At 67.4% G+C, this 57,671-nt stretch carries 40 protein-coding genes and 2 pseudogenes (1 of these 42 running past the window's edge); 20 read left to right on the forward strand and 22 right to left on the reverse strand.

All coding sequences use genetic code 11. The features are described 5' to 3' along the window. A pseudogene (locus QHF84_RS43605) lies at positions 1–539 on the reverse strand (hypothetical protein); the annotation flags it as partial. Between the two features lie 1,349 nt (positions 540–1,888). Here QHF84_RS43605 and QHF84_RS43610 point away from each other — a divergent pair. Next, a pseudogene (locus QHF84_RS43610) lies at positions 1,889–2,146 on the forward strand (oxidoreductase); the annotation flags it as partial. A 50-nt stretch (positions 2,147–2,196) separates the two neighbouring features. Here the strand turns inward: QHF84_RS43610 and QHF84_RS43615 are convergent. The 3 genes from QHF84_RS43615 to QHF84_RS43625 form a co-directional block, all read right to left on the reverse strand. Further along, positions 2,197–2,577 (reverse strand): hypothetical protein, encoded by a 381-nt coding sequence (locus QHF84_RS43615; RefSeq protein WP_281319518.1) that lies wholly within the window; start codon positions 2,575–2,577, stop codon positions 2,197–2,199. Continuing rightward, a complete protein-coding gene (gene parA / locus QHF84_RS43620) occupies positions 2,574–3,290 on the reverse strand; it encodes a ParA family partition ATPase (protein WP_281319519.1) in 717 nt (238 codons plus the stop codon). Before parA ends, QHF84_RS43615 begins: the two co-directional genes overlap by 4 nt. 335 nt (positions 3,291–3,625) lie before the next feature. Then, entirely contained in the window at positions 3,626–4,498 is an 873-nt protein-coding gene (locus tag QHF84_RS43625; protein WP_281319520.1) for an aldo/keto reductase family oxidoreductase, read from the reverse strand. A 105-nt stretch (positions 4,499–4,603) separates the two neighbouring features. On the opposite strand from QHF84_RS43625, the gene QHF84_RS43630 reads away from it, so the two are divergent. Next, complete coding sequence (locus tag QHF84_RS43630) at positions 4,604–5,518, forward strand: LysR family transcriptional regulator (protein ID WP_281319521.1); 915 nt, start codon at positions 4,604–4,606, stop codon at positions 5,516–5,518. 2,111 nt (positions 5,519–7,629) lie between these two features. Here QHF84_RS43630 and QHF84_RS43635 read toward each other — a convergent pair. Beyond that, a complete protein-coding gene (locus tag QHF84_RS43635; RefSeq protein WP_281319522.1) occupies positions 7,630–7,977 on the reverse strand; it encodes a hypothetical protein in 348 nt (115 codons plus the stop codon). A gap of 315 nt (positions 7,978–8,292) precedes the next feature. Here QHF84_RS43635 and QHF84_RS43640 point away from each other — a divergent pair, with 315 nt between their 5' ends. Next, positions 8,293–9,273, forward strand: coding sequence for a site-specific integrase (locus tag QHF84_RS43640; protein WP_281319523.1), 981 nt, complete (start codon positions 8,293–8,295; stop codon positions 9,271–9,273). A gap of 643 nt (positions 9,274–9,916) precedes the next feature. On the opposite strand, the gene QHF84_RS43645 is transcribed toward QHF84_RS43640, so the two are convergent. Continuing rightward, the gene (locus tag QHF84_RS43645) at positions 9,917–10,861 is read right to left on the reverse strand and encodes an SDR family NAD(P)-dependent oxidoreductase (RefSeq protein WP_281319524.1); all 945 of its coding nucleotides are present in this window, start codon (positions 10,859–10,861) and stop codon (positions 9,917–9,919) included. Between the two features lie 85 nt (positions 10,862–10,946). Here QHF84_RS43645 and QHF84_RS43650 point away from each other — a divergent pair, with 85 nt between their 5' ends. Then, the gene (locus QHF84_RS43650; protein ID WP_281319525.1) at positions 10,947–11,423 is read left to right on the forward strand and encodes a MarR family transcriptional regulator; all 477 of its coding nucleotides are present in this window, start codon (positions 10,947–10,949) and stop codon (positions 11,421–11,423) included. 128 nt (positions 11,424–11,551) lie between these two features. Here the strand turns inward: QHF84_RS43650 and QHF84_RS43655 are convergent, their stop codons facing one another. Further along, complete coding sequence (locus QHF84_RS43655) at positions 11,552–13,102, reverse strand: hypothetical protein (protein WP_281319526.1); 1,551 nt, start codon at positions 13,100–13,102, stop codon at positions 11,552–11,554. 873 nt (positions 13,103–13,975) lie between these two features. Between QHF84_RS43655 and QHF84_RS43660 the strand changes: the two genes are divergently transcribed. Next, positions 13,976–14,293, forward strand: coding sequence for a hypothetical protein (locus tag QHF84_RS43660; protein ID WP_281319527.1), 318 nt, complete (start codon positions 13,976–13,978; stop codon positions 14,291–14,293). 436 nt (positions 14,294–14,729) lie between these two features. On the opposite strand, the gene QHF84_RS43665 is transcribed toward QHF84_RS43660, so the two are convergent. The 4 genes from QHF84_RS43665 to QHF84_RS43680 form a co-directional block, all read right to left on the reverse strand. After that, complete coding sequence (locus QHF84_RS43665; protein ID WP_281319528.1) at positions 14,730–16,574, reverse strand: hypothetical protein; 1,845 nt, start codon at positions 16,572–16,574, stop codon at positions 14,730–14,732. Positions 16,575–17,012: 438 nt separating this feature from the next. After that, positions 17,013–17,408: a RidA family protein gene (locus QHF84_RS43670; RefSeq protein ID WP_281319529.1), complete on the reverse strand. Its 396-nt coding sequence runs from the start codon at positions 17,406–17,408 to the stop codon at positions 17,013–17,015. A gap of 851 nt (positions 17,409–18,259) precedes the next feature. Continuing rightward, positions 18,260–19,465, reverse strand: coding sequence for a tetratricopeptide repeat protein (locus QHF84_RS43675; RefSeq protein WP_281319530.1), 1,206 nt, complete (start codon positions 19,463–19,465; stop codon positions 18,260–18,262). 96 nt (positions 19,466–19,561) lie between these two features. Next, positions 19,562–20,449, reverse strand: coding sequence for a sigma-70 family RNA polymerase sigma factor (locus QHF84_RS43680; RefSeq protein ID WP_281319531.1), 888 nt, complete (start codon positions 20,447–20,449; stop codon positions 19,562–19,564). A gap of 220 nt (positions 20,450–20,669) precedes the next feature. Here QHF84_RS43680 and tssI point away from each other — a divergent pair, with 220 nt between their 5' ends. Genes tssI through QHF84_RS43720 form a run of 8 tightly spaced genes read left to right on the forward strand, consistent with a single transcriptional unit; the run spans position 20,670 to position 28,891 of the window. After that, the gene (tssI, locus tag QHF84_RS43685; protein ID WP_281319532.1) at positions 20,670–22,661 is read left to right on the forward strand and encodes a type VI secretion system tip protein TssI/VgrG; all 1,992 of its coding nucleotides are present in this window, start codon (positions 20,670–20,672) and stop codon (positions 22,659–22,661) included. Between the two features lie 11 nt (positions 22,662–22,672). Then, positions 22,673–23,113 (forward strand): hypothetical protein, encoded by a 441-nt coding sequence (locus QHF84_RS43690; protein ID WP_281319533.1) that lies wholly within the window; start codon positions 22,673–22,675, stop codon positions 23,111–23,113. Positions 23,114–23,125: 12 nt separating this feature from the next. Then, positions 23,126–24,271: a DUF4150 domain-containing protein gene (locus QHF84_RS43695; RefSeq protein ID WP_281319534.1), complete on the forward strand. Its 1,146-nt coding sequence runs from the start codon at positions 23,126–23,128 to the stop codon at positions 24,269–24,271. Then, a complete protein-coding gene (locus tag QHF84_RS43700; RefSeq protein ID WP_281319535.1) occupies positions 24,268–25,221 on the forward strand; it encodes a type VI immunity family protein in 954 nt (317 codons plus the stop codon). Before QHF84_RS43695 ends, QHF84_RS43700 begins: the two co-directional genes overlap by 4 nt. A 16-nt stretch (positions 25,222–25,237) precedes the next feature. After that, positions 25,238–26,149, forward strand: a complete 912-nt coding sequence (locus QHF84_RS43705) for a hypothetical protein (RefSeq protein WP_281319536.1) — start codon at positions 25,238–25,240, stop codon at positions 26,147–26,149. Further along, positions 26,146–27,099 carry a DUF2169 domain-containing protein gene (locus tag QHF84_RS43710; protein ID WP_281319537.1) on the forward strand — a complete coding sequence of 318 codons (954 nt, stop codon included), beginning with the start codon at positions 26,146–26,148 and terminating at the stop codon, positions 27,097–27,099. Before QHF84_RS43705 ends, QHF84_RS43710 begins: the two co-directional genes overlap by 4 nt. Then, on the forward strand, positions 27,096–28,109 hold the full coding sequence (locus tag QHF84_RS43715; RefSeq protein WP_281319538.1) for a hypothetical protein: 1,014 nt from the start codon (positions 27,096–27,098) through the stop codon (positions 28,107–28,109). The genes QHF84_RS43710 and QHF84_RS43715 overlap by 4 nt, the downstream gene beginning before the upstream one ends. A gap of 8 nt (positions 28,110–28,117) precedes the next feature. Then, entirely contained in the window at positions 28,118–28,891 is a 774-nt protein-coding gene (locus tag QHF84_RS43720) for a hypothetical protein (RefSeq protein WP_281319539.1), read from the forward strand. Between the two features lie 73 nt (positions 28,892–28,964). Here the strand turns inward: QHF84_RS43720 and QHF84_RS43725 are convergent, their stop codons facing one another. Together QHF84_RS43725 and QHF84_RS43730 are read right to left on the reverse strand one after the other, a co-directional pair. Beyond that, on the reverse strand, positions 28,965–29,372 hold the full coding sequence (locus tag QHF84_RS43725; RefSeq protein WP_281319540.1) for a hypothetical protein: 408 nt from the start codon (positions 29,370–29,372) through the stop codon (positions 28,965–28,967). A 107-nt stretch (positions 29,373–29,479) separates the two neighbouring features. Further along, the gene (locus tag QHF84_RS43730) at positions 29,480–30,505 is read right to left on the reverse strand and encodes a hypothetical protein (protein WP_281319541.1); all 1,026 of its coding nucleotides are present in this window, start codon (positions 30,503–30,505) and stop codon (positions 29,480–29,482) included. 473 nt (positions 30,506–30,978) lie between these two features. On the opposite strand from QHF84_RS43730, the gene QHF84_RS43735 reads away from it, so the two are divergent. Both QHF84_RS43735 and QHF84_RS43740 read left to right on the forward strand, forming a co-directional pair. Next, positions 30,979–31,788 (forward strand): SprT-like domain-containing protein, encoded by an 810-nt coding sequence (locus QHF84_RS43735; protein ID WP_281319542.1) that lies wholly within the window; start codon positions 30,979–30,981, stop codon positions 31,786–31,788. After that, positions 31,785–32,042: a hypothetical protein gene (locus QHF84_RS43740; RefSeq protein ID WP_281319543.1), complete on the forward strand. Its 258-nt coding sequence runs from the start codon at positions 31,785–31,787 to the stop codon at positions 32,040–32,042. Before QHF84_RS43735 ends, QHF84_RS43740 begins: the two co-directional genes overlap by 4 nt. Before the next feature lie 948 nt (positions 32,043–32,990). On the opposite strand, the gene QHF84_RS43745 is transcribed toward QHF84_RS43740, so the two are convergent. The 3 genes from QHF84_RS43745 to QHF84_RS43755 all read right to left on the reverse strand — a co-directional run bounded on the left by QHF84_RS43745 (position 32,991) and on the right by QHF84_RS43755 (position 39,161). Further along, entirely contained in the window at positions 32,991–34,904 is a 1,914-nt protein-coding gene (locus QHF84_RS43745; RefSeq protein WP_281319544.1) for a HEAT repeat domain-containing protein, read from the reverse strand. 90 nt (positions 34,905–34,994) lie between these two features. After that, positions 34,995–37,661, reverse strand: coding sequence for a hypothetical protein (locus QHF84_RS43750; protein ID WP_281319545.1), 2,667 nt, complete (start codon positions 37,659–37,661; stop codon positions 34,995–34,997). Between the two features lie 387 nt (positions 37,662–38,048). Next, positions 38,049–39,161 (reverse strand): hypothetical protein, encoded by a 1,113-nt coding sequence (locus tag QHF84_RS43755; RefSeq protein WP_281319546.1) that lies wholly within the window; start codon positions 39,159–39,161, stop codon positions 38,049–38,051. A gap of 518 nt (positions 39,162–39,679) precedes the next feature. Between QHF84_RS43755 and QHF84_RS43760 the strand changes: the two genes are divergently transcribed. Further along, positions 39,680–41,092, forward strand: coding sequence for a sigma 54-interacting transcriptional regulator (locus tag QHF84_RS43760; RefSeq protein ID WP_281319547.1), 1,413 nt, complete (start codon positions 39,680–39,682; stop codon positions 41,090–41,092). Positions 41,093–41,132: 40 nt separating this feature from the next. Here the strand turns inward: QHF84_RS43760 and QHF84_RS43765 are convergent, their stop codons facing one another. Beyond that, on the reverse strand, positions 41,133–42,674 hold the full coding sequence (locus QHF84_RS43765) for a serine/threonine-protein kinase (protein ID WP_281319548.1): 1,542 nt from the start codon (positions 42,672–42,674) through the stop codon (positions 41,133–41,135). Between the two features lie 30 nt (positions 42,675–42,704). On the opposite strand from QHF84_RS43765, the gene QHF84_RS43770 reads away from it, so the two are divergent. The 3 genes from QHF84_RS43770 to QHF84_RS43780 all read left to right on the forward strand — a co-directional run bounded on the left by QHF84_RS43770 (position 42,705) and on the right by QHF84_RS43780 (position 49,375). Continuing rightward, positions 42,705–46,727 carry a serine/threonine-protein kinase gene (locus tag QHF84_RS43770; protein ID WP_281319549.1) on the forward strand — a complete coding sequence of 1,341 codons (4,023 nt, stop codon included), beginning with the start codon at positions 42,705–42,707 and terminating at the stop codon, positions 46,725–46,727. A 300-nt stretch (positions 46,728–47,027) separates the two neighbouring features. Further along, positions 47,028–47,879 (forward strand): hypothetical protein, encoded by an 852-nt coding sequence (locus QHF84_RS43775; RefSeq protein WP_281319550.1) that lies wholly within the window; start codon positions 47,028–47,030, stop codon positions 47,877–47,879. Between the two features lie 122 nt (positions 47,880–48,001). Further along, a complete protein-coding gene (locus QHF84_RS43780; protein WP_281319551.1) occupies positions 48,002–49,375 on the forward strand; it encodes a sigma 54-interacting transcriptional regulator in 1,374 nt (457 codons plus the stop codon). 42 nt (positions 49,376–49,417) lie between these two features. On the opposite strand, the gene QHF84_RS43785 is transcribed toward QHF84_RS43780, so the two are convergent. The 5 genes from QHF84_RS43785 to QHF84_RS43805 form a co-directional block, all read right to left on the reverse strand. Next, positions 49,418–50,125: an ABC transporter permease subunit gene (locus QHF84_RS43785; RefSeq protein WP_281319552.1), complete on the reverse strand. Its 708-nt coding sequence runs from the start codon at positions 50,123–50,125 to the stop codon at positions 49,418–49,420. Between the two features lie 284 nt (positions 50,126–50,409). After that, positions 50,410–51,330: an ABC transporter permease gene (locus QHF84_RS43790; RefSeq protein WP_281319553.1), complete on the reverse strand. Its 921-nt coding sequence runs from the start codon at positions 51,328–51,330 to the stop codon at positions 50,410–50,412. Continuing rightward, complete coding sequence (locus QHF84_RS43795; protein ID WP_281319554.1) at positions 51,327–52,898, reverse strand: peptide ABC transporter substrate-binding protein; 1,572 nt, start codon at positions 52,896–52,898, stop codon at positions 51,327–51,329. Before QHF84_RS43795 ends, QHF84_RS43790 begins: the two co-directional genes overlap by 4 nt. A gap of 660 nt (positions 52,899–53,558) precedes the next feature. Then, positions 53,559–53,726, reverse strand: coding sequence for a hypothetical protein (locus tag QHF84_RS43800; RefSeq protein ID WP_281319555.1), 168 nt, complete (start codon positions 53,724–53,726; stop codon positions 53,559–53,561). A gap of 149 nt (positions 53,727–53,875) precedes the next feature. Continuing rightward, positions 53,876–55,357 carry a hypothetical protein gene (locus QHF84_RS43805; protein WP_281319556.1) on the reverse strand — a complete coding sequence of 494 codons (1,482 nt, stop codon included), beginning with the start codon at positions 55,355–55,357 and terminating at the stop codon, positions 53,876–53,878. Positions 55,358–56,480: 1,123 nt separating this feature from the next. Here QHF84_RS43805 and QHF84_RS43810 point away from each other — a divergent pair. Beyond that, on the forward strand, positions 56,481–57,671 hold the 5' end (the start) of the coding sequence (locus QHF84_RS43810) for a WD40 repeat domain-containing protein (protein ID WP_281319557.1). The gene runs 2,826 nt beyond the window's last position; the window shows 1,191 of its 4,017 coding nt (coding positions 1–1,191); its start codon is at positions 56,481–56,483; the stop codon falls past the right edge of the window.

Raw genomic sequence — 57,671 nt, forward strand, 5'->3', positions numbered from 1 at the left:
CGAGGCAAATTGACCTTGGCGACAGGGGGCTTGGGGGGATGCGCCAGAGCTGATGTGGGGATCCGGAGAACCGGCGCTCGTGGCGCGGGCGGCATCTTCCGGCCCACGGTCGCGCTGACGAGGGCCACGACGGCCGCCGGGGCCCGGCGCGGCTCAGGTTTCGGGGCATGGCGAGCGAGCAGCTCCTCACTCGCCTTGCGGACCCGGAATGGCAGATCATCCGACAATGCGCTCAGCCTGTGGCTGACCCGGCGCAGGTAGTCGTTCGTGCCTGGACTATCGAACCACACCCGCAGCGCTTCGTCGGCGAGGAGCTCGAGCGGCGAGCGCGGAAGCGTGGCGAGGTCGACTCGGCGCTCGACGAAGCGGGCCTGGAGCAGCTTCGCCATGTCTGCGAGGTGGCCGGCCATCTGCGCTTCGGCGTCGCGGGAGAGGCGCTTGTTGGTCGGGCGCGCGTGGTAGGCGCGCTGAAAATGGCGGTCGTAGGCGGCGGAGAGGGCACGCCAAGCGTCGGCGTCGGTCGGGCCATGGGTGATCACGCCGGACGACGGTGGTTCGGGCGGCTGGCTCCTCGTGCTCCCCTCCTCCGGAGCATCCAACCGAACCAACGGGGGGGCGGTGGATCCCGGATCCCCCCCTACGGTATGGAGATCCAGAGCAGAGAGATCCCGTGGATCGGAGGTCATTCTGTCCACGGCGTTTGTGGTCTCCAAAGCCGGCCGAGCAGACACATCTGTCCGGGGCTCCCCCTGGACACCCTGACCGGGGGGCACGGCTCGTGCGAGACCGGGGCGGCGTGGTCTGGATCGGGAGGGCGCCGGGAGCTCCGCAGCCGGGCGGCCTTCGTGGAGCAACGTCAGGAGGTCTGGCGCCTGCCCGTCATCGCTCCGATCTGGCAGCGGAAACCCGAGCTCTGCTTGCACGAGCGCGAGCTTTTTGAAGGTCATCGCCTCGACTCGCAGGTAGCCCGCCTCGACGAGCTGCGGCAGCAGGCGGCGCAAGGTGCGCTCGCTACATCCCGCATGTTCGGCCAGCGCGGTCTGCCCCCACCACACGCGGCCCAAAGGATCCGAGAGCCGAAGCAAAGCGTGCAACAGGCCCCGAAGCTTCAACGATGGTCCAGCTTTGGACCAGAGGACGTCTTCGTAAGTGAGCTTCCATGCGGGACGTCCCGATTCGAAAGCTGCTGACTCCCGAGGAGACAGGCCAAGCTCGCCAAGCGTATTATTTGTTAAATTGCCAACCGCCGCCTTCTGAGGCGACACCACACCCGCTGACGCCGCGCGAGAACTTCCCGCACGGGCGGCACGTTGTGCTAGCATCCGTTCACTCCGTGCGCGTCGACTGCGCTGGCGCCCAATCCGAGAGCAGTCGACGCGCTGGTTTTTTTGTTGGTCCGCGCTCGCCTCGGGATCCTGCCCCGCGACGAGACGCGCGTTCAGATCAACTCCATTCTCCTCCCGCGATCCAGTGATTTTTTCAGGATCGCACCTGCACGCCTGTCTCCTCCCCGTTCGATGGCCTTTCGGCCGATCCCTCCACGACCCACCCGGCGAATCGACCTCCTCGCCGAGAACTCGAGGATGTGGCGGGTTCTACGGAGGGAGCGCGACCGTAGCCGCGCTATGTAGCCATCAATACTCGTGCCAGAGGCGAGTCACGTAGGAACCGCGGAGTTCTACGATGGAGGACAAGGGCGCCGACCCGCCGGGGACACGAGGTGATGGCTGGAGCATGCACCCCCCTGAGTAGGGGGCGTGCTCATGCAGATGTACGGATGTCCGTCCGTACATCCTCCTCCAAGCTACGATGCGCAGGCTCGCGAGACCGTTGGCGCGCGATGCATGCGCGATGGCGACGATCTGCCGCTCCGGAGAGATCGTAAGGCGGCAAGCCGATCATCGATCCGGAACGCGGGAAGAAGACGTTGCCGCAGGGTGCAAGCACGATCGTGTTCGCAGCCACGAGCCCGCTGCTCGCCGAAATCGGTGGGGTCTATCTGAAGGACAACGACATTTCGCCGCTGGACGACGAGCCGAAGCCCCTGACCGCGGATAGCATCCCCTCCGACGTCGCGTCCCACTCCATCGACCCGCAATCCGCGCAGCGGCTCTGGGAGCTGAGCGAGCGGCTACTGAAGGCGTGATCGAGAGGGTGTACAGATGGACGGACGTCCATCTGTACATTGAAATCTCCCTATTCTGACACCAGCCCCGCCTTCGGCCTCGGAATGAAGTCCGGCTGCGCGCTCATGTCCACCCCGTCGGCCTCGAGCAGCCGGAGGATGTACTCCTTGATCCCGCCCGGATACTCGACCGACCGCACCTTCACCTGCTTGTGCACCGCGGGCACGACATCCACCACGATCCGCTTCGTCCCCGCCTCGAGCCGCGCCGCGGCGGCCGACGGACGCACGACCGGCTTCGGTGCGGGCTGCGGAGCAGGCTTCGGCTCGACCTCCGCGCTCGTCGCGTCGGCCACTTCCTTCGGCTCCAGCTTCGGCTCGGCTTTGGGCTCTGGCTTCGGCTCCGGCTTGCTCGGCCTCACCAGCGACATCGTCAAGGCTTTCTTGCTCACGCTTGCCCCCTTCCCTTCTTCCGAGCGCCGCCGCTCGCCGGCTTCGCCGCCGGAGCGGGCGCCGCGGTCGCCGGCATGATCTCCTTGAACAGCTTCAACACCTCGGCTGCCGCGGCCCCTTTCGGGTCCGTCGTCAGCACGCTCTCCCCGATCGACGCTGCCTCCGGGTATGCGACCCGATGGCTGATCGACGTCTCGGCCACCTCCCCGCGCGCGGCCATCGCTTCGCGCGCCGAACGAGCCAGCACCGTGCGCGGCGCGCAGCGGTTCGCGACGAACAACCGCCGCACGGGCCCACGCCCGAACTGCTCGCGGATCGCGTCGGCGCGGTCGAGCTCGGCGAGCGTCTCGTGCGTCGCCCAGAGGTCGAACGGCCCCGGGGTCACGGGGATCACGACGATGTCCGCGGCGACTGCGGCCGCGCTGCTCTGATCTCCGGTCCACGGCGGCCCGTCGAGGACCGCGATATCGCGCCCCGCGGCGAGCTCGAGGAGCCTGGCCCGCGAGAACGCGCGATCATGTTTCGAGACGGCGAGCCCGGCGAGTTTGCTGTTCTCCTGCCTAGCGGAACCCCAGTCGAGCGAGGAGCCTTGCCGATCGAGGTCCACGAGGATCGTGGCCTGCCCACGCAGGTGAGCCGCGGCGGCGAGGTTCGTCGCGAGGGTCGTCTTCCCGACGCCGCCCTTCAGGCTCAGGATAGCGATCACGTACATGTGGACGGATGTACATCATGGGTTTGGCCGGGTGCAAGGGAAAGGTGAGCGGACCGTGGATGTGTACAGATGTAACTATGTACATGGAATCCACGCGCTGCTTTTGGGCCCAGCGTCGAGAGGCGGAACGACGGCGCACGTCGGGTAGAAGTGCGGCCGCGCATGGCAGAGGGGTGAATTCGTGAGCTTTTGGAGTTCTTCATCGGACGCGCGGACGTCTCCGCGCCTCCCGCGGACTGCGACCCTGCAAGTGCAAGGAAGCGACGGGCGCGTGCACGACGCTCCCCGAGACCATCGAGGTCCGCGCCTCGACGTGCTCAGGGGGACGTCGGCCTTCAGGAGTGCTTGGAAAGCCCGTTCAGCTCGGCCAGATCCTCGGCGCTCAAGACGATGGAGGCGCTCGCGAGGTTCTCCCTCAGATGCGCGATCGAAGACGTGCCGGGAATGAGCAGCACGTTGGGCGACCGCCGCAAGAGCCACGCGAGCGCCACTTGCATCGGCGTCGCCCCGAGACGTGCGGACACCGCGCTCAGCGTGCTCGATTGCAGCGGCGCAAACCCGCCGAGCGGGAAGAAGGGCACATACGCTATGCGGAGCGCGGCGAGCTCGTCGATGACGGCATCGTCGCCGCGGTGCGCCAGATTGTAGTGGTTCTGCACGCACACGATCTCCGTGAGCTTGCGTCCCTCCGCGATCTGCGCGGCCGTGACGTTGCTCAAGCCGATGTGCCGAATCAACCCGCGTCGCTGCAGTTCGGCGAGGGCCGTGAGCGGCGCTTCGATGGAGCCTTCCGCTGGGCCCTCGGCGCTGAACATCGCGCGAAGGTTCACGACGTCGAGCACGTCCAAGCCGAGGTTGCGGAGGTTGTCGTGAACCGCACGCTCGATGTCGGTGGCGGAGAGGGCGGGCTCCCACGACCCCGTCGGGCCGCGTACGGCGCCGACCTTCGTGGCGATGACGAGGCCGTCGCGATACGGATGCAGCGCCTCGCGGATGATCTCGTTCGTGACGTGGGGACCGTAGATGTCGCTGGTGTCGACGTGGTTGACGCCCTGCGCGATGGCCTCGCGCAGCACGGCGACGGCGGCCTTCCGATCCTTGGGGGGACCGAAGACGTTGGGGCCGGCGAGCTGCATGGCGCCGTAGCCGAGACGACGAACGGTGTGAGAGCCGAGGCTGTAGGTGTCTGCGATGGGGAGGTCGGTCATGTTGTTGGTCCTTGGAAGCGTGATTCGCCGCTGGATCTACGCAGAAATTCACTGCGCGACAATCCGTCGCAATCTGTACGGCCTGTGCGATAATCTGCACAGTCAATGGATGACCTCGCAGACCTCACCGCCTTCCTGACGGTTGCCCGTGAGGGTGGCTTTCGCAGCGCCGCCCGTGCGGCGGGCACGAGCGCGTCCCGCATGGGCGACGCGGTTCGTCGACTGGAGGCCCGGCTCGGAGTTCGGCTGCTCCATCGCACCACCCGCAGCGTCACACCCACCGACGCAGGAGCGCGCCTGCTCGAGCGGATCACCCCGGCGCTCGGCGAAGTGCGCGCTGCGCTGGACGTGGTCAACGACTTCCGCGATCGTCCCGCAGGTCGTCTGAAGCTCAACGTGCCGACCGCCGCTGCACGGCTCGTCCTTCCTCGCATCGTGCCGCCCTTCCTCGCGAAGTACCCCGACATCTGTCTCGAGGTGACCGCAGAGGAGCGCCTCATCGACGTGGTCGCCGAGGGTTTCGACGCCGGCATCCGCTACGAAGACTGGCTCGAGAAGGACATGGTGGCGGTGCCCATCGGCCCGCGCGTCCAGCGTTACGCCGCAGCCGCGTCACCCGCATACCTTTCTCGCCGTGGTCCTCCCACACACCCACGTGAGCTGCTCGAACATGAATGCGTACGGTGGCGCTTCACGAACGGCCCACTGCATCCGTGGGAGTTCGAACGGGACGGAGAGACCATTAAAGTCGACCCAAAGGGCCCGCTGATCGTCAGTTTCGGTGGCGGTACGGAGTTCGCTGTGGAGGCCTCTGTGGCAGGTAGCGGGATCATCTATCTGTTCGAGGATTGGCTACGTCCCTTCATCGACCGAGGAGAGTTGGTCCCCGTGCTCCAACCATGGTGGCTGAGCTTCCCCGGGCCTTTTCTCTACTACCCCGGTCGTCGGCATCTTCCGACGCCGCTGCGGGCCTTCGTGGACTTCGTCAGGTCGACGCAGACTGTGAATTCGTCGACGTGATGCTCGTTCGCTTCACGAATACGCCGGGACCGCGAGAACGAGCGGGTGGCCGCGTCGCGGTCTGCTCGATGGACCGCGGTGGCGGCGGACGCCGAGGACGAGGGCGTCGCCGCTCCCGGGCGCGTGGGCCGCGTGAAGGTGATGTTAACCTCGCGGCGTGTCCGATCCGTGATCGCTCGTCCCCGGGGGTGCTTCTGCCCTTCTGATGAGCGCATTCGCGGTGAAACGAGCGGTGTAGGAGCCACGTCCCAGCCCCCAGATGATGTGATGATACACCTCGACGGGCGCCGCCGGGGATGGGCACTCATGCGCAGGGACGCTGCCAGGGAGCACATCGCGCGAGTCGGTGACCTCGATCAACTGGCGTGGCCCGTCGTAGGCGAGCTCGTCGCGGTAGGCTCTATAGGTGGTGTTGCAGCGCCCCCGCTCGATGGAAACCAGCGGGAGCCGGGTCCTACGACCCTCCTCGGACGGCTGCGTCCCGGGGTGCCTCGTCGTCAAGACGAGCTCACCTTTGCCCAGATCAATGGCGAGCTCGGCGGCAGTGATTTTGACATTCTCGCCCCTCGTATTGCTGCTCTCGATAGGGGTGAGCTCGGCCCAAAGGACACCGTCACTCGGTTCCGGTGTGGCCTCGTTGGCTCGAGCCGCGACGGTCGCCAGGAGAGCCGCCACGCCGACAAGTCTGGGACTCACGAATCTCATGATGCAACTGCCCTCCCCTCATTCGCCTACAAGTTTATTTCTGGGATGCGGCAGGCCGGCCAGCCGCACCCCATTGCACAAACCATGAACATTCCCGAGCAAACCGAAGGGTCCACTTCGGGCGTGCGAAACCGCCCCGCTGCCGCGCAGGAGTGGAACGCACTTTCGCACCGCCTCATGCAGCGTTGATCGACCCTTGCTTCCCAATTGGGATCGTCTTCGCATTGCAATCGACGAGGGATATCCTCGGCATCGTTTGCATGGCTCGCCTTTGGCGCCGTCAGAAAAGCAGACGCCACGAACAATGCAGGGAGCCAACCGAAACCACGAACGACCATGGGAGCCTCCACCGCGGAGCAGCGCGCCCGTGACCAAACCTACATTTCCCACATGAGGACACGGAAACACTACGGCAAGGTCCCCACGCTGGCAGGCGCAGAGGGCTCTCTCACACAGCCTGTCGTCGATCAAAGGTACTTCCGGGAATTTAACCTTCCCGGAAGTACCCATCCGTGCTCACCGTCGACGCGTCCCTCCGGGCGACGCGCCAGCAGCCCTTGAGCGTGGCGACATTAGCGGTCCGATCATGTACATCCGTACACTTGTCCAAGTGGAGCCACGCGAGTAACCCATCGCCGCCGCCCCGCTCCAGTTATCGCTCCTCTGCGTACACTTGTCCATCCGTACATCCACAACAATGGAGTGGAGGACGCGCCGCCGCCGCCGCCAGCTTGGGCGCCACATCTGTTAGCCCCTTCCGCTCGCCCCAAAGACCCACGCAACTTCAGCTCCCTGGACCTAGCGCAGGTCTGTTCCGCGACCGAGCCTGGTGGAGTTGGTACAAATGGTCATTTGTACACAAGGTCAGTGTATCATTACAAAAGTACATTTGGACATGCACTCGCCTAGTCACGTGAACATGAAGTGTTCCAGTCGATGCCGCGGGCGCGAGGGCGCCTCGACCGCCGTGCGGTCTCCGAGGTCCACGCCTTACCAGTGGCGAACGTAGTCAAACTTTGGGTGCCTCCCCGGCAGCGCCGGGGGGACTCCCGCGGGACGTTAGGGCGTCCGGCTCGAAGGTCGTGCTGTTTTCATACAAATGTACGTATGTACGTACAAAGAGTACGCTTGCCGCGTCCCTACCGCCGCAGAGGAGGGCCGGCGCTGTGGCACTCACCTCGGAGGCGTGAGTTCATTCATGTACAGATGGACATATGTCCAGAATACCCGCCGGTCATCCCCTGGTGATCACGCCTGCTCGGGAAGATCTGAATGGCCTACGCGAGGGCTTCGGCGCGGCTCCAGGTCGATCACGCCGCGTGGATGACGAAGGGGTCCTCGTTTGCCTCGTCCGGAGCAGGACAGACCAGGAAAGGTGCCTATCCACGCCGCCGGCGGCCCGTGGCTCAGTCGACCAGGGAAGCGTCGTACGGGAGCCACGAGCGCATACGGCTCGAGCTCGGCGACGTTGCACGCGGGCTCCTCGTCCAGGCGGGTTGCTTCGGCGTAGCGTGATCTCGACGGTGCGCGCGGTGGCCGAGTCGGTCGAGCAGGTCGACGACGGCGAGTTCATCCCCCGCGACGTCGAGCTCGATGCACGCGACGAAGCGATCCGGCTGGAGCTCGTCCTCTGCGAGCGGCCCGCAGAGCCGTGGCTCGAGGGGCGTGAACGCGCGCAACCACTCGAGCGCGTAGGGCCGCAGCCCGTAGGCGCGCCGCTTCGTCAGCGGCGTGGACCATACGGAGTCGATCAACCACGGACCGCAGCAAAGGCACCGTGTCTGGCGCCACGAGGTTTTCGTGCGCCGGGATTCGCGAACGGATGGATGCTTTCAACGCTGCGGGCGCTGACTGCGGTGGGGCCGAGAACCCTCCACGGGTGGCCTCGCAGAGCCCGATCCGCAAGCGGCGGTGGGGGATCAATGCTGGTGCAGGGTCGCGCCCCTGAGCGCTCCGTCGGGGCATGAACGTACAATTGGACATATGTACATCAATGAAGACGCGTCTTTTCGCCGCTCTGCCCCTATCCATGCGCCTCCATCTGCTGTACACACGGACATCTGTACACCGTGGCAGCGCCGCTCCTTCCCCGGTCCTCCTCCACATCCGCGCTCACCGCGCCGCTCCTGCTCGAGGACCTCTCCCACGCCGCTGCACACGCCAAGAACGCACGCGCCTCCTCGACCCGCGCAAAGTACGCGCGAGCCTGGCAAACCTGGGAGGCATACGCCCTCGATGTGGGCGTATGCCCCCTCCCCGCGGATCCCCTCGTCGTCGCAGCCTACCTCGCCCACCTCGCGAACGAGGGCCTCGCGCCCCCGACGCTTGGGCGCATCCTCGCCGCGCTCGTCGATCGCCATCGTACCGAAGGACACCCGTCGCCGGGGGACTCGGCCGCGGTTCGGAACGTGATGCGCGGGATACGGCGAAGCCATGCTCGTCCACCCCGGCAGGTCGCGCCGCTCTCTGTGTCGCAGCTCCGCCGCATCGTGGAGGCGCTCCCGAAGAACCTGAACGGCCTGCGCGATCGCGCACTCCTGCTCGTGGGCTTCGGCGCGGCCCTGCGGCGCTCGGAGCTCGTTGCCCTCCAGATCGATCACGTCGCATGGATGCCCGAGGGCGTGCTCGTTCGCGTCCTCCGGAGCAAGACGGACCAGGAAGGACGCGGCGTCGAGGTGCCCATCCACGCGACCGGCGGCCCCCTCTGCCCCGTCGCAGCGCTTCGGGCGTGGATCGAGGGCGCGAGGATCAAAAGCGGGCCGATTTTTCGCAGCGTCGACCACCGCTGCCGGCTCGGGCGCAAGGCGCTGAGTGATCGATCCGTGGCGCTCATCGTGCAGAGAGCGGCGAAGCGGGCAGGGTACGACGCGGGGAACCTGGCAGGACACTCGCTGCGGGCGGGGTTCGCGACGCAGGCGGCGCGTGCTGGGGCCAACCTGGCGGAGATCGGGCGGGTGACGAGGCACGCGTCCGAGGGGATGCTCCGGAGGTACATCCGGCTCGGGACGGCGTTCGAGAAGGATCCGCTTCGGGGAGCACTGGGGCTGTAACCGCTCACGACGGCGTCGAGACGGGCACCGGGGACCTCACGGGCACCCGTTCTGCGTGAGCAAGGTTCTACGCGTCTCTCAGGGTGGGAACCTCCACTCCCTAGCTCTTCCTGAGGTTCGATCTCCAAAAAGAAGTGTGTGTGCTGGAGGCGCGTGCCCCCGTTTCAGGGGCGGCGCCCGCCGGGTCTCTCACTTCTTTGTACAGATCCCCCGAAGGGGGTTTTTGTTTGGCTCCACTTCCCGGGATCCAGGCTGACTGCCGAGCCAGGTAGCTACACGTAGGGCCCGAGCCGGGTGTGTACCTCTAACTACCTCATCGGGTAGGGACCTCCAGTTTCCTGAATAGGTAGCCACCCCTCCCTACCAAATCCGGCAAGGGGCCGGGGCGGAGCCCACGGGCGTTCGCGGGGCTCTCCGTTGGGCGAGGTCGCTCGGTACGCCGAGCGAACGGTTCTATTGCGTGTGTACATATGTACATTTGCACAACGAAGGCAGGTGGTGCCGCACGGAGGAGTGGTGCCCGCCCCCGAAAATTCGGACACCCACATTGGGAGCCATGAGCCTCCCTTTGCAGGATGTTCAAATGTACATTTGTGCGTAATGCAGTACTTTTGCGTCCGATCGTCGGAGCACGCGGCCGCACCTACGTCGAATTCGCCGTCGACGTGATCTGCCGAACGCTCGCGCCCACGACGGAAGACCCATGAAGCTGCCCCCAGCGATCCAGCAACCGCGCCGTCGCCTCCCAGAGCTCTGCCTGCAGCGCCGGATCGGCGCCGGGGGCCGCGGGCGTCAGCGGCCGCGCGCCCTTCACCGAGAAGTACCCTCCGCTCACCTCGCCGAACGCCGGGTCGGTGGTGAGGCGCACGATGATCCCCGCCCCGCGTCGGGGGTCGCCGATCCGCAGAAAGCGCAGCACCCGCTCCAGGCCGGCCGCAAAGCTGAGCTCACGGCCGAGGCCGGTCACGTTGAAGCCGGGGTCGAGGGCGTTGGTGATGACGCCGGTGCCCGAAAGCCGGCGGGCTAGCTCCGCGGTGAACATGATGTTGAAGAGCTTGGTCGTGCCATAGCGCAGCGACGATTCCCGCGCCGTGAAGGGTGTCGTGTCGGTCAGGTCGTCGGGGATCCGGAGCGCCCCGTGGCGGCGCGACGCCTCCGAGGCGACGTTCACCACCCGCGCCGAGCCCGCCGCCAGAAGGCACGCCCGAAGGCTCTGGGTGAGCAGCCAGGGCGAGAGGTAGTTCACCGCCACCATTTCGGGGAGGCCCTCGGCGGTGAGGCGCTGCTGGAACGCGTGGATGCCGGCGTTGTTGATCAGCACATCCACGCGGCCATAGGTGTCCGCGATCTGCGCTCCCATCCGGCGCACCTCCTCCATGAGCGCGAGGTCGCCGAAGATGAAGTCGACGCGAGCGCCCGGCGCGGCCGCGGCGAGGAGCGCCCGCGTCGCGTCGGCCCGGGCGGGGTCACGCGCGGTGAGGACGAGGTGTGCGCCGCGCCGTGCCAGCGCGATGGCCGCGTGCTGGCCCAGGCCACTCGTGGCGCCGGTGATGACGTGGATCGGGGGGCGCGGTATATTGATGGACATATGTCCACCATATGGCTATTGGTGGACATATGTCCATCAATTTGATGCCGGCAGCGGCCACGTGGCCACTCCGTCAGAGGCCAGCATGGTAGTGGATGCCACAGATCCAGAAGATGCACGCGGCGAGCTCGAGCGCAGACTCGGGGAACAGCTCAACGCGCTGATCAGCGCCGCCCACGCCCTGAGCGTCCGGGCGGCCGCGCATTTCGACGCCGGGCTCCAGCCGGCGGCGTTCCACCTGGCGCGCTGGCTCTACGCCTTCGGCCCGACCAACGCGAGCACGCTGGCCACGGCCGTGGCCATGGACCGCAGCGCCGTCAGCCGCCTGGTCGGGCAGCTCCGGCGGCTCGGCTTCGTGCGCAGCGATCCCGACCCCCAGGACCGGCGCGGCGTGATCATCGCGCTGACGCCCGCGGGGCAGCAGCGCATCGTGGCGGCCATCGCCGAGCGCGGGCTGGCCTTCCAGGAGCGGATCGCGCACTGGAGCGACGCCGATCTGGCGCAGCTCGTCGCGCTGCTGTCCCGGCTCAACACGCCCGGGGGCGCGGACCCGCCACGTTGAGCTCGCTCAGGTGGCCTCGCGCGCCCCCCTGACCGAAAGCCGGGGACTTGCCTCCCATTGCCGGGGGCCTTTGAAAAGATGTACATGTGTACATCTGTACGGACAAGCGGCATATTGCCCCCCCAGCTTCATCCGAATGGCGGAGGTTCTTCCCCGTCGTCTGCGCCGTCCTCCGGAGACACCTTCACCACGCGTACGCGTGCCGCGCGCACAGGCGTGTTCCCCCATCGCCGGGCCCCAGGCAGCCCCCTCGGTCGGGCTGGCTTGGTCTCGACCTGTAGCGGCTCGTTCTCCGCGCCCAACCCGTCTGGCTTGGGCGATGCCTCACCAACCGTCTCCAGCGCCTCGAGCACACTCCTGTAGACGGCGCTCGTCTTCGCCGCTGTGGTGGGCACCTTCAGGCGCATGCAGGCCAGGCTCGCGGCGTCGAGCGCCGCGACGACCTTCTCGGGCGGCGCCCCTCGTTCTCGTGCAAGCGTGAGCAGCTCGGCCGCGAGCTTCGTGTGCTCGGCGAGCTCCGCGAGCTCGGGACGTTCGGCGAAGCCGTCGAGCACGTGCTCGACATCAGGGGTGAGCTCGGCCCTGGGTATGAGGACGCGGTGCATGGTCCGGGTGTCGACGCCTTCGGAACGCACAGGCTCTTCGTGCGGGGCAGCCACGTCGTTCAGCGGCTCGGCTGGCGTTTCCGGGGGCACCAACTCCACGGCTTCGTCGTCCTGCTCCTGGACCGCCTCCGCGAACTCTGGCTCCGGGAGCTCCGCGAGCTCGAGCTCCTCGTCGTGCTGCTCGATCGGCGTCGGCGTGAGGAAGCTCGGAAGCTCGTGCACGTATCGATGCTCGCCAGGGACCATCGAGGTGCCCAAAAACTGCGTGAGCGCCTCCCGCGCCCCATGCATTTCTACGTTCTCGGCTGGGGGCACAGGTCGCCGCGGCGCGGGCGGGTTTGCTTTGACGAACTGCCCGACGAGGTCCTCGAGCGCCTCGCTCGCGCGAGCGTCGATCTCCTCATAGAGGCTGCGCAGGCGGTGCCGCGATTGGAGGAGATAGTTGTTCGTGCCCGGGCGCTTGAACCAGCGCACCATCACCTGCGCGGCGAGCTTCTCGAGCGCGTCGTTCGGCTCGAGCACGATGCCGGTACGTTCGCGCACGAGCGCCGCGAGCGTGATGGAGGTCGACGCGATGCAGCCGCCCATGGCCTCTTGCTCGTCCACGGGGATTTTTGGTCGCAGCGGGCGCACGCGGTAGACCGCCTCGGAGCGCGCAGCGTGGGCCTGCACGAGCGCGTCCCAGCCGCGCTTCCACGCAGGTTCGTCCGCCGGAGCTGTCGCGGGAGCGGGCTCGGGGGCGGGCGCGGGAGCAGGCGTCGCCAGCGATTCGTCCTCCCGGGACGCCTCGCCACGAGCAGGTGTCTCGATCCTCGCGCGACTCGGCGTCGTGCGGCGCGTGCCCGGATGTCCCTGACGCTTCGGCGACGTATCGCGAAGCTTGGGGCCAGCCTGTCCGAACGTCTCTGCAGCGGGACGGCCTTCACCATCGAGGAGCGTGAACAGGTATGTCGCCGTACCATCGGGCTCGGCGTGGTCCGGGATGCGCCAGCCAGGCAAGGCCGCTGCGAGCTCGCGCCAGGTCATCGGCTCGATGCGGAGCCATCGACCGTCTTCGTTCAGGGAGTGAACCACCCTACGGATGGTCTTCACGTCACCCCGCGAACGTGTGGCCAGAGATGCAAGCGACAAACTCGTTTGTCCCTGGCGGTTGGCGATCCGAGCCAGTGCAACGAGGACAGCGAAGCGAGACGTACGTCTCGGTCCGTCGGCGGAAATCCGCTCGAAAAAGCCTTTCTTCCACGCAGTTCCAGTTTCGCTGGAGGGAAGATGGGCTGTTCCGCGGTTCGTCCTGACCGGACTTGGCGTAGTTTGTCTTGCGCTGCTGGCATACTGCCCCGGCGCACAAGAAAAAGCACACGCCTCCTCGTCACGGCGGATTCCATCCGCCGCGAGTTGTGATAGCGTCATGGTTGTTCGAGAGCGCGTCGTTTCGGCCTGTTTGGCGACTGGTACCGGAACGGCGCGCTTGGTTTTTTGTGCGCCCGATGCAGGGACGCTCTGCTGACTCCTTCGCTTCAGCTCGGGACCAGCCCGAGGCCGAACGCCTGATCAGAGAGAACACCGTTTCAGGCGTGCGATCAAGGGGGAAGTTGACGCATGACGGCGGTTCGTCCCTACAAACCCCGTTGATCGAAAGCTGGATCGCGGCTCGCGGTAGCGCCGTTGGTCGTTCAGAACTCGAACGGCGTGGCCCGCGGAGCCCGGGATGGCGTGAACAGACGCGCTGCTCTGGCTCTTAATTGTAGTTACAACGGAATCCGTTCGGACGATTCGTTCGGGCAAGGTTCGGTGGAGACAGATAGGCCAACGACGGTCCCTCCGGTGCTCCATTGACTCGTAGGACCTGTTGACCTACGAAACCGAGGATAGTGGGGGGAGCGCGCATCGTGCGCCGCAGCCGTCCCCTGCCCAGCTACGGACCGTTGGATCGAGAAGAGGCGTTGAATGAGCGCACCGAAGCAGAAGCCGCCCGCCGCCGCCCCTCCGGCCCGGAAGACTCCCACGGACTACTTCAAGGTGTACGCGCCGAAGCTGTACAGGCGCGAACTACACATGGAAGCGCTCATGGCCGACAAGTCGTTGGCCCAGTACACGCGCGAGATCATCGACGAGCGACTGCCGCATGAACTGCGCATGGTGCTCCGCGAGCGGGCCGAGCGCGACGGAACCACCGTGCAGAAGATCCTGCTCGAGGGGTTGGTCGCCGTTGGGATCTCCGAGGCCAAACCTCTGCTCGCTGAAACGAAGAAGAAGCGGCCCTAGCGTCTTCTGCTGGGCTTGACCTGTAGGTTCAACGGGGACCAACGTCGGGGCCGAAAATGCCCACGGAATCCCCCGATAAAGCTCCGCCTGGCGGTCTGTCCGGATTAAATTGGACGCCTCCGACGCTGGCCGTGTGCGCGTCGCGGGTATCGAAGGGGAAGGAATTCTCTGCTTCGAGGCGAGCGCACAACCGGGCGAGCGCGGATGTACACGCGTGTCGGTCGCCCTGATGTACATAGGTCCATCTGTACGGGCGTCCGCGCCCAACGGCTCGAAGAACGAGCCGCCACGCCGCCACCGCCGCGCGAAGCCCCTGCACCCGTCCTCGGGGCCGCCGCGACGCCTGGCGTGGGTCGTGAGCGATAGAACTGGGGTGCAGGGGCCGTGGTCAGCTCAGGTTCGCGTACAGTTGTCCAAGTGTACATCGATGCCGATGTCACGGCCCGAGCTTTCCCACGAACCCATCGTACTGCGCCGCGACGAGCGGCCCGCTCCCGAGATCGAGCATGCCCTGGAACAATCCGACGACCACCCGTGCGCCGCTCGTCGCGTCGACCGCGAGGCAGGTGAGGTCGTCCGGCATTCCGTCGCCATAGCGGGCCGCGGAAAGGTATTCGCCCGCCGGCGAGAGCTTGGCGACGAAGAGATCGTTCGACAGGTCGCTATTGCCCGAAATGGGGCCGCCGCCGAAATCGACGGTTCCCTTGAAGGACCCCGCGAAGCTCGGATTTCCGGCCGCGTCGATGCCCAGGCCGTAGGCCATCTGCCCGTTTGCGTCGCCGAAGCGCTTGCTCCAGACGTGGGCGCCCGCCGGGGAGAGCTTGACGATGAAAACGTCGGTATCGCCGGCGCTCGTGAGCAGCCCGCCGCCAAAATCGGCCGCGCCCCCGAGGTGGCCGAGCACGAGGGCATTGCCCGCGGCGTCGATGGCAATCCGGGTCCCCTGGGTAAAGCCCGCGGCGCCGAAGCCCTTGGCCCAGAGCTGCTCGCCGCCAGGCCCGAGCTTGGCCACGTAGGCGTCCTGGGTTCCCACCGCGACGAGGGGGCCGCCGCCGAAATCGACCTGCCCCCCGAAGCGGCCCGTGACCCAGACGTTGCCATTCGAATCGGGCGCGATGCCCGCCCCGCTCGCCGTGGGAAAAGCCTTGCTCCAGAGGTGCTGTCCAGAAGGATCGAACTTGACGAGGGCGCCGAGTCCCTTGATGTATCCGCCGCCGAAATCGGCGTCGGCGTTCGTGAGCAGGGCGCTGAGGAGCACGTTGCCCGCCCCGTCGCAGGCGACGCCCCAGCCGTGCTGATCCGAGGACTGGAACGGGTTCGACTCGCCAAAGCTCTTCGTCCAGAGCACGTCGCCGGTGGGACCGAGTTTCACGAGGAAGACGTCGCCGAGGCCTTTCGAGGTGACCGGGCCGCCGCCGAAATCGAGCGTGCCGGTAAAGCCTCCGGTGACCACGACGTTGCCCAGCGCGTCGGTGGCAATGGCCCAGGGAACCGCGCCGCCCGTGCTCACGCCTTGCCGGGTCCAGAGGTGATTTCCGTCGGGCGAGAGCTTGGTGACGAAGGCGTCCTGGAGGGAGGCGGTCAGCGGACCCCCGCCGAGATCGACCGTGCCCTGGAAACGGCCCGAAAGGAGCACGTTGCCTGTTGTGTCGACGGCCACCGCCTCGGCGGCGCTGTCCGGGCCAAACCTCTTGCTCCAAAGCCCGGCGGTGAGACACCCGTCGTTGATCGTGCCGTCGCAATCCTCGTCGGCCGGTGTCGCGCAATCCTCGGGCTGGGGCAGGACATCGCCCGTGCAGGGGCCGAATGCCGTTCCGGTTGCGTCGCAGAGGGCCACGCCGGACTGGCAGATGCCGACGCCCTCGGTGCCTGCAGGGCCGCTGTAACAGGGGGCCTGGACTCCGGGGACGCAGAGGCCGCCTCCGCCGCCGCCGCTTCCGCCTCCGCTCCCGCCGCCGCCTCCGTTCCCGCCGCCGCCTCCGCTTCCGCTCCCGCCTCCGCCGCCGCTTCCGCTGCTGCTCGCCGTGCCGCCGAGCGAGCATACCAGGACGGCGAGCCCCTGCGCCAGGCATTGCGGGGACGAGGGGGCCTGGGTGGTGGCGCCGCATTCCATCGGCGTGGCGAGGACACAATCGAGGTACTCCTCGAACGCGGCAGCCTGGTCCGCGCAATTCGCCTGCTGCCGCGCGCAGCTCGCCTCGCAGGCGGCCTGGTCGTGCTCCCCCTCGGGGCAGCCGAGGGCGATGGACTTTTGGCACGTCTGCACGCACTCAGGGCTCACGGGGGCATCCTCGCCCCCGGAGCAGCTCGCGGGGCAACCAGCAAGGACCAGAAGCGGCAGGATCCAGGCAGCGTGGAGGGGGCAGAGGAAGGGTCGCATGTCGTCTCCTCGGGGCAGAATGATGGAGCGTACAGCCATGCTGGCTTTGGCTCGGCGCAGGTAGGAACGAACGGGCCAAAGTGTACATTTGTCCGGGCGTACATCTCACCCGATTCGCCCGGTTGCTTTCGCTCGACAGCGGAGTGCGCCGAACCCTGCGGGTGCGAGCTTTCTCAGCTTTCCGCCTTCGGGAGTCGCTGCTTCTCCCCGCGCCAGCGGCAGAGGTGCGCGCAGAGCGAGCAGGGGCCGGCCCGACAACCCGGACTCCTCTGGATAACGTCCCACGTGGACGAACCCTCCCCCGGCTTGGGCCTCCCTATCGTCTGATCGGCCGCTGCGCTATTTCGGCGGGATGCGGGCGATGACCTTGATCTCGAATTGGAAGCCCGCCAGCCAGGTCACCCCGACCGCCGTCGCGTTGGGCTTTGGCTCGCGGGGAAAGGCTTTCGCGACCGCTTCGAGCATGAAGCCGGCGGTGGCCTCGGGGTCAATGAGATACAGGGTCATATCGACGACGTCATCAAAAGTGCAGCCCCCCGCTTCCAGCACCCCACGCAGGTTGTCGAAGGCGAGTTGAACCTGAGCCCCGAGGTCGGGCTCAGGGCTGCCATCTTCGCGGGCGCCGACCATTCCGGAGACGAACAGCAGGTCCCCGGATTGGATGGCTGGCGAGTAGCCGTGCTGGGAATAGAGGGCGTGCGGACGTACTGGGAAGATGGCTTTGCGGGTGCTCATGGTCGCTTGCAGTGTCCCCGTACCGCATGCCCCGCTGGTCTGCAAGTGCGGCGCCGGCGTCGCTTCCCTGGAGGTTTCTTATTCGCGCTCGGGGAACCCCATCCCCTCGAGCGCCGCGGGCGCGAAATCCGCACGAGCGAAGCGGTCAAACCCGTGAGGGAGACGGAGAGCGCTTCACTGTGGCGAGGGCTCACCTGGACGGAGCCTTGCGGCGAGTGCCTCGGTGGGTCCTGGCAGCTTCGAGGCCGAGACGGACTGCGCGCACGGCGTCGAGCTGCCCGAAGGGCACGTCTCCCCGGCCGGCAGGGCGTTCGCGCTGGTGCACGAACCATCCCAGCCGGCCGGACCGTCAAAAGGGCGCGTTTCGATGCCCTCCTGCCCACAGCTACCAGCTCGGATCGTGATGCTCTCGGGGAGGCCCGCCGGGGGCGGAGCGCACGTGCCCGTGGACGGGGCGCAGTCGCACGGCTCGCAGGCGGCGGGCGGCGCGACGAGCTCCGCGAAGAGGCGGAACTGCTCGTTCGGCACGCTGTTCGGAGGGTCGCTGGGGCATTTCTCCGGCATGCGCTCCGGAGGGCCGAGCCAGACGGGGATCGGAAACGGACTCCAGTACCCGGCACCCCCGCTCGGCGCGGGGAGGCAGCGGCCGGGGCACATGTTCGAGGCTTCGGGGGGTTTTGCGTCGTCGGAGGCGTCGCTGGCATCAGTTCCGGCGTCGAGGCATTCTGGAGCTGGGGATAGAGGGTCCGGGTTGCATTCAGCCTCGTTAACGTAAGGCGGTGCTGAGCAGCCGTACCAAGCAATGGCCCCGAACGACGCGAAAATTATCAAGATCCCGTTTCGCATAGATCCTACAACTCCCATACACCTGCGATATACGCACCAATCACGACAGGGGGTTGCTCGAATAGAACAGTTTTCTGAGCAACAATCTGTACGCCTCGTGAGAGGCCAATTGCGTCGACGCCACCCTGTAACATCAGGGAACGCGTCATGCGGAGGTTCGCTCCGAGGCGCCCACCCACCCCAGCCAAGAGGTTGGAGTACGAGATAGGCTTATAACTTGCGCTGGAGAACTCCACGTTGAGCAGTCCGACGTGTCCAAGGGCGCAGACGAAAAGCCAGCGCCAATGACCACACGCAGACAGCAACCCCCCCGCTGTCATCGCTGCGACATTTCGGTCTGCCACGCCCGACGTCAGCCACGCCGCTCTTCCCTCGATCCCAATCGACACGTTCTCGTGCGGTCGCAAGCCCCCGGTCAGGACCAACCCTACCGCGGGGTTCCACGATGCCACGCCAAACACCACGACCGGCCCCGCGCCGACGAACCCGTGCAACCCGCGGCCCTGTTCCTTCTCGTCGAGCTTCTCCTCCGCGTAGGCGTACGGGTCCTCTTGTCTCGTGTACCTCGGGTCCTGGATAACGATCGCCGGCGCGATGTCGGACAACGGAGCCTTCGCAGGCGACGTTTCATCGAACACGACCGGCGCCGGCCGAGGCTTGAAGGTGACCTCGACCTCCCTGTCCCTGCCCTTCTCGACCGTGAACGTGACCTCCGCGTCCTCGAACCCCTCCAGGTTCCCGTGGATCGTGTGCTCCCCCGGCTCCATGAACACGAAAAACGCCGTCGGTCCGCCGACCCCGCGCCTCTCGTCGAGCATCAGCCGTGCCCCCGCATGCGACACGACGACCTTCACCCACGACCCCTTGGCCAGCACCTCGTTGTAGTGCGTCTTGAAGCTCTCCCGCTCGGCAGGCGACGCACCCCGGCCTCGCTGGAAACCATCGAGCAGGTGCTCGGCGGCCTCTTCGTAGAGGCCGAGTCGCGCGAGCAGCACCCCCAGCCGGCCAGCGATGACTGGGTCTCGGCGGATGCGCAGAGCCTTCTGATAGTTCATCGCCGCGGAGGTAAGGCGACCGGCAGCGCGCTTGAGGTCGCCCATCGCGGTGAGCGCCTCGAACATCGTGTCCGGGGTCACGGCGCCGGGGACGGCGCTCTCCTGCTTCGGGGGCGGCTCCTCCGCGCGCGCGGATCCGGCAAGACCGAGGAGCACGGCAAGAGTGACACCAGGACGAACCATGCAGGGGCGAGGATACCACAAAAGCGCCGTCTCCACGGGGAAAGGGGACCCCCCGGACGAACCCTCGATTCACTGACCGTTCACGATTACGGTCTGTCCGGCATTGCCTCTGCGCAGCTCCTCGCGCGACGGCTCGGCCGTCTCGCTGCGTTTGGCCGAAACGGGCGGTGGAGCGGGCGCGGTTTTTCTCGTGGTGCCGGCCGGAGCGGGCGTGATCTCGTTGGACGGAGCGGGGACGAGCTCGCCGGACCAGCCGCTCACCATGGTGGGCCAGGTCGGCAAATAGAGCCCCGCCCGCGCCTCGATCATCGGCCTCGACGGCAACGCGAGCGCCGTCACGAGGATGGCGCTCGCGAGATGGAAGAGTATCGGCATGCACTCGCTGAGCCGCTGTGCGAACGGGAGCGGGGGCGCCACGCTGAGGTAGTCGTCCGTCGAGCCGGGGAACTCGCGGCGTAGGTGCTCGAGCGCCGCTTGAAGTCTCGACTGCACGGTGCCGAGCGGGATCCCGAGGTACTCGGCGACCTCCTCATAGGACCAGCCGCCGACGTGAACGAGGACGAGGACAAGGTACTGCGCGTCCGACAGCCGGTCCATCGCTGCTGCGAGCTTCGCACGCAGCTCGCGCCGGCACGCGCTCTCTTCGGGCGAGGGGATCTGTGATGCCGTGCGCTCCGCGTCGCCGACGTCCGGGGAGAACAGCTCACGGTCATTCCGTTCGGCGCGGCGATCCTCGCGCACGACGTTGCGCCCGATCCCAAAGAGCCACGGCCTTGGGCCGTCCGGATGCTCCTCGTACACGTGCAGCTTGAAGAACGCCCGGGTCAGGGTCTCTTGGACGCGGTCTTCAAGGGTGCTGCTGTCACTGCAACGTTTGCGTGCCATGAGCCGGACTACGTCCGGTCGTAGGGCGAGGAGTTCGGCGAGAAGTGCGGATAAGGGGGTGGCGCGCGACATGAACCCCCCATGACGGGAGCGGGCGGTTTGTTCGGCAAAATCGACCGGACGCTAGCACTTACTTCGTAGCCATAGGCTGTAAAGCCGACAGGCCGACGGGTACCCGGACAGGGGCACGGTCATGAAACAATTCATCGCCTGGAAAAGGTCTTCCGTTCGGTGCGCTTGCCGTGCGATTCTGATCACCGTCGGTGGACGCGAGCGGGAGGGGGGCCCGGCGGTGTCGCACATCTCGTTTTCCATAGGGAGCCTCGACGTCCCGCTGACGGTCCAGCGCGCGGAGATCCGCGAGGAACTCTCGACGCCCATGGTCGCCATCGTCCACGCGACGACAGCGCTCCCTGCTTTGCCACCGGGGGCGCTTGTAGGACAAACCGCGACGCTCTCCCTGTCCGGCGGCGGTCTCTTCGAGTTTGACCTGCTCGGCGAACGCACATGGACCGGCGTTTGTCGGGACGTCGCCCTCGTGAAGGTCGAGCTCACCGGGGCGAGCACGTACCGCTTCGAGATCGTCGCACCCGTGGCCTTGCTCGCCCTGCGTCGTAGTTACCGCGTCTTCCAGGACCTCTCTGCGCCAAGCATCGCCTCGAAGATCCTCGAAGCTGCGGGGTTCTCCGCGACGGTCCAAATCGACGACGAAGCGCACCCCCGCCGGGAGCTACGCGTCCAGTACGGCGAAACGGACGCCGACTTCTTTCACCGCATGCTCGAAGAAGCCGGCGTGGCCTACGCCACCGCCGAATCTGGCGAACTCGTACTCTCCGACCACTGGGAGACCGGCGAATGTCGCGTCGTGCCCCTTTCATACGTCGATCACCCCGCAGAGGCCCTCGGGCGGCCCTTCGTGACGGAGCTCGAACTCGCGAGCGCACTCCGTCCCGGAGCCCTCGCGCTGGGCGACTACGACTTCCGGCGCCCCAACACGCCCCTCTGGGTCGAGGCTCCCAAGGCCGGCGAGATCGAGGCAGCGCTGGCGCAGCAGTTTTTCCTTCCGGGCGCCGCCCTCGTCGCGGTCGACCATGGCTCGGGGACGCCCGCGGCCGATGACCGAGGGGCGTTTCGTCATGACGAACGCGCAGCGAAGGCCGACGCTCAGCGGCTACTCGAAGCCCTCCGCGAGGGCCGTGACGAGCTCCGCTTCTCGACGAACGCGATGGACATGGCCCCGGGCGCGGTTTTTCGCGTCGAGGGCTATCCGCACCCTGCGCTTGCCAGCGCGCCCCGGTTGCTCTGCACCGCAATTCACATCGAGGCGGAGTTCGGCAAACCATTACATATCCGCGCACGGGCCGTCTTCGCCGACGCCCCGTACCGCCCGCCTCGACGTACCCAAAAACCCCGCGCGCTCGGCGTCGAGACAGCCGTCGTCGTGGGTCCCCCGAAGCAGGAGATTCACACGGACGAGTTCGGTCGCGTGCGTGTCCAGTTTCCCTGGGATCGCGAGGGTGGACGCGACGCGAAGAGCTCGTGCTGGGTGCGCGTGAGTCAGGCGTGGGCCGGGCTTGGCTACGGCGCTCTCGCGTTGCCGCGCGTCGGACAGGAGGTCCTCGTCGCGTTCCTCGCAGGCGATCCGGATCGCCCCGTCATCGTCGGCCGGCTCCACAACGCGATCGAGCAGACCCCGTACAAGCTTCCCGAGGACCAAACCGTGACGGGCATTCGGACGGCAAGCACGCCGGGCGGCGCGGGATGGAACGAGCTGCGCTTTGATGACCGCGCGGGCGCGGAGCTCGTCGCGATTCGGGCCGAGCGCGACCTCCAGAAGCTCGTTCGTCATGACGAACGCGAGAAGACGGGGCACAACCGGACGATTGGGGTTGGCGAGGACCTGCAGGTCGAGGTCGAGGGCGACGAGGCGCGGCGAACCGAGGGGCGCCGTGCCGTGCGCGTGGGCGGCGACGACACGCTGGACGTCGGCGGGAGCCGCAAAGCGACGATCGCAGGGAGCGACACGGTCGTTGTCGCGCAGAAGCACAGCGTGAGCGTCGGGCCATCGAAGACGGGGGCCGAGATCGTGGACAAGCGGATCTCCCTCGGTACGGGCGGAGCGAAGCTCGTGATGGACGGGCCAGACGTGACGCTGTCGGCGAGTGGGACGATCTCGCTGCGCGCGGATGGGGCGATCGTGATTGACGCGGCCGCGAGCGTGACGGTGGTGGCGAGCGGAGACGTGGTGATCGATGGCGGAGGCAACGTACGGGTGAAGTCGTAAGGGAGGGGCAAATGGGGGAGCGGGAGCCGGTCAGCGGACCGAGGCGTGTGGTGGAAGGGCCGCGAGCTGCGCGGATCGCAGAGGTCACGGCGGAGGGGATCGTGATGGTGCGGGTTGGTCAGGACGCACCACCCCTGCGAGCGTGGGTCGCGGCGTCGATATCGCTCGCGCGGCTCGTCGCGGCGGCGCGGGAGGGTGCGCCCGTGCTCGTGGACTTCCTTGACGGAGACCCGACGCAACCCGTGCTGATCGCGCTGCTCGTGGATCGCGTCGCGCCCGAGGCACCACCGCGCGCGGTCGCGCTCGAGGCGGCCGAGTCGATCACGCTGGCGTGCGGCGCCAGCGTGGTCGAGCTGCATGCCGCGGGACATGTGGAGGTGCGGGGGCGCGAGATGCGGCTCGAGGCCGAGGGGAACGTCACGGTGCGCGGTGTGCGCATCCACTTGAACTAGGGGGCGTGAGCGATGGCGGCGACGGTGTCGGTGAACGGCCGAACGGTCGTGCACGCGGGGAGCGAGGGCGTCAGCACGGCGTTCCCGGACGCGTGCGTCATGCCGAACGGCGTGGTCGTGCCGTGCTTCAACACGGCGTGCTCCGAGGACGTCGTGAACTGCGCGGAGACGGTGTTCGCCGATGGTTTCCCGGTGGCGACGTCGGCCTCGTGGTTCGATTCCAGCACGGGGAACGAGGCGACGCTCGGCGGGGTGATATCGGGGCAGATCAAGGGGAAGGCGAGCTTCGTCAACTACTCGACGAACGTGTTTGTCGAGGGAAAGCCCGTGCCGCGGAACGGGGATCCGATGGTGCACAACCATGGGAGCCCGCCGAATGCGTTCAGTCCGGCGCTCGTGCAGCCGGATCTCGCCGGCGGCAACGAGAAGACGATCCTGTGCGGCGTCTACTGCTTCTGCAAGGACAAGGGCAAGACGTACTGCGCCGCGCTCTCCATCGCCGAGCCGCGCTGGGTGCGGGGAAGCAAGCTCTTCCCGAAGCGGTACTGGGAGCCGCGGCATCCCAAGTTCTACGTCGAGGTGCCGTTCGACATGAGCGCACCGGGCGGGCCCGCGCCGATGATCGACGAGACGCAGCGAATGGCGAAGCCGCCGCATCACCCGCTGCCGCGTGCGGACTTTCCGCCGCTCGCGGGGACACGGAGGCCGGATGGCGTAATCGTGCGGAACCCGGCGCTGCCGCTGTCGCGGACAAACGTCAAGCGGGTGTTCGAGTTCAAATTTCCGGGGGACACGTGGCGGGAGAACGGACAGGAAGAGGCCTACAAGGAGATCGATCCAGGTTTGATGGTGCTCGATGAGAAGGAGTGCGGCGCGCAGTGCAAGCTCGAAGAGCGCGAGCGGGAGCCCGAGCCGGTGCGTGATCCGATGCGTGATGGGGTGCGTGATCTGCTGCTGTTGGCCCTCCTCGCGAAGAAGCGGCTGGCCACGCCGAAGCTCCGCCCAGTGCCCGTGGGTCCGCTCGTCCCGGTCTTCACTGCGGCGGGGCTCGGCGCGCTGCTCGCCCTGTTTGGCCGGACGCTCTCCTCCCCGGTCTTGCTCTTGCCCGTCTTGCCGCCGGGGGTACTCTCGGATCCGACCGCGGGGAAAGAGACATGAGCCCGGACGAACCTACGAAGATCGCGCTCCGAGATCTCCACGCGCTCGCAGCAGAGCACATCCGCATCTCGCTGGCGCTGACCATGTACTTCAAGGAGCCGCTGGCAAGCTTTCCTGACGCGATCGGGCAGGTTCTCGAGGCGTACCTCGAACACGCGGAGCCGCACCTACGGTGGTACGCGGACTGGGAGGACACCAAGTTTCGCCCGGCCGAACCCGAACGACTGCGGTTGCCGGCGCAGCTCCTCGAGCAGCCCAAGTTCAGGAAAAAAAACCTGGGTTGGCTCTACCTGGGTGGAGAGAGCTTCAACGACCTGACCGACTGGCATCTACACGGCAAGCATCAGGTCGAGTACCCGAGCAAGTTAAGCTTCCTGCGCCTGGCGTTCCCCGTCGATCATTGGTACCCCAACTACCAAGCGTTCGCGGCGTGGGTGAGGCGCGTAGCCGCGCTTGTGCCCGTGTTCCACGGCTACGCGGGGTTCATGTTCGAACCTCATCAGGATCCAGGGGGCGCTCGGCACGTGCAGTCGGAGCACATCTACCCGCTCGCCATGCGCTTCCATGGCATCGAGGTCGAGGCTCCTTCTTTGACCGATCGCTCCTGCTACAGCTCGATCAAGGGCGTCAACTGGATCACCCTCGTCTCGGAGCCGCTGCTCGATCCGCTGGGCGGGATCCACATGACGACGGCCGCGCTCGAGCGGGCCGGTGGGCTCACCGTCGATCGCATGCCCTGGGGCCTCTACATCCAGGCCGGCGACGAGCCCGGGATCGGCGACGTCAACCAGGACCCGAAGCCGCTGCCGCTCTACCGCAAGGTCAACAGGATCTTGCGCCCCATCCGCACGAGTACGCACTTTCAGCTCGGCGACGACGAGTACCATAAGTCCTTCGGGATGAGCGGGACCCTGCGATGGCTCCGGAGGTTCGATGACACGAGCTCGTAGGCTGCTCGTCGCCTGGATGGTCGTAATCGCGGTGATCGTCGTGGCCGCGTATCTCGGTCTCTTTGCGTCGCAAGCGCCCGCAGCAAGAAATGGAGACCATCGAATTGAGGCCGAAAAGGTGCACGCGACGATGCCCAGCGCTCAAGACCAGGGTGTCGCCCTCGTCCGCCAAGTCATCGAGAAAGTGAAGGCCCATGATCTCAGCGTGCTCGATCCCGAATTACCCACGAGCAAGCGTCGCCCAAGACCATTGTCGCGTGAGGTGATTGCCAAGCTGCGTCTTCCGGGCAATCGACCCGTATCTCCATCGCTTGCAGAGTGGCTCGCGTTCGACGCAAGCTTCCTCGGGTGGTTCGCGGACCTCGACCACCCTGTCTTGCAGGAGATGAATGTGGGAGCCGGGGCACTCGCGGCATTCAGAGGCAGCTACACCGAGCATGCCGCCTACTTCAACGGTCTCACCAAAGGAGCGCTCCCCAGTCTTTGCTTGCCCTTGCCCTTCGGCGATCAGTCACGCCGGCTCCTGTACTTTTCTGCGCCAGACGCGCTCGGCGAGTACCCCGTGCTGGTCATCGATGTTGATGACCAACCCTACGTTGCCCTGGAGTATCCCGGGATTGATGTGTACCTCGCCGCGCACGCCGGGATCATCGCTCCTCCCGAGGGCGTGGACGATCCCCGCTTCCGGCAGCGAATGACGCATCACCTCCGGAATACGCTTGGCCGTGATGTTCTGACGCTGGGCGACGAAGGTTTCCCAGTGGACCCCGCGAAGGTGCCGCCAGTGCCCTCGCTTCCCGCGCCCGGAGAGCCGGTTCCGAAGGGCTATCGCGTACGTGAGGCGATCAATCCCTTCACCAAGGAGCGGGTACGAATGCTGTTGCCGATCGACGAGCGTTACGAAGACGACGGGGGCGCCGGGCCGTGACCATCCAAAACGAGACCCCATACCCGTACGTCGCCGCCATTCTCCCCGACTTCGATGGCCGAAAAGCCTTTGTCCTCCTCGTCAAAGCCACCCTTCGCCTCACCACGCACGCCCTCACCCCCGCGCAAGAACCCATCCGCCGCGCGGACGTCTTCTTCCCCTCGGGCGCCCTCTGTTACCCCTGCGATCTCTCCCTCGACCACCCCGGCACCGACGTCATCGTCCACGGCACCGCGCACGCGCCCCACGGTCTCCCGCATGCGACGTTCACCGCATCGATCACGGTCGCCGACATCGGCTCTCGGATCCGCGTGACAGGCCCGCGCTTTTTTCGCCGGACGAGGACCGGGTTTGTCGTAACGGAACCCGACCGCGTCGGATCCGTCGCGCTCCTGCACGAGAACGCCTTCGGTGGCGCTCGATGCTCCGAAAACCCGATAGGCAAAGGCTCGTTCGCTCCCGGCGAACCTCCCGACGGCCAGCCCCTTCCGCTGCTCGAGGACGCCGACGCGCCAGCCGTCAACTCGCCGGGCGACCAACCACCCCCGCCCGCGTTCGGCGCGATCGCGCCGCACTGGACCCCTCGCAGCGCCTACGCCGGCACCTACGACGATGCCTGGCGCCGAACCCGCGCCCCGCTCGCGCCCTGGGACCTCGATCGCCGCTTCTTCTGCGCTGCCCCGCCGCGCCTTTGCACCGCGCGTCCCCTTGTGGGCGGCGAGCCCATCGAGCTCCACGCACTCTCGCCCTACGGCCCGCTCTTCTCCCGCGTCCCCCGCCTCCCGCTCCGCATCCTCGTCGACGGCGCCTCCCACCGCCCGCAGCTCGACCGCCTCGTCCTGGAGCCCGACGCGGACCGCTGCATCCTCACCTACCGCCTGGCGCTGCCCGCGCAGCCGAGGCGTACACGCATCGTCGAGAAGCGCCTCCTACCGAAGAATGCTGCATGAACGAGCCTGCCCTTCACATCGCCGCAGCCGGCGTTACAACCGCCGCGGGTTCCCGGCTCGCCGCGGTCGTCGACGCCGTACGCGAGGACCGTCGCTGCGCCGAGCCCACCTACCTCGTAGGGCGCGACGGCCGCAATCTCGTCGTCGCTCCCGTCTTGCCCATCCGCGGCGATCACGGCCCTGGTCGCGCGATTACGCTCGTCGACGCCGCGCTCCGCGAATGCCTGAACGAGGACAAACCTCCCTCGGGCGCGACGTTGCTCGTCCTATGCGCCTCGCGGCCCGACTTCGCACCAAGCTGGAAAGGAATGGGGCGCGGCGTCCGGAGCTTGCTGCACGAGCAGTACGAAATTTTCGTCCCGGATCCGCTCCTCATCATCTTTACGGACGGCAACGCGGCTGGGCTTCGCGCCCTTGCGCGCGTTCGAGAGGCGTTTCTCTCGGGTGAAGCGCGCGAAGCGCTCGTCGTCGGCGTGCAAAGCGATTGCGCTCCCGAGACGCTGTCGGTGCTCGACTTGTTTGGGATGAGCGCGTCGTCCCGCTTTCCGGATGGATACTTGCCGAGCGAGTCGGCGGCCGTCGTCCATGTGCGCCCCCGGCCGGCTGGGCCACGCATTGCCGGCTTTTCCTTCACGTCTGCGCCGAGCATCGACTTCGAGAAGGACGTGGATGCCGAGATGGCGCATCCCGAGAGCCTCGTCACAACCATTGAGGACGCCTTGGCCCAATGGCGGGGTGATCGACGGACGATCACGGAGGTCCTCTGCGATCTGAACGGCGCGGAATGGCGTGCCAAGGAATGGGCGCTCGCGTCGACCCGCGCCTTCTGGCAAGCCGGCGCAAACCCGTCCCTCATGGCGCCAGCGCGTACGCTCGGCGAGCAGCACGCCGCGACGATCCCTCTGCTGCTTGCCCTCGCCGTGCAGGCGGTCAACACGTCCCAAACCCCTCGCCTGGTCATGGCCAGCGACGCCGATGGGTTCCGCGGCGCGGCCATCATCGAACCATGAATGAAACCATGGATCCGAACGAGATGCAGATCGAGCTTTACGCCCGTCCGGGCACCCATCCGCGTACTCTTCTGATCTCGGCCGTCACGAATCGAGAGGACTTGTCAACCGCAGAGCCATTACCGGAGGAGTACGTTCCTCACGTCGAAGTGGAAGGCATGCTGGCTCGTTATGCCGCCGCGGCGACGATGGGATGCTTTGGTGGCACTGGCTCCGCGAGCATCACGCAGAGGGAGCGTAGGACTGAAGGAACAACCACGGTCGAACGACTCATCCTCTCGTTGCCCGCGCTGCCTCTGGAAGCCCTCGCGCCGCTCCTCTGGAAGGCCCGTTTCCCCGCATTCTTGGACCGCCCCCTCAGGTCGTTCGTCGTGACGGAGCAAGGTGCGGAGTCGATGGCCGCGGTGGACATCGACGCCCTCGCGCTGCTTCCCGAGCCGACGCTCCGCTTTACGGTGGCGTTGCCCGAAGACTTGAACGAGGAGTTGAAGGACGGTCGAGTTCTCGTGACGTTCGTAGAGGCAGTCCGCGAAGACACGCTCGCGCGTACACGTGATGCCTTCGAGGCGTGGGGAGGCTTGCTCGTCGGCGGCTTCCCAGGGCCCCACGAGGAGCTTCCTTCTGCTGGGTTCGTGACGGATGTGCAGCGACACCTTCCCACGGAGGTCGTTGCGTCGCTCGAGTTCGTGTCTGCGTCGAGGCCGGCGTGGGATGCACTTCTTCGAACTCTTGATAGGATTAACCGCGATCTTCAGCCCATCGTCAAGGTCGAGGTTTACTGAAAGGCCGATCATGCTGCGACCGGCGCCCACCCTCGGCGAACATCTGGCCTGCGCTTAGGTCGAGTGACGACAGTCAATCAGTTGCGTCGTTATGCTCCTGCCCGTGTCGACGCTCCTCGATAATCTCGAGTCTGCGAGCGTGCATCCGATCGTAAATCTGTAAAGCGAGCTGGGGTGTGGCTTCTTTTCCAAAGACGTCAAGCGCCGCTACCCAGGCCACGTCGAGTGTGTCCGTAACGTAGGTCATTGCCTCGATGATGTGCTCCGGCTTCCCCAACGCTTTGTCCAGAAGCGTTACCTTTGCATCGAAACTTTGCCGAGCGCGCTTCGGGTTCGAGGCGGATGCCTTCTCCCAAGCTTCGACTGCCTCCTCCAAGGCGTCTGACAAGCCGAGTCCGTTCTCGGTAGCCATGGTGGCCAGCTTCCGGTGCGGACCGGGTTTCACTTTCATCGTCACCAGCTTCTGAGGTTCGTTTGTCATACTAAATTGACTACACGTGGTACTAAATTTAGTCAACACAGAAGTGTCGCTCGGCGGGTCGACAAGCGATCCGCCGAACATTGTGCCAGCTTGTACGTGTCGCTGACTTACGGCGCCAACGCCGATCGCGCCACGAACCGCGCGATCGCCATCGCCCGGAGCACGAGGGGCCGTCGATCCGACGCCGCGAGGTCCTGCGCCAGGTCAACCTCCGCGACCATCCTCACCTGAAACCGCTCCGCCAGCGGCAAGAGCGGTCCGAGCGCCGCGGGCAGATAAACGAGCGTCGGCCCTTCCTCGGCGCCCGTGAGCAGCTCGGCGCGGAGCCACGGCCTGCCGAAGACGTCCTGCTTCTGGTACTTCCTCTGCGCCACGAGCGCGCGTTCCACCTCCGCATCGAGGAACGCCTGCGTCGGGCCCCGCTTGCACTTCGCCACTAGCTCGCGCACGTGCGAGAGCAGCGCCTTCGCGATCCCCTCGGCCCCCTCGAGCGCCGGATCGTCGAGCGCCCCGCGCGCCGCCGCCAGCGAGGCCGAGAGCGCTGCATCGTGCGTCACCAGCGGCGTCGCCGCGGCGATCATCGCGCGGACGCGCTCCCGCGGGTCGAAACACATCGTGAGCTCGCCCGCGACGACGACCACGGGCGGCGACAGCTCCCCGTGCTCGCCGAGTGCGCGCTCCACGACGCCGACGAGCGCGGACGAGGGGGCTGGCCGTGCACCTGAAAGGACCGCGATGACGTCGCGCTCCTCGCGCGCGCGTTCGTCGCGGATGGGGTCCACGTGCCGCGGCTCGGCCGATGGGGGCGGAGTAGGCGGGTCGCAGAGCTCCTCCCAGTCGGTCATCGCCCGAATACGCTTCACGACGGCCGGTTCGAACCAGAGCAGCCGTAGAATGGGGACTCCGGCTCGTGCACGCACGGCGCGCGTCGCCTTCCGCGTCGGCTTGGGTTTCGCCGGTGCCTCGGCGACAGCTTCTTCATCCGCCCCCGCGGCGTTCATCGCATCGAGCAGGTTCGGAGGCTTCTCGGAGGTGCGGTTGTTCGGCGGGATCGCGGGCGCAGAGGCCGCGGCGACCGGGATGGCCCCTTCGAGTACGCCGGGGCGCGGCGGCTGAAAGGGGAGACCGGCCATCGAGGGTGGCTTCGCGGTACGGCGCGATGAGCTTGTCGCCTTGAAGGGCAGCGCCGTGCGCAGGGAGGCCCTGTGCGACGGCGCCACCGTCTCGCGGCTCGGCGCTGGTGCCGCTTCGGTGTCGGGGTCATCGACGGAAGCTGTCATGGCACGAGCATCGTAAGGGCAGGAACCCGGTTCGAGGTCATCTCCGAAGACGAGCGAGTTGCTTTCTAGCTCGGACGGCCGGGCTCTCGCGGTGGTCGCACGACGCCGTCCAAACGTCCGGATGTACACCCGTACATGGCAAGCGGTCGCGCTAGCTCAAGCGCATATCAAGACCGGAAGACCTGGGTAATCGATAGACCTAACGCTCCTTCGGTCTTCCTCTCTCTTGACCCACAGATCGACGGATCTACCTTTGGGTTCGTATGACAGAACACGATTCCAAACGAGCGGGAGGGGTCCTCGGTCCGCAACAAAAGGTCCTTCTGTTGCGCCGGGGCGCCGCCGAGGGCGTCCCCCGCATCGACCCCCGCACCCCCGCTCGCGCCCTCGCCGCGCTCGTGGAGCAGGAGGGACAAGAGGCCCCGAAGGCGGTCTACCGAGCCTTCGAGGAGTACAACCGGGCGCATTTCGACGGCCGCCTCGGGCAGTCGATGCTCCTGATCACGCAGCCCGCTTCCCCGCGCACCCTCGGCGATTACGTGCCGCGGGACGCGCACGGAATCCCGAGTCGTATCCGGATCGCGCCGAAGTGCGAAACCATCTGCCTGGCGTACGTTCTCGACGTCGTGCTGCACGAAATGGTGCATGCCTGGCAGCACGAAGTTCTCGACAACCTCGAACAGGGATACGAGGGGCATGGTCCTCGGTTTGCGGAGAAGTGCAACGAGATCGGAGCGAAGTTCGGCCTTGCTGAGGTCGCGCCAAAGGGGCGAAGGGGCAAGGCGAAGGCTGCCCACTGGCCGATGTGCGTGCGGCCCGAGGGGTTTTACGGTCCTAACGATCCTCGGAAGCAATGCGCCGACGAGGAGGAGCAGGACGCCGCGGGGCGAGCGAAGCCGGAAGCGGGTTCAGCCATCGAGATGACCTCGGTGCTCGTCGAGGGGCTCGATAGGTGGGACCTCGCGTTTTTCCGCGTCGTTGCCGGTGCGAAGGGGCTGCCCGTGGCCGACGTGCTGCGCGAGCTGGCGATCGGGGAAGCTCGAAGGATGGCGCAGACCGGATCGACGCCGGTGGGGGCCGCGCTCGCCGCATACGGAAAATTGCGAGCCGCCGCGGCGGGGAAGGAGGACACGTGAGCGATCAATGGCATATCGCCGCGTGCGAATCTGGAAGCGCCATCATTCGCGACCAGAACGGCCTGTTCGTTGCCGAGGTGGTTGCCGCCGATGCCGAACTGGTTGCCGCAGCACCGGCCCTGCTCGCCTTCCTCGCGAACTTGCTCGATGACCCGCTGGCCGCGATCCTCGATGATCTCTCCGAGCCAGAAGCGCTCGTCGCCCGCTTGAAGGGTCTCAACCGGGACGCGGAGGCGGCCGTGGAGGCCACGTGAGAACCGTGTTCCTCGTGGGGTGCGCCGACACAAAGGCGGATACGGCACAGCCGGCGCGCACGCTCTACCGCTCCGGCCTGTTCCGCGACGCTTTGCAATACGCCGAGCTGCGACAGGGCGGCAGAGACGTGTTCATCTTGTCTGCCAAACACGGCGCCATCGAGCCCTCGACGGTTATCGAACCGTACGACCTCGTAATCAAGAGCCTGTCCGATGAGCAACGCCTCGAATGGGCGCGGTCCGTCATCGCGAACCTACGCGCCCGCTGGCCAGGGGAGGAGCTGCTCCTCGTTGTGCTTGCCGGGAAAGCGTATGCGGACGTGCTGGTGCGAGCCCGTCGTGGTTTGCGACCGCTCGTCGCGCTGGAAACCCCGTTGGATGGGAAGGGGTTGGGCCATCGCCGGAGTTGGTTCCGTCAGGATCTCGCGGCCCGTGGTATCGAGTGGACCATCGTACGACTGGGGCCGCGACGCCCCCGCGAGGGTGCGGCGTCGCCTCCTGCGGTCTCTCTGGCCCCTCCAAACGCCCTACCGCACGAGCCACAGACCCCCGACCGGTCCGAAACAAACCGGACAGAGAGCGAGCGACCAGCCCCCAGGCAGCCACGGCTTCCCAGGAGCGAACTCGTGCGGCAGAATGCCGCCCGCCTCGATGCGTTGGCGGCGGCTGGCCTTTGCATTTGGTGCAAGAGGAATCCGCGGGCTGAGGGGCGGTCGACGTGCCTCAATTGCAAGAACGGCAACGAGATGGTCGAGAAGAACGTTCGCGAGGAAAACCGGAAGCTGCGCGAGGCCCTCGTCTCCGCGCGGGCCGAGCTTGGTGCCGTCCGCCAAGACTTGGCGAAACTGCGGCGCGCTGCAGCCGACGTGGTCGCGGAGTGGCACGAGGATCCTCTAGGATCGGTCCACGTTGGTTTCGTCGAATACACACCCCATCGACGCGCGCAGCTCAGGGCGCCACCGCGACGCGCGCGGCATCGAGGGCGCCGAGCATTCGTCGCAGCGCGAGGGCGAGCTCGCCGTCCTCGTCGTGACGTGCAAGGAGCGCCTCGAGCATCCTCCGCGTCGCTGCGGGATCCGCGTCGACTTGTCGGGCGATGACGGGCATGAGCGCCGCGTCCGCGTCGCGGCTCATCGACCCGCTGCGGACCATGTGCTCGAGCTCCGCGCGCTGCCCATCGCCGAGGACACGGTCTTTGAGCCCGCGCAGCGCCATCGAGGCGACGGACGTTTCGCGATCGGCCGAGAGCGAGAGCAGCGCGCCCGTGGCCTCTTCCGACTTGATGTTGGCGAGCGCGCGGGCGGCCCCGATGCGCACCTCGGCGCGCTCGTCCGACGCGTACTGCTGGATGACCGGGGCCTGCTCCGGATCGTGCGTATTGCCAAGCGCGATCAGCACGGCCGCGCGCCCGGTGGCGTCTTCCGCCGCAGAGAGCTCCTCGTGCAGCCGGGACAGGGCGGCTTCACCGGCCCCTGCGCCGTCCTCTGACGCGAGGAGCTGCCCGGCCACGGCGCCGAGCGAGACCGTCGCGGCGTTGCGCGCATCCGGCGCGCCGCGCTCCCGGGCGTCGTCGATCGCGGACTCGAGGAACGCCGCGGTCTCGGGCGTCGGTGTGCGCAGCATGGCCATGCGTCGGAGACCGGAGAACAGAAGCGCCCCGTCCGCGCGCGCCGCCGGCGACGAGAGCGCGGCGCGGAGTGCCTCCTGCGCGGCGGGCGTTCCAGCGGCGACGAGCGCGTCGATGGCGAGCGTGCGCTGCGCCGGCTCGAGGTCGGCCCGCTCGAGCATCCTTCCGACCTCGGCGCAGGCGCTGTCATTCTCGTGGAGGAATGAGACCATCGCGCTCATCTGTCCGGGCGCGAGCGGCGCGCCGCCGTACGTAGCAATGAGGCTTTGGACTTCGCCGAGGTTCGTGCGCGCCGCCTCGCTTGCCTGAGCCGCCCGCTCCGCCTCCGCGACCCCGGCCGGGATCCCGATCGGGCGAGATCGGAGCCCCTCCGCCACCCGGGGCCCACCCTGATCCTGCTCGACAGTGCGGCGCACGAGGGCGAGCTTGCCGTGATATCGATAGGGCTCCGTGTCTTGCTCGCCCGCGACGACGATGGTCTCCTCGGCTGAGAGGGCCTTCAGGCCCGGTTGCCCATCGAGCGTGATCGAGCCCTGCCCGTCGATCTCCGGATCCGCGTCGCGCGCCCAGGGAGGCAGCCCGCGCAGCTCGCGGTACTCGTTGCGATTCCAGGTGATCGCGTCCTCGCGGCCGTCCTCGAAGGCATAGTGTGTGCGGGTGATACCGAGCGTCGAAATCTCTTCCCCCTCCCATTGTTCGGCCTTGGGCGGCGGGGAGGTGTATTGCATGGCCTCGACGACTCCCTGTACGAACTGCTGGAAAAGGACGGGGGCGTCCTGCTCGAAGAGGAAGCGGCGCACGCGCCCCCGATCATCGAACTCGAAGCACCCTTCGCGCGCCGTGAAGGCGTCGCGAATCTCCCGGTCGCCCGCGAGCACGTCATTGCCGAAGACGAGGGCGCGGTGCTCCTCGATTTCGGGGAATCGCGCGCAGAGGACGTCCCCGCCCTCACCCGTCTGCGCGCGGCGCAGGGCGAGCGCGCCCTTGAGATGGAGGTGGACGCTGACCGGGGTCGTGCCGGCCTCCCCGGCCTGCGACCCGCCGACACGCGGCACGTCCATATCCGTCTCGGAGGACCAGTCGATGCTGTAGATGACTCGCGTCCCGACAGGCGGTGCAGCCGCGAGGGTGCTTTCGGCGCTCGGTTCGCCATTTCGTGTGAACGCGCGGTACGCGAGCGGGAGACCCGCGAGGACGGCGAAAAGGGGAACGAGGAGGAGCTTGCGGCGCTTCATGATCGGACTCCGGAGGCATGAGAATGGGGTGTGTCGAGGAAGAAGGGGAGAGCGGAGGCGGGGGGCACCTCCGCTCCCTCCGGGTATGGCTCAGGGGATCGCGTAGAGGGGCACGATGGCCTCGGGCGACTTGAGCAGCGGGACCGTGCCGGAGACGCCGTCCCACTTGAACATGTTGACCTTGACGGGGAAGCCCAGGGCCTCGAAGGTCAGATCCACGCTGCCGGAGAGCGTCGACAGCTCGAGATTGGCGCTCGAATCGAACGTGATTGCAGCGACGTTCGGCTGTCCATGGTAGTCCGGGATGATGCCGACCTGCACCTTGCCGCGCACGGGCAGCGCGGCCTTGATGAGGTTCAGGGTGCCGTCGATGCCCACGGAGAGCACGCTCGGGATGCCTGCCGTGAGGTAGGCAATGCCGTTGACGTTGACGAACGGCGTGAAGGCGGACTCGGCCTGCAGCAGCTTGGCCAGCTCGGTGTTGGTCTGGTTGGCGATGCAGCTTTCGGGCGCCTTGAGCGTGGTCGTGAACTTGGCCCCGTAGAAGACCTCGGCCCTGGCCCCGACCTCGACCGGGATGGGTCCGGCGGTGAACCACTTCCTGAAGCCATCGTACGTCCTCTGTTCGTTTTCGTTGAGGTGCTCGATCTCCACGCCGTTGACGAAATCGTAGTCGTTGTCGACCTCGGGGAAGACGTTCACGCCAGCCACGCGCACGTAAGCATTCACGTGCCCATCGCCGTCGATGACGCTCGCCTCGCCGTGGGCGTCGAGGAGCTCCTGGTAGAAGCCGAAAATATGCGCGTAGACGTCGAGATCGCCCGTCGCGCTCGCGTTCATCCGGCAGATCTGACCGGACGAATTCTTGATGACGTCCGCGGTCCAGGAGACCGAGGTATTGTAGCCCGCCGCGAAGTTGCTCTTGTCGCCGATGAGCTCTGCGGAGGTGTAGGTCTCTCCGAACGAGCGGCCCGTGCTGTCGCGTCGCGGAACGCCCTCCAGGGTGCTCTCACGGGCGGCCTCTTCGTTATTGAGGAAGACCGCCATGGACAACCCGCTGCCCTTCGCTTGTCCGAAGGTCATACCTCCGCCCGGCGGGGCATAACTATCCGCGAACGAAAAGTTGTTGGTGAGCTTGTCGCAGCGCTTCAGCTCGCTCTCGCGCTCCTTCATGAGGAACTGCTTCTTGGCGAACCGCTCGGTGAAGTCTTCCGGCGCCCAGTCGCAGCCCTCGAAGTCTTTGGTGAGGCAGCCCCGGTCGCCCGTCGTGATGCTCTTTTCCCACTCCGTCAGGATCAAGTTGGTGACCTTGCAGGCCCGATCGGCGATCTTCGCCCAGCTCGTCGAGAGAATTTGCGTTTCGCCGAGGCACTGGAGCCGCCGGGGATTTCCCGGCTTCACGACAGGCGGGAAGTACGTGAACGCCTCCGCGACGGTGTACCCGAGGTCGCCGCTCGTGAACTGGAAGGCGTCTGCGACGTTGCTCGACGTCCCCGTGTAGACCCCCGTGACCATCGAGTGGACGGATTCCCGCTTCGGGCTGAGGTAATTGGTGCCCGCATTGTAAAGTTTCCACTCCGTGTCCTTGGGCTTCGAACCGATCGCGTTGATGAAGAGGCGCTCCGTCACGCCATCGAGCGGCGGATCATCGGTGTGCGAGGGGAGCGTCTGCGCGCCGCCGTTCATGACCTCCTCGTGGTAGAGCTGCATGAACTCCTTGATCGCTCGGGCCAGCTCCGCCTGCCGGGCCCGGATATCCTCGCGCTCTGCCTTCGAGATGCCGAGCTGCTTGATGCTGGACGTCATGCCGACGTGCCAGTCGATCTCGGTGTCATAGTGCACCTGCCCGGCCCCGAACGGGTTGTTGCCGATGACGTACTTCTTGCGGAGATGGAACATTCGGTCCCGCACCTCCGTGAGCGAGTGGTAAGCGGGGGCCGGATAAAGGTCGAGCACGTCGATCACGGAATCGGGGAGGAAGCCGACCGCGGCCTCCGTGTGGAAGACGCTCGCGGGGATGACCGTGTTCGTGAGCTGCTCGACCTGGTGACCGTCCGGGTGCACGGCGCCCCAGCGCGTACGCAGGTCGCGCAGGCCCCCCATCGCACCGGGCGCGACGTCATTGGCAAGGAATCGTTTGCTGGCCATGTCGGCGATGCACCAGGGATCCTGCTGGCAACGGTAGGCCGCGTCGAGGAAGCGCTCGTAGGTGTAGAACCGCTCGTAGACGAACTCATCGCACGACAGGATGGGGGCGGGGTTCGCCGCGTCGTCCCACGCAGGGTTGCGCCGCCACGTCTGGGCGATCAGCGCCACGGTCTTGGGCAAGCTCCACGCGGCGTCGCGGGCCTTGCGCTCTTCCTTCACCCAGGTATGGCCCATGGCATCCATGAGCTGCTCGAACGACGTACGCGTGGGCGTCACGTAGAGGAACGCGCGCTCCTCGCCGCTCACCAGGTTGCTCAAGGTCTTCGGGGCTGCGGGCCTGTAGAGGGGCACGGAGTCGCTCGCGGGCGCCCTCAGATCGGCGTCGAGGATATCGTCGCAGTAATTGCGCACGGTCGCCGTATCGCAGGCGAGGAGGAAGTTTCGATCCCGGCAGAGCGTCGCGGTGGGTGCATTGCAATCATAGGCGTGGGCGTCCGCGCCGCCGAGGCTCGTGGCGAGCCCGGCCGCGGTGGCCAGGACGAACGACGACGCGCGCAATGCGCTCGAGGAGCGCGCCTGGCCAAGGATGGAACGAAGATACGATTTCATGAGTCTCTCTCCGATTCTGGCTGGGTGTTCTATGCGGCCTCGACAAGCGCCATGGAGAGCGCCTCCGTGCCGAGCCGCCGTTGCCGTCGGCGAGCGATAGAGCAGCAATCGTGCCACTTGGTTGTCGCGACGGCCTCGAAGCGAAAACCCCGAGAAAATGGCTCATCCATGCGTCCGCGGAACGCGAATCGGGGCCGGACTGCAGGGGGGAACCATCAGCGTCCGCGGAGCGCGCCCTTCGCTCGACTCGAAAGAAATGGGAACGAGGAGCGCAGAGCAGCTCGGGACCGAGGCCGTGCGCAAAGAGAGGAACAGAGTGGGGGCATCGCGCCGGCTCGACCTGCCCTGCAGGGATCCGGAGCGTGGAGGAGAGAATGCGTCGAGGAGCTAATCGCGCCCGCGGCGGAGGCGCAGGGGCTCGTGGAGTGCGGCCGCTTCTGCGAGGGGTCCCTCGAGCTCGCCGCGCAGCAGGGGGTTTTCCCGCAAAGCGGCCTCGAAATGCTGTCGTGCGCGCTGCGCGCTGTCCGTCCGCTCGATGACGCGGTCGGACGCGTGGGCGCGCTCCAGCTCCAGGGCGCCGCGGACCGCCATCGCTCTCGGCAACCCGGGGCGCACCGCGAGCGCCTTCCCCACGGCCGAGAGGCCCTGCCGCACGTGGTCCTCGACGCGGCGCCCCTCGCGCCGCGCTCGCTCGGCCCGCGCGCGATGCACCGCGGCCATCGCCACCCATGCATCGGCCTGCTCCCCGTTGATCCACAGGGAAATTGACAGCGCCGCCTCGGCGCGCTGCAGCGCCCGCGCGAGCTCCTTCACCCGCAGCGCGCCGTCGCGCAGGACGGCGAGCTCGAGCTTCCCGAGCAGGAGGTGGCTCATGGCGTTACGGGGATCCAGCGCGATCGCCTGCTCGAGTGCGGCGCGCCCCTCGAGAAGCGCCTGCGCCCCATCCGCACGGGAGGCGTATTGCTGGATGGAGCACAGCGTATGCGCTGTGCCCAGCCGCTGGTATGCCTCGATATTCGCCGTGTTGACGTTCAGGGCCGCGCCCAGGCTCCCAAGGGCCTGCTCGAGTGCGGCGTTCGGGGATCTGCCACTCGTGAGCTCATACTCGGCGACGATGAGCTGCGCCCAGGCCAGGTTGAGGAGCGGGGTCGTATCCTGGGGGCTCGTCTCGAGGCGCCGCCGGCTGGCCTCGACAGCGCGCCCCGCGGAGGCGCGCGGATCCATCCCGTGCTCCAGCTCGTAGGCTGCGCGCGTCGCCTCTGCGGCGGCCAGGTTGCCGTACGGCACGCGATAGGACCCGTCTGCCCGCAGGGCGGCGTTGAATGCATCGACTGCGCGGTCGAGCGAGGGACGCGGGTCGATGCCGCGCGCCGCCTCGTAGGTCGCCCGCACGACGTGGACAATGCCAGCGTCATTGCGCGGCCAGGCGAACGTCGGATCGAGCTCGGCGGCGCGCTCGAAGCGCTCCTGCGCATGATCGAGCGCCCCCCTCGGATCCACTCCATGCCGGGCATCGTATTGTGCAATGAAGCTGTGGTGTTCCCCATGGCGTCGTGCGTGATGGGATCGTCGGGATCGATACGGAGGGCTGCCGCAGCGTTCTGCAGTGCCCTCTCGAAGACCGGGCGCGGATCCGCTCCTCGCTCGATTTCGTAGGTCGCCGCCAGTACGCCCAGGTTCGCGTGCCGTAGGCGCGCGCGCTCCGTGCCTCGATTTCGAGCGATGCGTCGCAGGCCGCGAGCACGCGCTCGAGGGCCTCCGCTGGCGAACGCCCGCGGGCGCCGTCGACCTCCATCCGCCTCCTGCTCGTCATGGCCGTACAAGAAGGATGCCAGCGCGCCGGCGACGATTTCGTGGGCCAAATTTTGGTGTCGAGGGGAGTCGGTGCAGGCGACACCCAGCAGCAGGAGCGGGCATGTGGCGTCGCTTCAGGCCCGGCCATTCGTCTCCTGGATGACGATCTTGGGCCTTTCTGGCGGTCCGTTTCACCCGGCACGCCTCGTGCTTGGGTCCCGGGCATGTCAGCCCAGCCCACCCTCAAGAAGCAGCCCGCAGAAACGGCACTCGTCTATCGTCAGCGAGAGTGCGCCATCGGCCGGTTCCGTGTCCGTGTCCTGTCAGGACCGAATATGGGGCGCGACAAGGTATCGGATGGCCAGGAGCTCTCGATCGGCAGCGCGCCTAGCAACCACTTGATCCTCACGGACGAGGCGGTCTCCCGTCATCATTGCGTCATCACCGCCACGGACAGTGGATTCTTGTTGCGGGATCTCGGCAGCAGAAATGGCACCAGGCTTGGAGGTATCAACGTGCTCAGCGCATACGTGAATCCGGGCGTCCCCCTCGCCATCGGGGGGTCGGTCCTCCGCTTCGAGGCGCTCCCCGACAAGATCGTCGAGCCGCTCAGCGACGAGGAGCGGTTTGGCCGGGTCCTTGGGCAGAGCACGGCCATGCGCCGCATCTTCGCGGCCCTGCCCCGCATCGCCTCCTCCGACTCGACGGTGCTCATCGAGGGCGAGACGGGCACGGGAAAGAGCCTGCTCGCCAGCATGATTCACGAGAAAAGCCCGCGGGCCAAGGGGCCCTTCATCGTGATCGACTGCAGCGCCATCCCCCCGAACCTCATCGAATCCGAGCTGTTCGGCCACGCCAAAGGCGCCTTCACCGGCGCCCACGCGGCGCGCGCCGGCGCCTTCGAGAGCGCAGCGGGCGGCACCGTCTTCCTGGACGAGCTCGGCGAGCTGCCGCTCGATATGCAGCCAAAGCTCCTGCGCGCGCTCGAGGAGCGCATCGTGCGCCGGGTCGGAAGCCTGGACCCGGTCCAACTCGACGTCCGGGTCATCGCCGCCACCAACCGCGACCTGCGCCAGGAGGTCAACCGCGGCACGTTCCGCAGCGATCTCTTTTATCGGCTCAACATCGTCCGTATCCGCCTCCCAGCCCTCCGCGACCGCAGGGAGGACATTCCTCTGCTCGCGTCCGCCTTTTATTCGCAGCTCGCCCGGGACAGCGAGACGCCGCCGGCCAAGCTGCTCTCCTCTTTTGCCCGCCACGACTGGCCGGGCAACGTGCGCGAGCTACGCGCGGCCGTCGAGCGCGCGCTCCTCGTGCAGGATCCGTCGATGTGGTTCGAGGCCGTCCTCGGCGCCGAGGCCGGGGACACGACTCCCGAGGTGCAGGCCTTCGATTATGATGCTGCCCTCGAGCTCGGCTCCTTCCGCCTGGCGAAGGAGCGGGTCGTTGCGCTGTGGGAACGCGGGTATCTCCAGACGCTCACGGGCAGACACGGGGGCAATCTCTCCCGGGCCGCTCGGGCTGCGCGGATGGACCGCAACCACCTGCGCGATCTGCTCCGCCGTTATCGGCTCCCGGGCGGGGATTCGACCCATTACGAGCCGAGCGCCGCGCTCCCCGAGGTCGATGGCGCCTAGCCGCGTCGGCCCAGCTCGAGAGCGCTGCGCGGACGCGTGCTCAAACGAGCTTGAGGAAAGACGGCACGTCCGGGAGGGGCTCAGCTTGCATGGAGAGCCCTTGCGTGATCTCGCTGGAGGCCATCACGCCCTCGCGCACGGCGGCGGGCACCCATGCCGAAGGCTCCAGGAGCCCGCCCCCCTGGAGCGTGCCCTCGGACGAAACGCGCAAGTGGCCCGCGTGCAAGACAAGCGCGACGCGCACGCGCGGATCGCGGCTGGGACGCGTGGAGAGCCGGTGCCCCGCCTCGATCGCGCGCTCCAGCACATTGCGCCGAAGCGCGGTGGAGAGCGCGGCATCGGGGGGCTCTTCAGCCACCATCAGCAGGTTGTTGCCGGTCTCCATGACCGCGATCAGGCCCGCCTCGGAAAGCTGCGCCGACACGAAGGACAGGGCGCCTTCGAGGTCCGTGAGCAGCGCATCGTCCGGATCCTCGAGCTCCGCTGCGTCGACGAATACCTCGGCGTACGCTGCGAGGGCCGGCCGCTCGAGACCTCCATCCGGCTGCGCCTGCGCATGGCGCGCCCGCTGCGCCGCCGCCTGTAGCTCGGCGACGAACGCGCTGGCCGAGTGGGGCCGGCCTTCGGGCTCGAAGCTCAGCGCGCCGAGCACGGGCTCGTCGAAAGCGGGATCGACGGGGCCGAGCGAGCTCGGTCTCGCGGGCCGGGCATGCAGGAGGACCTGGCGCGCCAGGGGGCTCGCCTCGGCGCCATAGGGCAAGGACCCGGTCAGGAGCACGTACGCGATGATGCCGAGCGAAAAAACGTCGGCGCGCGCGTCCACCAGACGGCCGAGCGATTGCTCGGGCGCCATGTAATGAACTGTCCCGACAACCTGACGGGAGCCTGTCAGGGCGGGACCTGCGTTGTTGTCCAGGAGCTTCGCCACGCCGAAATCGAGGAGCACGACCCGGCCGTCCGCGCACACAAAGATGTTCGAGGGCTTGACGTCCCGGTGGACGATCCCAAGCGCATGGGCCGCGTCGAGCGCGCTCGCGACGGGTTCCAGGATCGACAGCACCTCGGCAGGGGAAAGCCGCCCGCGCAGCATGAGCTGCTGCTTGAGGGTCATCCCCGAGAGCAGCTCCATCGTGAAATAGGGGCGCCCATCCTCGAGCTGACCTTGCTCGAGCACATGGACGACATTCGGGTGCCGCAGGTTACGGATGAGCTCCACTTCACGCGCGAAACGCAGGGGCGCATTCGCGTGCGAGACGAGCTCGCCATGAAGTACCTTCACCGCGCCGGGGCTGCCGTGCTCGGCGTGGTTCGCTCGGTAAACCACGCCGAAGCCGCCACGCGCGAGCTCCTCCTGCAGAACGTAGCTCCCGACGCGGGCACCACGCGGATGGGGCGCGCCCTCGGATGGCGCGGCAGGGGCTGCGCCGAGCGTCGGCTCGACCCCCACGGGTGACTGCGGCCCCCCGCCGTGCGGCGGGCGGTCCGAGGGCCGCTCGCTCGCTTCCCGTTCGGGAGGCGCGGCCGCGTGGCGCGGATCCACCGCGACCGCCGCCCCGCCTTCTGGACGGTGTTCCTTTTCCATGGCGCCCACCATACCATGACGCCGTCGCGCATGGCTCGCTGCTCCTTCTGCCATCGACGCCTCCTGGACGGAGGCACCTGCCCCCGTGACGGGGGCCAAACCTCAATCCATCATCCGCTCAGCAACACGGAAATCGAGCGGCCGCACCTGCCGGGATTTCGTCTCAATGGGCTGCTCGGCGCCGGTGGTTTTTCCGTCGTCTGGGCCGCGACCCGTGACGCCGACGGCGCGCCTTCCGCCGTCAAGGTGGGTCGGGTCAACGGCGGTACGCTGCAGGAGCGTTTTTCCCGGGAGGCCGAGGCCCTCGTCCGGATCGGGCCTCCGCATGTGCCGCAGCTCTTCGACGCAGGTCTCCTCCCCGATGGGCGGCCTTTCCTCGCAATGGAAAGGATTGCCGGCGCGACGCTCTCGGCGCGACTCGCCACGCTGCCCGGGCCGCCGGATCTCGCGTGGATCGCGCAGACCGCGGACGCCGTGCTCGCCGCGCTCGAGGCCATCCACGGCCATGGCATGTTGCACCGGGATATCAAGCCGGAGAACCTCATCGTCGCCGAACCTTCCGGGCAGATCGTCGCAATCGATCTCGGCCTGGGCAAGCGCGCGATGGGCGCACGCGCGGGTGCCGGCCTCCCGCGACTCACCCGGACGGGCGTGGCGGTGGGAACGCCCGAGTACATGGCGCCGGAGCAGATCCGGGGAGAGGAGAACCTCGACGAGCGCACGGACCTCTACGCTTTCGGGGTGATCCTCTGCGAGCTCGCAACGCTGCGGCCGCCGTTCGTCGGTGATGGTCCCACGCTCGAACACGCGCACCTGTCGCTGCGGCCGCCGCGGCCGAGCCAATTCGCGCCCGTGCCGGAGCCGCTCGAGGCGCTCATCCTTTCGTGCCTGGCCAAGGACCCTGCCCGGCGACCGGAGAGCGCGTCCGTACTACGCCGGGCGCTGCGCGAGGCGTGCGCCGCGGCGGCCGCGAGCCCCGCCGATGCGCCCTTCAGCAGCAAGATGGCATTGCCGCTTGCCGTGCCCAGGTTGATCGCCGAGGGGCGCCATCCCGTGGTGATCATGGTGGCAGACGTGAAGGGCTCTGCCGCGCCTCTTCTCGCCGCCGTGACGGCGAAGCGGGGCTGGCTCGCCCGGCAACGCGGGAGCCGCTACACGGCAGTGTTCACAGCGCTGGATTCGGACGATCCTGCGGGCTCGGCACTCTCGGCCGCACGACAGATCGTGGAGGCGTGTGAGGGGCGCGTGGCGTTGCACCTCGCGAGCGTCACGGTGCGGCGCAAGGACCGCGGCGCGCCGGCCTTCTACGGTGCGGCGGTGGAGCGGCCGGAGACATGGATCCCGCCGGACGCGGGGGACGGCATCACGATCACCGAGGTCCTCCGCGCGGCGCTCGGAACCCCGGAGGGAAGCAGCCTCGAGATCGCGCGCCGGACCGGCTCCGCGAACACCAACACGAGCGACGCGGCGCTGCCGCGCTCCTCGCCAGCGATGCCGCAGCTCGACGATGGATCGCAGGGGCTCGATGATGTGCCGCTCATCGGGCGCGATGATGTCGTGGCGTCGCTGCGCGCGAGCTTCGAGGCGGCCCGCGCGCAGCGTTCCCCGCGCCTCGCGACGCTCGTGGGGGACGCGGGGCTCGGCAAGAGCCGCCTCGCGTCCGAGGCGCCGGCGCTCTGCCGCGCGGCAGGCCCGGAGGTGCTCGTCGTGACGATATCCGCACCGCCGCCGGGCATGGCAGGGAGGCACGCCGAGGCGGCGGCGCTGCTCAAGGCGCTGGTCGAGGTCCCCGCCGAGCAGCCGGCGGATCCTGCGGCGTTCTGGGCCGCGGTGCTGGGCGACGAGATCGGGCGCACGTCCACGCCGGCGCTCGGCGCCCTTTTCGGCTGGGAGGGGACGGGGGGAGGCGAGCCTGGATCGGCTCCCCTCGTGCGCACGCTCGCGGAGGCGCTGCGGCGGCGGGCGCGGCGCGGGCCCGTGGCGGTGATCCTCGACGACGCGCACCGCATCGACGACGCGGTGATCGACGCGATCGAGTACGCGACGCTCGACGGGGAGGAAATGCCGCTCTGGGGGCTCGTGGCGGTGGCGCCCTCTTTCGAGGATCTGCGGCGCGCGTGGGGTCGCCGCACGCGTCATCACGACCGCGTGGAGCTCGCGCCGCTCGCGCAGCAGGCGGCGATGGAGCTAGCGGCGCGGCTGCTCTTGCCGGCGGAGTACCCGCCCGCGATCGTGCTGGAGCGGCTCGCGGCGTGGTCGGGGGGCAATCCGGCGGCGCTCCACGAGATCGCAGCCGCGCTCAAGCGCATGGGGGCGATCCGCAAGCGCCCGCAGGGCGAGAGCTACTACGTGGCCACGGCCGACGTCGATATGCTCCCGCCGGTGCCCGCGTGGCAATGGCTGGCGGCGCGGCAGCTCGGGACGATGCCGCCGGAGCTCGCGTCGTGCGTGCGCCTGTGCGCCGTGCTCGGGGCGACGTTCACGCGCGGGGAGCTCGAGCGGGTGCAGGACGCGCTGGATCGGGCCGGGGACGCGGGGACGACGCTCGACGTGGGGTACGCGCTGGATGCGCTCTTGCGGCGGAGGATTTTACGGCGGGGTGAGGGCGAGCTGTACGCCTTCCAGAACGGTGTTTTCCGGGGGGCGGTGTACGATCTGCTCGACCCGGCACAGAGGCAGAAGGTTCACCGGCATGCGTTCGAGCTGTGGCGGGCGGAGGTGGGGGTAGCAAAGCAGGCGAGCGAGGACATGCTGGCGCGGCTCGCGTTGCACGCGGAGGCGGTCGGGCAGCGGGAGGAGGCGGCGGAGGCCTATATTCACCTCGGAGATCTGGTACGGGCTGGACATCGAGATGCGGTGGCGGATCAGCATTACAGCGCGGCGCTGCGGTGTGCGGCGGCCGAGGACGCAGCGCGGCGGGCGCGGGCTCGATTCGGCCGGGGGAAGAGCCGGTATCGGGTCACCCGGGTGCGGGAGGCGATCGAGGATTTCGGGGAAGCGCGGAGCCTCGGGGAAGCGATGGGGGCTCCGCGGTTGGTGGCCGAGAGTCTGCTCGAGGAGGCGACAGCGCTCGATTGGAGCAGGGACTATGCTGCGTCAGCGGTGCGCACCGAGAAGGCGCGGGAGCTGATCGAGACACTCGACGGCGATGACCTCCGGATCCGGCTGCAGGTCGCCGTCGCGCGCGTGGCCTGGCGAGCAGGACGGACGCTCGAGGTCGTTCGCAGGTTCAAGGAGTTGCTGGCCGCCGACGAGATCGACTACGAGTCGCGCGTCATTGCGCTCTTGGGGTTGTCTTTTCACCTCATGTTTGTCGAGGGGGGGCTCTACGAGGCGGAGCTCCGGTTCGAGGAGCTCATCAAGCTCACGACTGAATCCGGCGATCGGGCTCATCTGTGCAACGCCCACCTGAACCGCGTGCCACTGTGGAGTCGACGCAGGGAGCCCCACCGGGCGATCGATGATTTGCAGCGCGCGGTCATGCTAGCGCGGGAAATTGGCAACCCCTGGCTGGAGCGAGTGGCGTCGCTCAGCGCGTCGATGGCCATGTACTGGCTCGATAAGCCCTTCGAAGGGCTGGAGTTAGCGCGCCGGGCCTGGTTGCTGGATCAACGATACGCCGAAAAATCCACGGTCATGTACCCGTTGATGGTCTTGCGTATTCTGATGGGAATGGGCGAGCGTGAGGAGGCTCGCGCGATTCTCGCGTGGATCGAGGAACGGTGTCCACCCGGTCCGGACAACATGCCCTGGGAGCGGCTCATCTACCGCTTGCTCCGGGCGGCGCTAGATTCGGAGAATTCGCAACCTGCTTCGGAGATGGCAGCTGCATGGCGTGAAGCGGTGACCCTGCGGGTGATGAGCGTCGAGTTGGTGATCGAGATCCTCTACTGGTGCGCGCGGCTGGCGCTCGATACTGGGCGCGTGGAGGACGCCGCGGCAGCGCTCGGCGAGGTGCGTGTCCGCCGCGCTCACCTCCCGATATGGCCCGCGTGGTTCGGGGACCTGGAGGCGCGCCTCGGCACCTTGCAGGCCGAAGGACGCAGCAACTAATGGCTGGAGCCCGCACCGATTCGCGCTCGGAGTGACTGCGCTCGGCGATACACGCGCGCCGTTTCGAGCACCCCAGGCAGCCTACAGTTGGAGGCGCACCTCGGTCCTCTGAATGCTGGAGCCCGCAGCGACTGATGGCTGGGCCGTGCACCCTGGGATCCGGAATATCGTATGCGTGCGCACGAGACGCCATCGGCAAACCGTATGCTTCTGCATGCTCGAAGAGCACCACGGACTGTCGCTGGCATCGGCACGGTTTCTGCAAAGCGAGTTGTCAGTCCTGAACGAAGGAGATCAACCATGTCGCACCGCCGATTCGCTTCCTGGGCCCTTCTCGCCGTATGTTTTTCCGCCGTGGGCTGCGGAGACCATTCCAACGGTACCCCCTACCTGGAGGGCGACCTGGAGATCCCGTTCGACACCTTGGACTGGCCATCCGAAAACGGCCTGGAGACTGCGTGCTTCTGGGACCACGATGTCCAACAGGCGCTGCGGGATCTTGGTTCGGGTGCGATCGTCGATATCGACGGCAGCCTACCCTCGATGCCCAACCTGCCGCCGCCTGGACAGGCGGACGAGTGCAGGGAGACCATCCTCAAGGATTTGGTCTTCTGCACCCTACCCGAGGGCGACACCGCGGAAGACCCGGATGACAACAGCATCTACAAAGGTGGCCTGGGTTTGGCCCCCGGCTGGCGAAACGGGGCTTTCACCACCACCGAGAAGGAATGGGTGACGGCGTGCTTGATGCAGCACGTCAACGGCCTCGGCGCGCCGATCAAAATCGTGCTCGAAGGCAACCATTCGTCGATATACGTAGATTCCGCGGCGGCAGCCGCCTATCCCGAGAAGGAGTCCACGACATGGGGCAACCTTTTCGATTCGTCCGTACCGCTCAACGTCCCGGGTGTTCCGCCGACGTACCCGGCCTTCACCGCCTACGTATGCCGCGAAGAGGGGCTCGATTGTGACGAGGATATGCCCGCCATCCTCAACGCTCGGTTTTGCGATGGGGCTGCGTCGCTTTGTGGCTTCTCGTACCAGGGCTCGTGCTCGAGCGCCTGCACGGCCAGCGGCCCCGGCAACAACTACTGGACCTGCGGCGGGCAAACGGAGACCATTCGCTCGAGAATGACCGCGGTCTGCCAATGAGCGCCTCTCCTCCCCCTGAGCAGGCGCACGTGCCCGCTCTCCATGTGACGCAACTTTGAAGCACGGGACCGGCGCGCGGGGGGGGGCTCGCCGGGGCGGGACTCGTGGTAGGGTCGACCACGATGACCTCGGCCCAATCCCCCCAGGAACATGCCACCGCAACGGCAGCCCTCGTCGTCCGTCCGCGTGAATGTGCCATCACCCGCTTCCAGCTCCAGGTCGTGTCCGGCCCCGATCTGGGGCGCGCGATAGCGTCCGATGGTCAGGAGCTCGCCATCGGCACCGCGGATGGCAACCACCTCGTCCTCTCCGACCGCTCGGTCTCCCGACACCACTGCGTGATCAGCGTCACGGATCAGGGCTTTTTCCTGCAGGATCTCGGCAGCAGGAACGGCACCACCCTGAGTGGGTTCCGCGTCGTTGCGGCCTACCTCAATCCAGGCGCGGTCATCGGCATCGGGGAGAGCACGCTGCGCTTCGAGCCACTTGCCGACGAGATTGTCGAGCCGCTCGCCGAGGAGGAGCGGCTCGGGCGGCTCCTCGGCCAGAGCACGGCCATGCGCCGTATCTTCGCCGCCTTGCCGCGGATCGCCGCGTCCGACTCGACCGTGCTCATCGAAGGCGAGACGGGCACCGGCAAGGGTTTGCTCGCCGAGCTGCTCCACCAGCAGAGCTCACGTGCGAATGGGCCTCTCGTGGTCATCGATTGCAGCGCGATCCCCCCGACGCTCATCGAGGCGGAGCTCTTCGGGCACGCCAAGGGTGCCTTCACCGGCGCCCAGAACGCGCGCCCAGGGGCCTTCGAGTCCGCCGCCGGGGGCACGGTCTTCCTCGACGAGCTCGGCGAGCTGCCCCTCGACATGCAGCCGAAGCTCCTGCGCGCGCTCGAGGAGCGCGTCATCCGCCGCGTCGGCAGCCTCGAGCCGGTGAAGCTCGACGTGCGCGTCATCGCGGCGACCAACCGCGACCTGCGCCAGGAGGTCAACCGCGGCGCCTTCCGCTCGGATCTCTTTTATCGTCTCAACATCGTCCGCATCCGCCTCCCTCCGCTGCGCGAGCGGCGCGAGGACATCCCCCTGCTCATCAGCCATTTCTACGCGCAGCTCACGCGCTCCGGCGACACACGGCCGCCTTCGGAGCTCGTCACGGCGTTCTCGCGGCAGGACTGGCCCGGCAACGTCCGCGAGCTACGCGCGGCCATCGAGCGCGCGATCTTGATGCAGGATCCGGCGCTGTGGTTCGAGGCCACGCTCGGGGCCGCGCCCAGCTCCTCCGCGCCGCCGGAGCCCACGGTCAATATCGCGGACGATATCGCCTTGGGATCCTTCCGCGCGGCCAAGGAGAGGACGGTCGCACGGTGGGAGCGCCGTTTCGTGGAGACGCTGCTCGGCCAGAACGGCGGCAACATCTCGCGCGCCGCCCGCGCCGCGCGCATGGATCGCAACTACCTCCGCGAGCTGCTCCACCGGCACGGCGTCCTGGCAACGGAGGAATGACGCGCACGCGCGCGGGAGCGCGCGCAGGCTTCCGTCATTGCATCAGCGCTCCTCCCGTCCCGAGGCGGGCCGAGGCGCGGGAGCGCTCCCCGTCCCCGGATCGAGCGCGTCGCGCAGCGCGTCCCCGAGCACGTTGATGCAATGGACCGCGAGCACGAGCAGCAGCGCCGGGAACACGAGCAACCACGGCCGCAGGTCCATCGCATCGGCGCCGCGCGCGATGAGCAGCCCGAAGCTCGAGAGCGGCTCCTCGGTCCCAAGCCCGAGGAAGCTCAGCGTCGCCTCGGCCATCATCGCCTCGGGGATGATCAGCGTCGCCTGCGCGAGGATCGGGCCCATTGCATTCGGTAGGACATGCCGGAGGAGGATGGCGGCATGACCCGCGCCCGCGGCGCGTGCAGCCTCGACGAAGAGTCGCCCGCGGAGCTCCATGACCTGACCGCGCACGACGCGCGCCATCCCGGGCCACCAGAATGCCCCGAGGGCGACGAACATCAGCACGACCCGGAATAGCGGGTAGTCGCCTGCGTCCGCCCCATCGGCGACGAACGGTGCGATGATCGCGCTGAACGCCCGGTGCAATATTCCCCCCTTCCGCGCGAAAAACACCTCGATCAGGATCACCGTCACCAGGAAAGGCAGGGCCTGGACGACCTGCATGACACGCATCATCGCGGCGTCGATCCGGCCGCTCCAGTATCCCGCGATCGCGCCGTACGGCACGCCGATCGCGAGGGAGAGAATCGCCACGACGGTCGCCACAGCGAATGAGATGCGGCCCCCGAGGAATGCGCGGACGAGAAGGTCGCGACCAAGATCGTCGGTTCCGAACCAATGGGCGCGCGAGGGAGGCAGCGCGCCCGCGGCAAGGTCTGTCTGGTCATAACGCCACGGGGAGAGTGCGGGAGCTAGAAGGCACGCGAGCACGAGCAGCGCGAGCACGAGGGCGGCGGCGCGCGCGGAACCTCGCGAAAGGAGGCGGCGCAGGACCTCTCGCCTGGGGTTCGGCGCGGCACGCGCGGGCTCGCCTGCCATCACCGGAGTTCCGTCCGCCGATCGAGCAGCGTGCGGGCGACGTCCGCGAGTGCATCGAGCACCACGAGGATCGAAGCATAAACGAGCACGACACCCGTGACCAGGTTATAGTCGCGGTTCGCCGCCGCGTCGACGAAATAGCGGCCCATACCGGGCAAATCGAAGATTCGCTCCACGACGACGGATCCAACGAGCAGCCCGCTGGCCGCCGGGCCGAGGAAGCTCACCACGGGCGCGAGTGCTACCGGCAGCGCATGCCTCAGGACAGCCTGCCGCTCGCTGAGCCCCTTGGCGCGCGCCGTGCGGATGAAATCGGCCCCGAGCACGTCCAGCATACCGGTCCGCGCGAGCCGCGCGATGTGCGCGCCGACCGGCAGGGCTGCGCAGAGTGCCGGCAAGATCGCATGACGCCATGTCTCCCAGCGCGCCACTGGGAAAAGGCCGAGGCCGAGCGCGAACACGAGTACGAGGAGGGGACCGAGGACAAGACGGGGAATGGACACCCCGAGCGTCACGGCCGCCATCAATACCGCATTCGCAGGGCGGCCACGCCAGACCGCACCGAGGACCCCGAGCGGCAGGCCGACCGCGAGCGCGAGAGCCAGCGCGAGGCTGCCGATCTGCAAGGAGACCGGCAAGCTTACCGCGATGATCTCGTTGACGGTCCGATTCGGGTATTTGAATGTGGGCCCGAGGTTCCCGTGTACGACGAGATCGACCATCCAATCGCGGTACTGGCCAAGGATCGGGGCGTCGAGCCGGTACTTGGCGCGCAGCGCGGCGTCCACCGCGGGCGGCACGGCGCGCTCGCGATCGAAGGGCCCGCCCGGCAGGAGCCGCACGAGGACGAAGACGAGCGTCGCCACGACGAGCAAGAGAAGAACGGACTCGAGCAGCTTCTTGAGGAGGAGTCGAATCACGGCAGCTCGCCCCCGATTTTCCCCGGCGGCGGGAATGGACGCGCTGGCGGCAGGGGCGCCCCGTTGCCCTCCGCCGAGAGCCAGCGGATGAGGTGAATGCCCATCCCGCTCGGCGAAAGCCCCTCGACCCACGGCTTCGTGAGCGTCGGCCGCGTATGGAAGTAGAAGGGTATCCGGCAGGCCCCGCGCACCGCCCGCTCCTCCGCGCGCCGGTAGAGGCGGATGCTCTGGTGCGCGTCCGCGGTCGCGGCTGCGCGCTCGACGAGCGCCTCGAATTCCGGGTCGGACCAGCCGGTCGTATTGGTCGGGCTCCGGGCGAGGAAGGTCGAAAGGAACGTGTGCGGATGGTCGTAATCGGCGGCCCAGCCGGACCGGGCGATCTGGAAGCGCCCGGCCCGGAGGTCCTGGAGCATGACGCGCCACTCCTCACTGCGCAGTTCGACCATGATTCCCAGATGGCGCCGCCACATGTCCTGCACGGCGACGGCGAACTGGCGCGAGTCGAGGCTCCCCTCGAACAGCAGTTCGAGCGAGGGAAAACCGCTGGTCCGGACCTCGCCGCTCTCGTCCGTGACGACCTCGTAGCCGGCCTCCCGGAACAACGCCCGCGCGCGCTCGGGGTCGAAGCCATCCCTCGGCAGGGCAAAGGGATCGATGCCGGCCGCCTGCTCCTCTGTCACGATATCGGCATAACCGCCCCCGATGCTCTCCGGGACGAAATGCGTGGCCGGGATCCCACCCCGCGCCACCGTATGGGCGAGCGTCCGCTTGTCGACCGCGAGGTCGAGCGCATGCCGGACGCGTTCGTCATCGAGCGGAGCTTTCCTCGTATTGAGGTCGTACCAGTAGGTCGTGAGCACAGGAGAGCGGCGGAAATCCCGCTTTTTCTCGAGCAGTCCCAGGTAGTCCACCGGCAGCGAGCCGTTATCGCCTGTCCAGTCGAGTTCCCCGGTCTTGTAGAGGTTCATGGCCGTGTGGCGGTCCTCGATTGCCATCCACACGATCCGGTGGACTCGCAGCGCATCGTGGTCCCAGTAATACGGGTTCCGCTTCATCGTGATCTCGTAGCGAAATCTCCACGTATCGAGGGTATAGGGCCCATTTACCACGATGTTCCCTGGCCGCGCCCATTGCTCTGGTCGCCCCTGACGCTCGAACGACTCGACCACGTCTCGTCGCACGGGGAAGGTGACCGGCATGGCGGTGAGCTGGATGAAATAGGGCGTTGGACGCTCGAGCTCGACCTCCAGCGTGAGGTCGTCGAGGGCGCGCACGCCGAGGGCGGCGGCATCGGTGTCACCGCGATGGAACGCCTCGCCGTTCCGGAGAATGAACAGATGCTCCGCCGCAGGCGAGGCGAACGCAGGGTCGAGCACCCGCTTCCATGCGTACACGAAATCGTGTGCCGTGACCCGCGCCCCGTCCGACCAGCGCGCCTCGGGGCGCAGGTGAAACCGGAAGACCCGGTTGTCACTGCTCTGCTCCCAGCGGAGGGCCACCCCTTGCACGAGCTTTCCGCCCTCGGGCCCGAACGCGGACAGCCCCTCGAACATCTGCGCGATGAGCACCCGGCTGCTCGTATCTCGCGAGCGCCCCGGATCCAGATGCTCGGGCTCGCTGGCGGCGTCTACGTGAAGCGTGTACGGGTCGCCAGCGCGGCGAACGGATGAACCGAACCATGGCGCTGCTCCCTCGTCCGCGCACGCACCGGCACATGTGATGAGCGCGCTCACGAGGCAGGTCCAGCGCAAGCGCGGCGTGCCCTGCGGCGAGGTTGCAGTGCTGTCAGGTGCCCTGACCATGGGTCGATGCTACCACGAACCTCGTCGACCCACGATCGGTCACCAGCACCGACGAAACGAACCTCATTTCTGCCCGATGCACGAAACATCGCGAAAGCGATTGCCGTGCGTGAGTTGTCATAAACGCAGCAGCATTGGCCGCGTGTCTGGCGTAGCATATGGGGCATACGCTGATCGCCCCGATATCATCATTCCGAAGAAAATGGCGTCAGGGTGACGTGTATTGGCGTATCCACGGCCAAACCACCTCCCCCGCCGGCACCTTCCTCTTCCTCGCGACCCTGATCAACGCCGCCCGCTCCCGTAACGCATTCCCCGCCCAAACGTGCCCCTTCGCCTCATATCCCCGCGCCACCGCCACCAACACCTCCGGCCTCGTCTCGAGCTGCAGCACCCCTCGAAACGCCCCCACCTCCTCATCCCGCATCAGCACATCCACCGGGGCCGCATACGCGTTCGCCCGATCCCGCAGCGCTTGCGCCGCAGATCCATCCCCGGGTCCAGGTACGGTCCCGGCCCCTTCGCGTACTCGTCGCTCCCGAGCACGTCGAGATCGTCGTACCAGCGTGTGTTCGGCAACCACGACTCCTGCACGGCTACCCTCCCGACTCACGCCACCGCCGCCCGGCCCTTCGTTCGCCGCTCATCCCACCCCATCGGTAACACGACCGTCAGCCCCTTCCGCCAAGGCCGCACCTCCTGGTCCTCGGGCCGCCACCCCTTTTCGACCCGCAATGCCGGGTTCACCGCGAGCAACTCCCGCCACCGCTGCCGATCCCCAGCAAACCACAACGCCAGCCCTGACGGCCGCTCCCAGTCGTCCCGGATCCGGTACACCTGCCCACCCACCGCAGCGACGCGGAGTGTATTGATCTGCAGTGCCCGCTCCCGCACGAAGTCCCCGACCTTCGGGAAGCTCGCGGTCTCGAGCTCTGCCGCAGCCGCGAGCATCCTCGGCACCTCGTCCGACAAGTACGCGAAAATCGCCACTTCCCGCAGCCGCGACGGCACCTTGTCGAATCGGTTTCCGATCGGAGGCGCCCGCGGGCTTCCTCGGGGAGGAACGAGGTCACGAGGTCGCGGAAGTCGGGCTGCTCGAGGAGTTCGCGCGTCTCGGGGTCGAGGTCGATGAGGTTGGCCGGAGTCTCGACGGGCAGCGCGGCAGCGGGCCCGGGGCGGGGCATCTCGGGCGGGGGCGGCGCCGCGGGAGCCGCAGGTGCCACCGGGGCCGCAGGAGGCGCAGGCGCCGGGGCCGGAGCCGGAGCGGGGGCAGGCGCCGGGGCATCGTCGGTCAGCGCGGCCCGGAGCTGCGCGCGGAGCGAGGGGTCTGCGAGGACGGTGCGCAGGATGGTGGCCGGGGTGAGGACGGCCGGAGCCGCGGGCTGCGCGGCGGGCACGGGGGGCTGGGCGGGCGCCGTTCCCTTCAGCGTGGTGACCAGCTTGAAGATCCCCGCGAGCTCGCCGAGATCATCGCCGCCGCCTCCCGACGCGCGACCGGTGCTGCCCTTGTACATCTCGCGGGCGAGCTGGATGCCCTGCATGAGGGTCTTGGCGCTGTTGTTCGCACCTCCGCCGGCCTGGAGGATCGGCACGAGCTCGCGGAGCATTTCGATGGGGTTCGGCGTGGGGGCAGGCGCGGGAAGAACGGGGGCCGAGGGGCGCTCGAGAACGGCGCGCAGGATCGCGGCTTGCGCGCTCGAGTTCGACTCGAGGATTACGCGCAGGAGGCTGACCATGTCGCCCTGGTTGTTCGCCGGGGGCGGGGGTGGCGGCGGGGGCGCGTAATATGCCGGATGCGCGTAGGTATTCGGGGGCGGGGGCATGGGAGCCGCCGCTGCCGCGGGGGCTGCCGCGGGAGCAGGCTCCGGGCGCGGGGACGTGGCGCGCGGGGGCTCACTGAAGGGTCGGCGGGCGGGGCTCCCGAAGTACACCTTCTCGCTCCAGGCCGTGTACCGGTGGGTCCTTCCACATTGGGCGACGGCCTGATAGGTGCATTCGCCGCCGTAGAGGTCGACGATTTGCTCCCAGGAACGGAGCTCGGAGCCCTTCCAAGCCTTCGGGCAGACCTCTTTCGTGTTGTCGGGGTGCCAGCGGATGACCTGGATGAGGTCGAACTTGCGGCGATCGGTGCCAGTTTCCGTCTCGGGACGCGGAAACAGAGGGTGGCCGCCTTCGTCGTCGTCAGGGCGGATCTCGGGCAGCTCGCTCGCGTCGGGCGTCGACATGGGCAAGAATGGGATCCGGTTACGGAATCCCGCAACCCGTAAATGCACGCTTAGCCCAGTTCTATACGTATAGCCGGACTATGCATATTTATGTATGGTCCAACATTATGTATAGTCGATCGTTCGCAACGTCGCGTTTCATCAAATGAATCGCCGAAATGTGGACGGCTCGATCTGGTGCGCTGTACGGTCGCTAGCTGGCTGGGACGTGCACGTGTCCGATTCAAACCGGACAGTTCGGGGGTCGATGTGCAGGCTTGGGTGAAGAAGCGGGCGAAACGGCGGCGGGATGGGCGGCTCGTCCTTGTGACGACGGTCGTCTTCGACGCCACCGTGTACGACGAGCTCCGGAAGCGGGTGCTCGCGGAGAGGTTCCGAAGCGCGGTCGTGTCGGAGGCTGTGCGTCACGCGCTCGGGACGCCGGGGTGGCTCGAAGAGGCGCTGGCGAGGCTCGCCGGGGAGGAGCCGGAGGAGTTGCCGAGCTCGCGGCGGTTGGGAGCACCAAGACGCGGGCCGGCAGTAGGCGTGCCGAGTTCGAGGAGACTGCCACAGGTGGCGCCGAGCTCGCGGCGGGGGGCGCCGAGCTCGCGATCGAGGGCGGGGGGGCGAGCGTAAAAGCGGGCGTGTCGAACTCTGGAAGGTCGACGACGGCCCAGCGCGTCGCCGGTTGGTCCCTCGCGCGAGCCGTGCAGGTTGGTGCGGCGACTTGGCTCGATGGGCGCAGAGCGGCTTCCCGTCGTGACCATGCACCCCACCGACGCGGCGGCGCTCCTCGCGACCTCAGCCGAGGACCCGTCGCACCTGTCGCTGTTGAGCGAACTCGCCTCCCCGTTCCCTGGCTTCGTGTGATCGACGTCGCCGAGTCCTTGCTCCCGGTGGACAACCCCGCGGGCCGGACTTCGTGACACGCGTGTTCGTCTTCCGGCACGAGCACCGGAGGCACTGCAAGACGCGTGGGCCTACCGCGTGGGCCTACGTCGCATGGCCGAAACGCTCGCTCACCGCCTCCGGTCCACGTTTCGAGCTCGCGCAGCTTTCCGGGCTGACCTGCAGCGCTCGCGCTAGTATCCGTCTGGCAATGCGTTACTGCGCTTCGGGCGCGGACGAGCGAAAGGCTGACGTCATGACGAGCGACTCGTCTTCCCCATCCCTGCAAAGCCCCTATCCGCTGCTCGATCCCATCGAGGATCCCGAGCTCTTCAAGGGACGCGACAAGGATGGCGACGGCTCGATCGAGGAGGTGGTCGAGAAGCTCTCGCAAGACAAACTGATTCTCTGCTTTTACGCCCCTTCCGGCACGGGGAAGACCTCGTTCCTCTCGGCTGGCTTGCGACCCGCGTTCCAAGGCAAGCGCCCCGTGGCGCTGGAGACGCGGCCTCACGAACCGCGGCTCGCGAAGCGCCTGCTCGGCAGGCTCGGCAGGGACGTCGACGTCCCGGACAACGATGCTTCCGCCTTCGTGAAGCAGCTGCACGAGTTCTGCGACGAGGGCCCGCCTCCCGTGATCATCCTGGATCGGTTCGAGGCTGCCCTGCAGGACGAGGATGGCAAAGCGCTCGCGCGGATCGGGCTGCTTCTCGCGGCGACGGCCAACTCGACGCGGCCCGGAGGGGAATCGTTTGCTTGCCACTGGGTGCTCGCGTTCCGCGCGGAGCACGAGGGGGTGGTGGAGCAGTGGCTGCACAACGTGTTGCTCTACGCCCGTCGACACAAGCTGAAGTGCGAGGGACTCCCGCACGATCTCAGCAGCAAAGAGCGTTATTTCGACCGCAAGCAGCTCCGGCCCTTCGGGTCCGCCGCGCCGGGCGAGGATGGAGAGGCCGTCGCGCGGCGCGCGTTCCTCGCGGCGATCGAGGCGCCGCTCGCGATGCGGGACAGCTCGCAGAGGCGTCGTTACGCGCTCGAGTTCGAGGGGGATTCTGCCAAGAAAATCGCAGACGCGTTCGCCGCATATCGCGTGAAGCCTTCACGCGCACCTCTCACGTCGGAGTTGCAGATCGTACTCGATCGTCTGTGGAACTCCACGACGCCCTCGCAGGGTATGATGCGCATCTGCGTGAACGAAGAGCCGGGCGCGCTGATTCAAGGTGCGCTTGCGGATCACCTTCATCGGAAGCTCACGGCAGCGTTCGCTTTGGGTACCGACGAGAGCAAGAGGCGGGATCGAAAGACCAGGGCGTTCATGGCGCTCCTCGATCTCGCACGTGAACCCCAGGGGCAAGGCCTCGACAAGAAGAGCATCGAGGCCCCGCTCGGCAAGGAGGCCGCGCTCATCCTGGAGCGATTGGAGCACCACGAGATTCGACTGCTTCGA

Source organism: Polyangium sp. y55x31 (assembly GCF_029946505.1).
GTDB lineage: Bacteria > Myxococcota_A > Polyangia > Polyangiales > Polyangiaceae > Polyangium.

Bases quoted from the DNA above. Each gene is read 5' to 3' on its own strand.
- parA (WP_281319519.1), bottom strand. From the start codon at position 3,290: ATGTACGTGATCGCTATCCTGAGCCTGAAGGGCGGCGTCGGGAAGACG.
- QHF84_RS43625 (WP_281319520.1), bottom strand. From the start codon at position 4,498: ATGACCGACCTCCCCATCGCAGACACCTACAGCCTCGGCTCTCACACC.
- QHF84_RS43630 (WP_281319521.1), top strand. From the start codon at position 4,604: ATGGATGACCTCGCAGACCTCACCGCCTTCCTGACGGTTGCCCGTGAG.
- QHF84_RS43645 (WP_281319524.1), bottom strand. From the start codon at position 10,861: ATGTCCATCAATATACCGCGCCCCCCGATCCACGTCATCACCGGCGCC.
- QHF84_RS43650 (WP_281319525.1), top strand. From the start codon at position 10,947: ATGGTAGTGGATGCCACAGATCCAGAAGATGCACGCGGCGAGCTCGAG.
- QHF84_RS43660 (WP_281319527.1), top strand. From the start codon at position 13,976: ATGAGCGCACCGAAGCAGAAGCCGCCCGCCGCCGCCCCTCCGGCCCGG.
- QHF84_RS43670 (WP_281319529.1), bottom strand. From the start codon at position 17,408: ATGAGCACCCGCAAAGCCATCTTCCCAGTACGTCCGCACGCCCTCTAT.
- QHF84_RS43680 (WP_281319531.1), bottom strand. From the start codon at position 20,449: ATGTCGCGCGCCACCCCCTTATCCGCACTTCTCGCCGAACTCCTCGCC.
- QHF84_RS43690 (WP_281319533.1), top strand. From the start codon at position 22,673: ATGGGGGAGCGGGAGCCGGTCAGCGGACCGAGGCGTGTGGTGGAAGGG.
- QHF84_RS43695 (WP_281319534.1), top strand. From the start codon at position 23,126: ATGGCGGCGACGGTGTCGGTGAACGGCCGAACGGTCGTGCACGCGGGG.
- QHF84_RS43700 (WP_281319535.1), top strand. From the start codon at position 24,268: ATGAGCCCGGACGAACCTACGAAGATCGCGCTCCGAGATCTCCACGCG.
- QHF84_RS43705 (WP_281319536.1), top strand. From the start codon at position 25,238: ATGGTCGTAATCGCGGTGATCGTCGTGGCCGCGTATCTCGGTCTCTTT.
- QHF84_RS43715 (WP_281319538.1), top strand. From the start codon at position 27,096: ATGAACGAGCCTGCCCTTCACATCGCCGCAGCCGGCGTTACAACCGCC.
- QHF84_RS43720 (WP_281319539.1), top strand. From the start codon at position 28,118: ATGGATCCGAACGAGATGCAGATCGAGCTTTACGCCCGTCCGGGCACC.
- QHF84_RS43725 (WP_281319540.1), bottom strand. From the start codon at position 29,372: ATGACAAACGAACCTCAGAAGCTGGTGACGATGAAAGTGAAACCCGGT.
- QHF84_RS43730 (WP_281319541.1), bottom strand. From the start codon at position 30,505: ATGGCCGGTCTCCCCTTTCAGCCGCCGCGCCCCGGCGTACTCGAAGGG.
- QHF84_RS43745 (WP_281319544.1), bottom strand. From the start codon at position 34,904: ATGAAGCGCCGCAAGCTCCTCCTCGTTCCCCTTTTCGCCGTCCTCGCG.
- QHF84_RS43750 (WP_281319545.1), bottom strand. From the start codon at position 37,661: ATGAAATCGTATCTTCGTTCCATCCTTGGCCAGGCGCGCTCCTCGAGC.
- QHF84_RS43760 (WP_281319547.1), top strand. From the start codon at position 39,680: ATGTCAGCCCAGCCCACCCTCAAGAAGCAGCCCGCAGAAACGGCACTC.
- QHF84_RS43765 (WP_281319548.1), bottom strand. From the start codon at position 42,674: ATGGAAAAGGAACACCGTCCAGAAGGCGGGGCGGCGGTCGCGGTGGAT.
- QHF84_RS43770 (WP_281319549.1), top strand. From the start codon at position 42,705: ATGGCTCGCTGCTCCTTCTGCCATCGACGCCTCCTGGACGGAGGCACC.
- QHF84_RS43775 (WP_281319550.1), top strand. From the start codon at position 47,028: ATGTCGCACCGCCGATTCGCTTCCTGGGCCCTTCTCGCCGTATGTTTT.
- QHF84_RS43780 (WP_281319551.1), top strand. From the start codon at position 48,002: ATGACCTCGGCCCAATCCCCCCAGGAACATGCCACCGCAACGGCAGCC.
- QHF84_RS43805 (WP_281319556.1), bottom strand. From the start codon at position 55,357: ATGTCGACGCCCGACGCGAGCGAGCTGCCCGAGATCCGCCCTGACGAC.